General features: G+C 39.2%; 48 protein-coding genes (2 of these 48 cut by a window edge). 28 read left to right on the plus strand and 20 right to left on the minus strand.

The window, feature by feature from the left end:
• Together glmM and glmS are read left to right on the plus strand one after the other, a co-directional pair.
• Window positions 1-456: the final stretch of a phosphoglucosamine mutase gene (glmM, locus tag AOM43_RS07655; protein ID WP_006342435.1), read on the plus strand. It extends 924 nt beyond the left edge of the window; the window shows 456 of its 1,380 coding nt (coding positions 925-1,380); its start codon lies off the left edge, out of view; its stop codon occupies window positions 454-456.
• Window positions 457-465: 9 nt separating this feature from the next.
• Window positions 466-2,295, plus strand: coding sequence for a glutamine--fructose-6-phosphate transaminase (isomerizing) (glmS, locus tag AOM43_RS07660; protein WP_006342434.1), 1,830 nt, complete (start codon window positions 466-468; stop codon window positions 2,293-2,295).
• Window positions 2,296-2,430: 135 nt separating this feature from the next.
• On the opposite strand, the gene AOM43_RS07665 is transcribed toward glmS, so the two are convergent.
• Both AOM43_RS07665 and AOM43_RS07670 read right to left on the minus strand, forming a co-directional pair.
• Window positions 2,431-3,366, minus strand: coding sequence for a hypothetical protein (locus AOM43_RS07665; protein WP_059359736.1), 936 nt, complete (start codon window positions 3,364-3,366; stop codon window positions 2,431-2,433).
• On the minus strand, window positions 3,360-3,662 hold the full coding sequence (locus AOM43_RS07670; RefSeq protein ID WP_013925642.1) for a hypothetical protein: 303 nt from the start codon (window positions 3,660-3,662) through the stop codon (window positions 3,360-3,362). The genes AOM43_RS07665 and AOM43_RS07670 overlap by 7 nt, the downstream gene beginning before the upstream one ends.
• A 729-nt stretch (window positions 3,663-4,391) precedes the next feature.
• On the opposite strand from AOM43_RS07670, the gene AOM43_RS07675 reads away from it, so the two are divergent.
• Complete coding sequence (locus tag AOM43_RS07675) at window positions 4,392-6,329, plus strand: MBL fold metallo-hydrolase (protein WP_059359738.1); 1,938 nt, start codon at window positions 4,392-4,394, stop codon at window positions 6,327-6,329.
• A 74-nt stretch (window positions 6,330-6,403) separates the two neighbouring features.
• Here AOM43_RS07675 and AOM43_RS13735 read toward each other — a convergent pair whose 3' ends face one another.
• The 5 genes from AOM43_RS13735 to AOM43_RS07700 form a co-directional block, all read right to left on the minus strand.
• Complete coding sequence (locus tag AOM43_RS13735; RefSeq protein WP_226987447.1) at window positions 6,404-6,829, minus strand: hypothetical protein; 426 nt, start codon at window positions 6,827-6,829, stop codon at window positions 6,404-6,406.
• 162 nt (window positions 6,830-6,991) lie between these two features.
• Entirely contained in the window at window positions 6,992-8,443 is a 1,452-nt protein-coding gene (gene dnaB, locus AOM43_RS07685; protein ID WP_006342426.1) for a replicative DNA helicase, read from the minus strand.
• A 12-nt stretch (window positions 8,444-8,455) separates the two neighbouring features.
• Window positions 8,456-8,869 (minus strand): Rid family detoxifying hydrolase, encoded by a 414-nt coding sequence (locus AOM43_RS07690; RefSeq protein ID WP_006342425.1) that lies wholly within the window; start codon window positions 8,867-8,869, stop codon window positions 8,456-8,458.
• Between the two features lie 2 nt (window positions 8,870-8,871).
• Complete coding sequence (locus AOM43_RS07695; protein WP_226987448.1) at window positions 8,872-11,445, minus strand: toxin-antitoxin system YwqK family antitoxin; 2,574 nt, start codon at window positions 11,443-11,445, stop codon at window positions 8,872-8,874.
• A 26-nt stretch (window positions 11,446-11,471) separates the two neighbouring features.
• A complete protein-coding gene (locus AOM43_RS07700) occupies window positions 11,472-12,680 on the minus strand; it encodes an MFS transporter (RefSeq protein WP_006342422.1) in 1,209 nt (402 codons plus the stop codon).
• A gap of 276 nt (window positions 12,681-12,956) precedes the next feature.
• Between AOM43_RS07700 and AOM43_RS07705 the strand changes: the two genes are divergently transcribed.
• Window positions 12,957-14,948, plus strand: a complete 1,992-nt coding sequence (locus AOM43_RS07705) for a hypothetical protein (protein WP_059359740.1) — start codon at window positions 12,957-12,959, stop codon at window positions 14,946-14,948.
• Window positions 14,949-14,990: 42 nt separating this feature from the next.
• Here the strand turns inward: AOM43_RS07705 and AOM43_RS07710 are convergent, their stop codons facing one another.
• Entirely contained in the window at window positions 14,991-15,410 is a 420-nt protein-coding gene (locus AOM43_RS07710) for a hypothetical protein (protein WP_006342420.1), read from the minus strand.
• 217 nt (window positions 15,411-15,627) lie between these two features.
• Here AOM43_RS07710 and AOM43_RS07715 point away from each other — a divergent pair, with 217 nt between their 5' ends.
• From AOM43_RS07715 to AOM43_RS07755, 9 genes are read left to right on the plus strand one after another with little or no spacing between them, the layout of a single operon-like run.
• Window positions 15,628-17,010 (plus strand): hypothetical protein, encoded by a 1,383-nt coding sequence (locus AOM43_RS07715; RefSeq protein ID WP_059359742.1) that lies wholly within the window; start codon window positions 15,628-15,630, stop codon window positions 17,008-17,010.
• 37 nt (window positions 17,011-17,047) lie between these two features.
• Window positions 17,048-19,606: a secretin GspD/PilQ domain-containing protein gene (locus AOM43_RS07720; RefSeq protein ID WP_006342418.1), complete on the plus strand. Its 2,559-nt coding sequence runs from the start codon at window positions 17,048-17,050 to the stop codon at window positions 19,604-19,606.
• Window positions 19,596-21,230 carry a type II secretion system ATPase GspE gene (gene gspE, locus AOM43_RS07725; RefSeq protein ID WP_006342417.1) on the plus strand — a complete coding sequence of 545 codons (1,635 nt, stop codon included), beginning with the start codon at window positions 19,596-19,598 and terminating at the stop codon, window positions 21,228-21,230. Before AOM43_RS07720 ends, gspE begins: the two co-directional genes overlap by 11 nt.
• A gap of 11 nt (window positions 21,231-21,241) precedes the next feature.
• Complete coding sequence (locus tag AOM43_RS07730; protein ID WP_013925636.1) at window positions 21,242-22,426, plus strand: type II secretion system F family protein; 1,185 nt, start codon at window positions 21,242-21,244, stop codon at window positions 22,424-22,426.
• A 15-nt stretch (window positions 22,427-22,441) separates the two neighbouring features.
• Window positions 22,442-22,816, plus strand: coding sequence for a type II secretion system protein (locus AOM43_RS07735; RefSeq protein WP_006342415.1), 375 nt, complete (start codon window positions 22,442-22,444; stop codon window positions 22,814-22,816).
• An 11-nt stretch (window positions 22,817-22,827) separates the two neighbouring features.
• Complete coding sequence (locus tag AOM43_RS07740; RefSeq protein WP_013925635.1) at window positions 22,828-23,523, plus strand: prepilin-type N-terminal cleavage/methylation domain-containing protein; 696 nt, start codon at window positions 22,828-22,830, stop codon at window positions 23,521-23,523.
• Between the two features lie 3 nt (window positions 23,524-23,526).
• On the plus strand, window positions 23,527-24,024 hold the full coding sequence (locus AOM43_RS07745; protein WP_059359744.1) for a type II secretion system protein: 498 nt from the start codon (window positions 23,527-23,529) through the stop codon (window positions 24,022-24,024).
• 5 nt (window positions 24,025-24,029) lie between these two features.
• On the plus strand, window positions 24,030-24,764 hold the full coding sequence (locus AOM43_RS07750) for a hypothetical protein (RefSeq protein WP_059359746.1): 735 nt from the start codon (window positions 24,030-24,032) through the stop codon (window positions 24,762-24,764).
• 8 nt (window positions 24,765-24,772) lie between these two features.
• Window positions 24,773-25,639 carry a hypothetical protein gene (locus AOM43_RS07755; RefSeq protein WP_144016290.1) on the plus strand — a complete coding sequence of 289 codons (867 nt, stop codon included), beginning with the start codon at window positions 24,773-24,775 and terminating at the stop codon, window positions 25,637-25,639.
• A 3-nt stretch (window positions 25,640-25,642) separates the two neighbouring features.
• Here AOM43_RS07755 and AOM43_RS07760 read toward each other — a convergent pair whose 3' ends face one another.
• Entirely contained in the window at window positions 25,643-26,563 is a 921-nt protein-coding gene (locus AOM43_RS07760; protein ID WP_059359749.1) for an inverse autotransporter beta domain-containing protein, read from the minus strand.
• A gap of 911 nt (window positions 26,564-27,474) precedes the next feature.
• Between AOM43_RS07760 and AOM43_RS07765 the strand changes: the two genes are divergently transcribed.
• Both AOM43_RS07765 and AOM43_RS07770 read left to right on the plus strand, forming a co-directional pair.
• Window positions 27,475-28,341 (plus strand): FkbM family methyltransferase, encoded by an 867-nt coding sequence (locus AOM43_RS07765; protein ID WP_059359751.1) that lies wholly within the window; start codon window positions 27,475-27,477, stop codon window positions 28,339-28,341.
• Window positions 28,338-29,573 carry a tetratricopeptide repeat-containing glycosyltransferase gene (locus tag AOM43_RS07770; RefSeq protein ID WP_059359753.1) on the plus strand — a complete coding sequence of 412 codons (1,236 nt, stop codon included), beginning with the start codon at window positions 28,338-28,340 and terminating at the stop codon, window positions 29,571-29,573. Before AOM43_RS07765 ends, AOM43_RS07770 begins: the two co-directional genes overlap by 4 nt.
• Here the strand turns inward: AOM43_RS07770 and AOM43_RS07775 are convergent.
• Entirely contained in the window at window positions 29,515-30,621 is a 1,107-nt protein-coding gene (locus AOM43_RS07775; protein ID WP_059359755.1) for a glycosyltransferase family 4 protein, read from the minus strand. The genes AOM43_RS07770 and AOM43_RS07775 overlap by 59 nt on opposite strands.
• Window positions 30,622-31,359: 738 nt before the next feature.
• Here AOM43_RS07775 and AOM43_RS07785 point away from each other — a divergent pair.
• The gene (locus AOM43_RS07785) at window positions 31,360-33,453 is read left to right on the plus strand and encodes a BclA C-terminal domain-containing protein (RefSeq protein WP_059359759.1); all 2,094 of its coding nucleotides are present in this window, start codon (window positions 31,360-31,362) and stop codon (window positions 33,451-33,453) included.
• On the opposite strand, the gene AOM43_RS07790 is transcribed toward AOM43_RS07785, so the two are convergent.
• Window positions 33,450-34,817, minus strand: a complete 1,368-nt coding sequence (locus tag AOM43_RS07790) for a UTP--glucose-1-phosphate uridylyltransferase (protein ID WP_059359761.1) — start codon at window positions 34,815-34,817, stop codon at window positions 33,450-33,452. The two genes, AOM43_RS07785 and AOM43_RS07790, sit on opposite strands and share 4 nt — an antisense overlap.
• A gap of 377 nt (window positions 34,818-35,194) precedes the next feature.
• On the opposite strand from AOM43_RS07790, the gene AOM43_RS07795 reads away from it, so the two are divergent.
• The 4 genes from AOM43_RS07795 (at window position 35,195) to yajC (ending at window position 38,742) form a co-directional block, all read left to right on the plus strand.
• Entirely contained in the window at window positions 35,195-35,440 is a 246-nt protein-coding gene (locus tag AOM43_RS07795) for a hypothetical protein (protein WP_059359763.1), read from the plus strand.
• 131 nt (window positions 35,441-35,571) lie between these two features.
• Window positions 35,572-37,026: a 23S rRNA (uracil(1939)-C(5))-methyltransferase RlmD gene (gene rlmD / locus AOM43_RS07800; RefSeq protein WP_059359765.1), complete on the plus strand. Its 1,455-nt coding sequence runs from the start codon at window positions 35,572-35,574 to the stop codon at window positions 37,024-37,026.
• Window positions 37,027-37,215: 189 nt separating this feature from the next.
• A complete protein-coding gene (gene tgt, locus AOM43_RS07805) occupies window positions 37,216-38,325 on the plus strand; it encodes a tRNA guanosine(34) transglycosylase Tgt (protein ID WP_059359767.1) in 1,110 nt (369 codons plus the stop codon).
• 69 nt (window positions 38,326-38,394) lie between these two features.
• Window positions 38,395-38,742 (plus strand): preprotein translocase subunit YajC, encoded by a 348-nt coding sequence (yajC, locus tag AOM43_RS07810; protein ID WP_369508926.1) that lies wholly within the window; start codon window positions 38,395-38,397, stop codon window positions 38,740-38,742.
• On the opposite strand, the gene ruvA is transcribed toward yajC, so the two are convergent.
• Genes ruvA through AOM43_RS07825 form a run of 3 tightly spaced genes read right to left on the minus strand, consistent with a single transcriptional unit; the run spans window position 38,739 to window position 41,493 of the window.
• Complete coding sequence (ruvA, locus tag AOM43_RS07815; RefSeq protein WP_059359773.1) at window positions 38,739-39,341, minus strand: Holliday junction branch migration protein RuvA; 603 nt, start codon at window positions 39,339-39,341, stop codon at window positions 38,739-38,741. The genes yajC and ruvA overlap by 4 nt on opposite strands.
• Before the next feature lie 18 nt (window positions 39,342-39,359).
• The gene (ruvC, locus tag AOM43_RS07820; protein WP_059359775.1) at window positions 39,360-39,866 is read right to left on the minus strand and encodes a crossover junction endodeoxyribonuclease RuvC; all 507 of its coding nucleotides are present in this window, start codon (window positions 39,864-39,866) and stop codon (window positions 39,360-39,362) included.
• Window positions 39,859-41,493 carry a coiled-coil domain-containing protein gene (locus tag AOM43_RS07825; RefSeq protein ID WP_226987449.1) on the minus strand — a complete coding sequence of 545 codons (1,635 nt, stop codon included), beginning with the start codon at window positions 41,491-41,493 and terminating at the stop codon, window positions 39,859-39,861. The genes ruvC and AOM43_RS07825 overlap by 8 nt, the downstream gene beginning before the upstream one ends.
• A 146-nt stretch (window positions 41,494-41,639) precedes the next feature.
• Here AOM43_RS07825 and waaF point away from each other — a divergent pair, with 146 nt between their 5' ends.
• Window positions 41,640-42,701 carry a lipopolysaccharide heptosyltransferase II gene (gene waaF, locus AOM43_RS07830; RefSeq protein ID WP_006342562.1) on the plus strand — a complete coding sequence of 354 codons (1,062 nt, stop codon included), beginning with the start codon at window positions 41,640-41,642 and terminating at the stop codon, window positions 42,699-42,701.
• A 6-nt stretch (window positions 42,702-42,707) separates the two neighbouring features.
• Window positions 42,708-43,754: an A/G-specific adenine glycosylase gene (gene mutY, locus AOM43_RS07835; RefSeq protein ID WP_006342561.1), complete on the plus strand. Its 1,047-nt coding sequence runs from the start codon at window positions 42,708-42,710 to the stop codon at window positions 43,752-43,754.
• A gap of 1 nt (window position 43,755) precedes the next feature.
• Here mutY and AOM43_RS07840 read toward each other — a convergent pair whose 3' ends face one another.
• The 3 genes from AOM43_RS07840 to hctA all read right to left on the minus strand — a co-directional run bounded on the left by AOM43_RS07840 (window position 43,756) and on the right by hctA (window position 45,481).
• Window positions 43,756-44,160 (minus strand): hypothetical protein, encoded by a 405-nt coding sequence (locus tag AOM43_RS07840; protein ID WP_013925622.1) that lies wholly within the window; start codon window positions 44,158-44,160, stop codon window positions 43,756-43,758.
• A gap of 41 nt (window positions 44,161-44,201) precedes the next feature.
• Window positions 44,202-45,005 carry an SET domain-containing protein-lysine N-methyltransferase gene (locus AOM43_RS07845; protein ID WP_006342559.1) on the minus strand — a complete coding sequence of 268 codons (804 nt, stop codon included), beginning with the start codon at window positions 45,003-45,005 and terminating at the stop codon, window positions 44,202-44,204.
• Between the two features lie 74 nt (window positions 45,006-45,079).
• Complete coding sequence (gene hctA, locus AOM43_RS07850) at window positions 45,080-45,481, minus strand: histone H1-like protein HctA (protein ID WP_006342558.1); 402 nt, start codon at window positions 45,479-45,481, stop codon at window positions 45,080-45,082.
• 479 nt (window positions 45,482-45,960) lie between these two features.
• Here hctA and AOM43_RS07855 point away from each other — a divergent pair, with 479 nt between their 5' ends.
• From AOM43_RS07855 to AOM43_RS07880, 6 genes are all read left to right on the plus strand, one after another.
• Window positions 45,961-48,780, plus strand: a complete 2,820-nt coding sequence (locus AOM43_RS07855) for a tetratricopeptide repeat protein (RefSeq protein WP_161792762.1) — start codon at window positions 45,961-45,963, stop codon at window positions 48,778-48,780.
• Window positions 48,767-49,423: a MotA/TolQ/ExbB proton channel family protein gene (locus AOM43_RS07860; RefSeq protein ID WP_006342554.1), complete on the plus strand. Its 657-nt coding sequence runs from the start codon at window positions 48,767-48,769 to the stop codon at window positions 49,421-49,423. Before AOM43_RS07855 ends, AOM43_RS07860 begins: the two co-directional genes overlap by 14 nt.
• Window positions 49,424-49,436: 13 nt before the next feature.
• Window positions 49,437-49,883, plus strand: coding sequence for an ExbD/TolR family protein (locus AOM43_RS07865; protein ID WP_006342553.1), 447 nt, complete (start codon window positions 49,437-49,439; stop codon window positions 49,881-49,883).
• Window positions 49,884-49,888: 5 nt separating this feature from the next.
• Window positions 49,889-50,662, plus strand: a complete 774-nt coding sequence (locus AOM43_RS07870) for a hypothetical protein (protein WP_013925620.1) — start codon at window positions 49,889-49,891, stop codon at window positions 50,660-50,662.
• A 284-nt stretch (window positions 50,663-50,946) separates the two neighbouring features.
• Entirely contained in the window at window positions 50,947-52,581 is a 1,635-nt protein-coding gene (locus AOM43_RS07875; RefSeq protein ID WP_059359779.1) for a hypothetical protein, read from the plus strand.
• Between the two features lie 82 nt (window positions 52,582-52,663).
• On the plus strand, window positions 52,664-53,491 hold the full coding sequence (locus AOM43_RS07880; protein WP_059359781.1) for a hypothetical protein: 828 nt from the start codon (window positions 52,664-52,666) through the stop codon (window positions 53,489-53,491).
• A 22-nt stretch (window positions 53,492-53,513) separates the two neighbouring features.
• Here the strand turns inward: AOM43_RS07880 and AOM43_RS07885 are convergent, their stop codons facing one another.
• The 3 genes from AOM43_RS07885 to AOM43_RS07895 form a co-directional block, all read right to left on the minus strand.
• On the minus strand, window positions 53,514-55,934 hold the full coding sequence (locus AOM43_RS07885; protein WP_059359783.1) for a hypothetical protein: 2,421 nt from the start codon (window positions 55,932-55,934) through the stop codon (window positions 53,514-53,516).
• 169 nt (window positions 55,935-56,103) lie between these two features.
• On the minus strand, window positions 56,104-57,051 hold the full coding sequence (trhO, locus tag AOM43_RS07890) for an oxygen-dependent tRNA uridine(34) hydroxylase TrhO (RefSeq protein WP_059359785.1): 948 nt from the start codon (window positions 57,049-57,051) through the stop codon (window positions 56,104-56,106).
• Window positions 57,052-57,111: 60 nt separating this feature from the next.
• Window positions 57,112-57,671, minus strand: partial view of a phosphatase domain-containing putative toxin gene (locus tag AOM43_RS07895; RefSeq protein WP_226987450.1) — the 3' portion only. 340 nt of this gene lie beyond the right edge of the window; the window shows 560 of its 900 coding nt (coding positions 341-900); the start codon falls outside the window, past its right edge — the gene reads right to left on this strand; it ends in the stop codon at window positions 57,112-57,114.

Genomic DNA, 57,671 nt, shown 5'->3' on the forward strand with positions numbered 1-57,671 from the left:
GAAGTGATTAAATCTCAAGTTGGAGATCGCTATGTCATTCAAGATATGCTTGAGCATGACGCTAATCTGGGGGGAGAGCAAAGTGGGCACTTAATCTTTCTCGATCACAATACGACAGGGGATGGATTGGTGTGTGCATTGCAAGTCATGCGCATCATGATTGAAACAGATTCAAAACTATCAGATTTAGCCGCCCTTGTAAAAAAATATCCTCAAGTCTGTGTCAACGTGAAGGTCAGCTCTAAGCCTACATTTGAAGCTTTGCCAGGAGTTAATCAAAAAGTTGCAGAAGTGGAAGAGATTTTGGGCGATTCCGGACGTGTGCTTCTCCGTTATTCGGGGACAGAAAACATTTGTCGTGTGATGGTAGAAGGACCCAAATTGCAACAAGTGCAGCAATTGGCAAATCAAATTGCTGACGAGGTCAGAAAACAAATTGGAACCCCCGAAAAATAGGAAGAAGGCATGTGTGGAATTATTGGGTATGTAGGCCTTAAAAATCCGATTGATATTGTGTTAGATGGATTAAAACGTTTGGAATATCGGGGATATGACTCGGCCGGCATTGCGGGAGTTTGCGAGGGTGAAATTGCCTTTTGTAAAGAAGTTGGCAAGATCGCAGTTTTAGAAAAAGAAGTCAAAGAAGCTCAAATGACTTTAGGGCATATGGCCATTGGACAGACCCGCTGGGCGACACATGGAAAGCCGAACAAAGCCAATGCACATCCCCATTTTAACGAGAGTCATTCCTTAGCGATTGTTCATAATGGAATTATTGAGAATCACGATGCTCTTCGCCGAGAATTGAAGGCAGAAGGAGTTAAATTTTCTTCTGATACAGATACAGAGGTGGTTGCTCATTTGATTGGGAAGTTCTATAAAGGAGACCTTCTTGAAGCCGTAAAGAAAACCATCCCTTTTCTTAAAGGAACTTTTGCAATTGCCCTCATTCATCGTGACTTTCCCGATCAGATCATTGCTATTGCACATGAATCACCTTTGGTTGTTGGTATTGGTACAGGAGAAGCTTTTGTGGCTTCAGATCCGCATGCTTTTGCAGCTCATACGCGAGAAGTCGCGTTTTTATTAAGTGGCGAAATTGCTGTGGTAAAAGCGGATAAGCTAGAGGTTTTTGATGTGACGAAAGGGGAAATTGAGAAAAAAACAGAAAAAATGCACGCTCTTCTAGAAAGTGCTTCAAAAGGATCTTATGAACATTACACGTTGAAAGAGATTTTTGAGCAACCTCAAACCATTCGCAATGCACTTTCAGGTCGTTTTATTCAAGATTATGGAACAGCCTTATTTGAAGGGATCAATTTTGAAGTGAATGAGTTGCTATCCGTTGAAAGAATTTTAATTCTAGCTTGTGGAACTTCTTGGCATGCAGGGTATTTGGCTGCTTATATGCTAGAAGATCGTGCGCGCATTCCTGTACAAGTCGAGATTTCTTCAGAGTTTCGCTATAAAAATCCCGTGGTCCCAGCGGGTACTTTGGCTATTGCCATTAGTCAATCCGGGGAAACGGCAGATACGTTAGCAGCCGTTCGCGAGTTAAAGACGAAAGGTGTGAAGGTCTTGGCTATTTGCAATGTGGAAGGGTCTCATTTAGCACGAGAAGCAGACGCAAGCATTTTCCTTAAGGCAGGGCAAGAAATCGGGGTGTGCTCAACAAAAGCATTTACCAGTCAAGTTGTTGTGCTGTCTCTTTTCACTTTGTTAATGGCTCGCATGCGCCATATGGACAAAAAAGAGGGGCAAATCTTCTTAGAGGCATTGCAAAAGCTTCCTGATCAAGTACAAGAAATATTAGACCAAAGTGCTAAGATTCAAGAGATTGCAAAAAAATATGCACATTATGAAAACTTCTTTTACTTGGGGAGAAGCTACATGTATCCTGCAAGTTTAGAAGGAGCCCTCAAGCTGAAAGAAATTTCTTATATCAATGCCAATGGCTATCCTGCGGGAGAAATGAAGCATGGGCCAATTGCTTTGATTAACGAAAATTGTCCCACTGTGGCCCTATGTGGCAACAAAGCGACTTTTGAGAAGCTTCTGAGCAATTTGATGGAAATTAAAGCTCGTAGCGGAAAAATCATTGCGATTGCAGAGACTTGTGAAAGGGGCCTTGAAGGGATTGCCGATGATATCATCTATATTCCTCAAACCATCGATGAGATTTCGGGGGTTTTAACAACCGTGGCATCTCAGCTTTTGGCTTATTATATCGCAAAAGAGCGTGGTGCAGAAATTGACCAACCACGTAACTTAGCAAAGTCAGTCACAGTCGAATAATTCTAGAAGACGCAGAGCAAAATCTAAGGCTTTGCGTCAAACTTTCGGAATAAAGGGTGAGGCCGGGCAACATATTCTTTTTATCTGGAAACCTTTCCGGTAAGTTTATGCCCAGTGCAGGTTCCCTTCCCGGAATCACTCTCGGAGATAATACCCAGCAAGTAAACTTAATGTCGCCTCTAAAAAATCTTTATCCTTGTAGTAATCCATTACCTTTTGTTTTGTCAAAAGGTATTCTGTTTTAAGCGCTAATGATTCTTCAGAATTAGGGTCCCCCGCAAAACTGGGGCAAGAATAAAGTGATAAATAATAATCGGTCAAATTGATATCTGACTCTATAGATTCTTCGACGAAAGAGTCATCCTCTTCTCCCCAAATCCAACCAATGGGCGTGCGATTTTTACAACCTTCAAGAAATTGCCAAGAATTATCTCTTCCATAGCCAAGCACTATTCCGATGAGACCTTGATGCCCTTCCAATACTTCATTCATGAGTGAGCGATTTTTTGCCTCTTTAATCAGTTGGAAGCCGTCCACAACCGAACGGCAAAGAACTCTTTGAAAATCTCCTTTATTTTTATTAACGACATCATTAAATCGATCTTTATTGACAATTATGATTGAAATCAATTCTGGATGACATTTAGGGCTTTCCGCCCAAAGGAGTGCTAAGGGAAATAAATGCTGGTATTTCTCCCAAGTTTTCCAACCGGAGCGTATGGTACGGTTATGTTCTGAAAATGACTCGTAAAACCTTGCCCAATCAGATAGTGGCAAGGGATTCTGGTAGTTCTCCCAAGAAACTGGTTTGGAGCCTAAAATAGTATAGGCAAAGCTATTTTCAGCAAAAAGTTTTTGCATAAGCCTAGCAAGCCTTTCTCTGTCTTTTACTGGAAGGGAAAGCGTATGTGTTGATCCTCGTTGATCTAGATACTTCAATGAAACTGTTTTACTTTGACTGTACTGCCAAAGCAAAGTTGCAATGAGCAAGCCGTATAAAACAAAACTTACCGGCTTTACTAGATTTTTAAGAGTGCTTTTTAGAACTCTCTTTTGTTTTCCTTTTACCATTTATTGGTCGGATATTCCGTATTTTTGCATTTATGACCAACCGGCCACCAATGATAACAGTAAGGACATTTCCACTTTTTTTCTATTCCTCCTACGACTTCATAATTGGTTATATCGTTCTCAAAAATATAAAATCCTTGTTGATCGGTTCGTATAACGTTTGTTTCGATCAAATTATTTTCTAAATGAATATAAATGGCATTGTCAGCGATTTCCACATCGTGTGAATCAAAATATAATTTTTCTGGATATCTTGGAGCCGGGGAGTCGCTAACATGTGCTGCCGAAAGACACATAGAAGAAAAAAAGCAGATTAGAAAAAATAATCATTTGAGAAAATATTTCACGGAATTTCTCCTTAAAATTAGTGATTAGGTCGTCTTTAAATTTGAAAGCATATAAAAATCTTTTCCTAAATTTCTTGAGACCAACGCTACCAAAAAGCTCTAAAAACTAACAGAAAAGATTTAACTTTTTGTACTTTATCACCCGAAAAATTTTATGATTTTGTTCGCATAAATTTTAATGATTAGATCTCTTTCTGAATTTTTAGAATTCGACACACTGTGGTTTTAGTGACTTCCGTTTATGCCGCAGGTTCCAAGTGGAACTACATCTTGCTGATATTTTTGGTGAATAGGCATATGCCCTTGTACTTACTTGCTAGCATGGCTTCGAATATGCATTCTCGTTGTCTTTTTAGCGAGATTTCTCTCGAAATGAAACATGGACAAATTGCTTTGATTAACGAAAATTGTTCCACTATAGCCCTGTGTCGTAGCAAAGTGATTTTTGAGAGAAGCTTTTGAGCAATTTGATGGAAGGAGTCGATTGGTTAAGTCCCTTTAATAATACCTGCTTTCTTTGTGGCCTGTTCCTATTTTTATTATTAATTTCAAATATTTTCTTCTTCTCTAACTTCACCTTCATAGAATTATCAGGCTTTGAATTTAGAGTAAAGTTGGAGATTTGTTTATAAAAATAATTTCCAATGTTATAATGTAAAAAAAGCTAGGGGGATTTAAATGGCGATTGATTCAAAAATAATGACGAATAATTTACTGACGATTTCCAATAATATTTCTAAAAGTCCTAATTATTTCAGAATAAATAAAAAGTCTGGATCTATTCAAGAAAATGGATTTATTAGGCGTCACCTTCTTTCCCTTTTTTATGCGAAGTCACATTTAAATAAATTAGAAAAAATAATTGATAAAAATATTCAATTAATTTCAGCGCTCGACCGAGAAGAATTTATCGGAAAACATACAGAGCCAACAGATCTTTTTTTAGCTGTTCAAAAATACAATCAAACTCTTGCAGCCATTACAAAACATAAATTGCTGGTTAAATCTGTATTAGCAAATAAAATCAAACTGAATTTTGTAAAAAATGATAAAGTTTCTGAATTAAATCCAACAACAGTTATTGGAGTTACAGATCAAGACATCTCAGCTGATCTTCAAAATGATAAACCGGTGATTGTTAAAGAAAGACGTTTTGTGAAAAAATACAATATTCGTCGATATCCTAATGATAATCTTGATCATGCAAAAGAAGCCGGAAAAATTTTTACAAGTACGCAAAGAGAAAGAGTTTTGAGCGTCATGGGTCGAGTAATTGAGGGCACCGCTAAAATATTCGGGCATGAAGTGACAGCCTTTCAAAAATACCATTATCGCACAAACAATGAAACAGATGAACAGATTTATGCTCCCCGTACAAGTCCATTAAATCTAACGACAGAGCCCACATCTTTCTGGCTTGGACATGCAACTTTATTTTTAAGCATTCCTCTTAAATCTGATAAAGGAACAGTCGCTTCTTTTAATGTAATCACGGACCCCGTTGAGGGAGATCTTCACCGCCTCCTTTATCCAAGACAAACGAAATTTGCTCGTCCCATGGAAGAAACCCCAGCTCCTGATGTCTACTTGCTTTCCCACAATCATATGGATCACTATAACAAAGAGACCGTGAAAAAAATATTTGCGCAACAACCGATTATGGTTGTTCCTGTGGGTGATGGCGATCGATATGCAAAACTGGCAAAAAAAATTGGATTCGACCATGCGAACATTATAGAGCTCGATTGGTGGGAAAAAAAAGATCTAGAATTTGAAAAGAATGGCGAACGTTATCACATGCAGATAGCGGCGACTCCTGCACGTCATTGGAGTGGGATTGGACCTTGCGATGGGCATGAGTCAACTTTTCTAGGCTATGTTATTCAAGGGAATGAAGGCGGTGACATTTATTTTGCGGGTGATACGGCACGTTTAAATGATGATCACATTCAAAAGCTGAGAGAGAACTTTAGCATTCGTTGGAATTTTCAGCCAGGTGGTCCTGATGAAGTTAGAAAGAACATGGAAAGTACACATCAGGCTTCTGTAGATGGACTTTGGATGCATTTTAAGATGATGATTTCTAGAGTTTATCAAGAAGGAATGGATAAAGAAGAATTTTTGAGACAAGCAGGAGAGTTGAAAACAATTTACATGCATACTATGGCATATAAATTGGGAAATCTACATTTAAGCGATACTAAAGATAGCCTGCAAAGAGTTCTAGCAGCTTTGTCAGTTTATGAAGACACAAATACACATTTAGCACAAATTGAAGAGAAAGTGAAAACTCGGATTGCTAAACAGAGAGAAAAATTAACAACAAAGTCATTATCTGAGAAAAAAATGGCAAAAGTAGAGGCAAGACTAGCTAAAACAAGTGTAAAAGTTCGCAATCAATTAATAGAAAAAGAACTAGGCCTTAAAAGCTATGAAAAGCAGGTTTATGATGAGCTTTGTGCATTTGCAAAAGATTTTGTATTTGAAGATGGTAAAAGATTGTTGCCAGATGAAATCTCTAAACTTCTTCAAGAAACAGTGATTGTTTCTAAGATTGGCGCACGTTTGGGTTTAGAAACACGAAAAGAGGATCAATTAGAGAATACCTTTTTTTAGTTTTTGATTTGAACAAAAAGACTTCCTAAAAGGCTATGGTATGTGAAAACCATAGTCTTTTAGGACGAAGAAATTTATCTCGATTTTCTTTGACTATTTTTCTCTTTTTGTGAGGATAGATTCTCGTAGTCACTTGTGAAAATTTTTGCTTGTTCAACATCTTCAGGGAAAGGAGAGGATGTCCTCAGTGCTCTATCAAGGATCTCATGTAGACTGGAGAAAGCTATAGCCTTATTAGCTTTATCGTTAGAAAAGGAAAGATGCCACATTGTAGTTTCAACATTATAATAAAAAAGAATGTGCCCAAATTGTTGAAAAGCATCTACAAATTTCATAGAACTCTTATATTTCTTTTGTGTAGTCAAGCCTTTAACCCCAATAAAAAAAGCCCTCATATGAAATCCTGGATGTGTCGTCAATTCAGAGGTAGAGAAAAGAGTGTTAGGTAAGCTTTCGTGATAAAAGTTTCTGTTATTGATATCAGCAAATGCATCTTGCAAGCTCCGATCATTATGTGCATTTTTAAAAATGCTTTCAAAACGGCAGTAAAGCATCGGATTTTTTTGATCAAAAAGGATGTTTTTTTATATCCGTCCTATGCAAAGCGATCATGTTGCTTTGCAAGGAAGGAGGGATAAATGTGGGCTGCATGAGCCATCTATTTATTTTGCTGGAGAAAACGGATTGAATTCAGCTTCAGCTTCTTTATCTGCAAAATCGTTTTCGAAACGCACAGGTGTGTAGTTGGCAAATTGGGCGATCTCTTTGCGGAAGGTTAAGTTAACACTTCCTACGCTACCATGACGGTTTTTGGCAACGATCACTTCGGCCATTCCTGGCTTATCTAGTGGGTCGTAGTACTCGCGTCTGAGCAAGAACATGATGATATCGGAATCTTGCTCAATACTTCCGCTTTCACGCAGGTCACTCATCATTGGACGGTGGCCTGTGCGCTCTTCCACTTTTCTGGAGAGCTGAGACAAGCAAAGGACAGGAATATTGAGTTCTCGTGCTAGGTTTTTTAACATACGGGAAATTTCAGAAATTTCGTTTTGTCGGTTTTCGCCACCTCGATTAGTGCCTGATCCTGAGATAAGCTGGAGGTAGTCGATGATAAGAAATCCAATGCCATATGTTTCCTTCATACGACGAGCCCTGGCTCTTAAATCAGTTATTTTAAGGCCTGGCTGATCATCAATTACCATCATGTGGTTTTGCATGTTATTAACGGCCGCTACAACACGTTGGTATTCAATTCCATTAAGCGCACCGGTTTTGATTTTATCCGATTCCACTTCCGATTGAGAGCAGACAATACGATGCACAAGTTGCTCTGCGCTCATCTCAAGCGAGAAGATTCCAACAGGGATATTGCCTTTGAAGCACACATTTTCCGCGATATTAATGGCAAAGGCCGTTTTACCCATTGCAGGCCTCGCTGCTAATATCATCAAGTTTGAATTATTCAAACCATTTAACATGGTGTCGAGGTCTGTATAGTGAGAAGGTGTGCCTGTAACTCCTGTGTCTTCTGGACCACGTTGATGATAAAGCTCTTGCCTTTGTTGAAGCTCCTTAAGAAAGGGCACTTGTGATTCGGATTTAACACCAGATAAAATTTGCCCGATCAAAACTCCACTAGCAGCAGCAGCTGATTGGCTAATCTGAAAGAAAAGTTGTTGTGCTTCATCTAATGCTTCTGAGACATCAGCTGGTTCTTCAAGGGCACGTTTTTCAACATGTTGGGCAGCATGGATCATACTGCGCAGCATCGCTTTGTTGCGCACCAGCTCGCAATATTCTTCGATATGTGCCGATGTTCCCGCAAACTGGGCGAGGGTAGTGACATAGGCAACGCCACCCACTGTTTTAAGTTTGTCCTGTCTTTTGAGCTCTTCACAAACTAAGTGCACATCCGCAGGTTTGTCACTCTTATAGGCATCTTTAAGAGTTTGAAAAATGAGTTTATGTTCAGTGTAGTAAAAGTCTGCATCATCCAAAGCATCAGCTGCGACGTTAAGAGCGTTAATACTTGTTAACATGCAACCCAATACCATCATTTCGGATTCTTTTGAGTTTGGTGCAATTTTGACTTTTATAGAGGCATCAGACATCTCATTCTCTCTTTATTGATCTTTAAAGGGGATTAGGGCTATGCACGAGATTTCCAAAGGAGAATCGAGTGGTAGCTTGGCGGCTTGGATCGTTTGCCGCGCAGGAAAAACAGGTCCAGGAAAGTGCATTTGATAAGCATTATTAAAAGTTGTAAAATCAGCCAAATCTTTTAAAAAAACGTCTGTGCGGATCACGTGGGTTAAGTCGGAACCGGCAGCTTCGAGAATGTTTCGAATATGTTGAATGACCAAATGTGTCATTTCAACAAGATCTCCTTCCAAAAGCTTCCCTGTGTGGAGGTCAAGAGGAAGTTGCCCTGAAACAAATAATAGTTGTCCTTGCTGCATGTCAACCGCCGCAGCTTGTGAATACGGGCCTAGAGCCGCAGGGGCATCAGAAGTCTGAATTTTACTAAGCTGAGACATGTTTATTCCTTCGCACTGAGGACGTGTGTGTCTTTTTTCTTATTGATTAATTTGCCATGATCAAAAGTTTGCAAAACTTTAGGCAATCCTAAATCGTCATATTTGTTGAATTTTCCATGTTTTTCTCCATGGACATACTCCCCTTCAAAAATAAGAGTTCCATCTTCGTTCCATTCTCTGCAGGTTCCATGTAACTCCCCATTTTTGTAAGGATAAATCGCAGATTTCTGTCCACTTGGGAAGAAGGATTTTTCATCGCCTTCTTTTTTGTCTTGAATGAAGAGGGCTTGTTTTTTGATGGCACCGTTTCCATAGTACTCATAGGCCATGCCATCTTGATTGTCATCCTTGAATTCTGCAGAAATATAAATGCGACCATCTGTGGCATAGACTCCAGCGATCCCATTTTTTAATCCATTTTTATAAAAAGTACTGGATACTTTTGTCCCGACTTCGTTGAATTCGGCCACTTCGCCTTCCAGGATGCCGTTTTCAAAAGTGGCTTCCATGGCTTTCACTCTTCCTAATTGAGGATGGGTCGGATAGAAAACCTGATGTAAACCGTGTAAGCGATTGTTTTTGTAATGGTAAATAAATTCGCGGCCATCCAATTTAAGGGCGTAATATCTACCTTCGAGATCTCCATTTTGGTAATAAGCTTCTTCCAAAATACGGCCTTCTGGAGAGCAGATGATCTTTTTCCCATGCAAGATCCCATTTTCATAAGCCATTTGACTCATCTTAGTGCCTTGCGCATAATATTGGGCTTGTAATCCATGCAGCTTACCATGTTGATAATGACGCTCAGAAGAGATTTGTTGGTTCGTTTTGTCCGCCTCTTTCGGATGATATTCGTAATGGGTACCCGTAGGTTGATTGATAGCATAATGTTTTTCAAATTGAACAGAGCCATCCTTATACCAGCCGAGGTAATCACCTTCTAAACAACCTTGTGACCAAGAAATTTTTGTGGCTAGTTGCCCGTTGGGATAATAGCTTTCTTCAGTCCCGTCTTTTTTGCCATTCTGATAAACCACTTTATGTTTAGGTTGATCTGCATCAAACCATTCCGAAACTTCTCCATGTGGAACATCTTGGTGGTAGGAGGCCTGATAGATCAAAGCTCCTGAGGCATTCCATTCTTGGTGGAGTCCTTCTTTGCGTCCTTCTGCATCGTACGACATGAGGATCTGCGGGGTCGCAGAAGGGAACCATGCTTTATACGTATGGACAGGACGATTGTGTAGGTAGGTCGCTTCTATTTCTTTGGTTCCATTTTCATACCACATTTGAAAGAGACCATGCTTTTCCCCATTGTCGTAGATTGCAGAAATGAGTGGTTGCTTATTCCCATAGAACTCTTCATAAGATCCGTGATGAAACCCATTTCGGTAATGGGCCCTTACTTTGATCTCTCCAGAAGCATAATATTCTTCTTGAGGGCCATCGAATTCTCCATTTGTATAAAGATAAGCACGTTTAAGTTGCCCATTGGGATACCATTCGCGGTATTCTCCATGCAATTGATGCGCGACCATTGTATAAGTTTTGATTTTATTGCCTTGCGCGTCCCATTCCGTAATCGGTTCGGCCAGAACACCTGGCGTTTTGTAGGTCGCAAGATAAGCGAGCTTCCCATTTTCATGTATTTTTCGATGAGTTTTTGTTGGAAGGCCTCTTTGATAAGTGGCTTCTTCTATAAGATCTCCATTGTCAGCATAAACCTGCTCAACACCTTCTTTTTTACCCAAATAATAATGGACTTGAGAACGCGTTTGTCCGTTTGGGTAGTAGAGGATAAATTCTCCATGAGGAACTCCATTTTGCACGTGCTGGACTTCCCGGATACTGTTGTCAGCATAGAACGTTTTTTTTGCTGGTTCATTGCCTTGGTCGCAAAGCATCCCTTTGGAGTAGTAACATTTAGATTTGATTGTTCCATCTTCATACCAATCTGTCGACTCTTTATCGAGAAGGCCTTCGACATAGTTGCTTAAAGCCGCGGTTGTGCCATTAAAATGAAAAAATTTTTGCTCGCCAGATAATGTCCCATTTTTGTAGGTTCCCGACTCTTTTACTTTCCCTTCGTGATCATAGACATGATAAGGACCGTTTAATAATCCTTTGCTATAAAAACAGTCATAAACGAGTTGTCCTTCTCCTTGGTAAGTTTTGGCCATGCCTTCTCTTTTTCCCTCATGAAAGCTCTCAATTCTTTCGATGAAACTCTCTGGCGAATAGGTGATGCGCAAGCCTTGTGGCACAACAGTTGTGGCAAATTCTCGGATAGATGGATGTCCTTGTGGCAGGATACCTAGATCTGTTTCAACACAAATGTTTCCCTCTGCAGTATAGCGAACTTCTTTAACAGGGATATCGAGATTTTGTTTGGGATCAAAGTCGTAAAAAAGAATGGCAAGAGGGGAGCCAGTTTCATATGTTTCTGTGACAATATGCTTCCAATGAGGTTGCCGTTTTTTGAGTTCGAGGACATACGAATCTTCAGCGAATGCAAAAAAAGACAAGCATAGGCCGAAAAAAAAGCAGAAAGAAGATGGCTTCCAAGTAAACATCATGGGGGATCCTTAATTATAATGACAATTTAAGAAGCGCATTCAACAGTTTGCTCCGGGGCGATTTCTTGGCGTGAAGAAAGGGCTAACGCATTTAGAAATGCTGGCACGCACAAAAGACCAACGACTGCTAACGCTTTCGCTGCGGCATCTTCTTCAAAGTATTCAGCCAGAAGTCCGCCGCCACCAGGGCCAATGCTTTCCGATAGGCAAAACGCGAGTCCCATCATGATTGCACTGATAAGACCAGGATGAGAAGGCATTAAGCGATGGCCCTGTGAAACTGAGATCGGATTAATGATTCCGAATGCTGCTCCCATAAAAAACAATAAGATTAAAATAAACACGGGTGGAAGTAAAGGGGTAAAATAGAATGTATAAAAAATCGAGGAACCAAAAATAATTGCAGTTAAGATCACGGCTTTTGCTGAATATTTATCAGCTAAATACCCACTTGGGATCATCATTAAAGCACCGCCAAATACGAAAAAGAAATGTCCGCCTCCCATGCAAATCCATTCAACATGTCCTCTTGAAGTCAGTATATCAGGAAGAAGGAAGATAATTCCCCAAAAAATGGAACTGACGCAAACTTGGCAAAAATAGAGCGACACCAGCTCTCGTGAAGAAAGAAACTTTTGAATCCCTTTCCAACTTACAGAATGCTTGTTTTTGGCTAGCAAGGCAGTTGATGTTGCGAATGGGAAAAAGGCGATCAAGAGAATGAGTGCAGCCATGGGTAAAAAAAGATAGGCGGTATTTCCGTCAAAAGCGTGATAACAGTGAGAAAAAGCCAATTGGCTGCAAGCTAATCCGATGGCTCCGCCTGAGGCAAAAATGGCAATAAATAAGCTTTTTCGATGTTCAGTTAGCATCCCTATATGACTAGCTGCTGCAGGGTGAAAAGCACCAGATCCAAGACAAGTAAATAAATAGAGAAGAAAAAGAAAGAAAGGTCCTTCAACGTGAGGAAAGAATAGGCTGCTGGCTGCACAAAGCAACCCGAAACAAATGAGAATTTTACGATGCCCTTTATCACTTAGCATCCCAAAAAAAATTTGCATTCCTTCACCGATAAAAGCGCAGGCTGCGGCGATGAATCCAGCCACCGCTAAATCAATATGGGCAATTGTTTTGTAAATTGGCCAAATCCCAATCATTGTATCGACGAGGAGGTGGGATAACCAAAGGAATCCGACTGTTCCATAAAGATGCATTTTTTTTGTCGCAAACGTCATAAATGTTGATGAGTAAGTAGGTTTAAGATTTATAGAGGCTTTATTATGCCACAAAAACAAGTTTTTGAAAAGAATATTTTAATCATTCAGAAGGCAATTTGATGCAGAAATTAGTTTTTTGCATTCTTTTTTTTTAAAACTTTAATGGCATGTTCTGTCAAATCTTTTATATCCGATTCATGAGAAAGCAAATTGAATTCTAATAAGGTTTTAAAGTATTTTGTTGGTGTGATAAAATGATTTTAGTGGGTGATTAATTATTAATATGGGGTCAAAATGGTTCAACCTGATCGTTTTCCTATTAATCCATTTCATTCTCATCAAATAGAGATGAATTTAAATCTTTCTTCTCCAAAAGAAATTCAGAAATTTACTGCTAAACAAGGGGAACTTGGAATAAAACAATTGGCGAATCGAATTTTTCACTTTGCAAAGTATAGAAATTGGATTTCCAATAAGGCTATTTTAAATTCCGTCAAAAATTATACTGAATTTGCAAAAAAATTTCCTGAAAATCAAGAAATGACCAACAAAGTGCACGCGTTAGCCCAATTATTTAAGGGGACTAAGTTAGAATCTCAAGTGAACGAGTTAATCAAAGAAAATCTAACATTGCCCGATGCGGAACATATACTGGAAAGTTTGACAGAAACCGTCACCCAACTTAGTACCTATCTTAAAGATGGGGAGCTTAGTGGATTAGCTCCTGAATTAAACGAAGTCAAAAAAGATATTTTAACGACTTTGCAGGTAGATAAAAAATTTTATAAAAAACTCGCACGACTTCGCAAACAGTTTCCTATTCACTCGCCAGAAGCCACTACCTTAAAATTGCTGATTCAAACAGCTCAGTTGCAGACCAAATTAGAAAGATTGGGACTCGATCCACATTTGGCAAGTGAAGACCCTCAAGCTGTTCAATTTTTGTTTGCGAGTCGTATGATTTACAATATTGTCGGTTTTCAAAATACATCCACCAATGGAAAAGAATCGCATGCTATTCGGCAAGACGAAAACCAAAGAGTCATGATAAAAAAGCAAGGGGCCTGGGTCCTTGTATCAGAAATTATGCAGGATTTAGAGATTGATGCTTATTCTCATCTAGCTGGTGTCGTTGAAAAAAGAAAAGAGGGGTTAGATGAAAATCAGGGGCGACAAAGATGGAATTATTTTTCTCCTGATGGTTTAGTCCCTGTTGATCGGTATACCCATCCTGAATTATACCCTGTTGAACAGCTGTCGAAAGAAGAGATGGGAGAATTGCTTGCTCATGCGCAGCTGTTTGCACCTGAAGGTGAGCCGTTTCCTGCAGATCCCAATAAAACATGTGTTGTTCAAATCTATACGAATCCGCGTGATTTAACCAAGCATGATGATAACTTTTTTTTGGCAAAGCTATCGGCATCTATTCCTATGCATGCGGGTATTCGAGTCATTAATGCGGATGGGGCTGTCTACTCAACAGGTTTAAGCGGCTTACCAGAAGAGCAACCTTTTAAAGAAGGTCGGAATATCCTTGCGACCGTCAACTCTGCGCCAGCCATTTTAGATTTTGAAGAATTTAGACCTCATGAAGGACGCATTGTGACGAGTATTCCAGTGACACCTGAGGTATTTGAAGAGATCATGTCTACGCTCAATGATTACCGGATGCGTACTGTTAGATTTAATTTAACCCGACAAAATTGTACCTACCTAGCCAATGAAATTCTGAAGAAAACAGGTGTTACAAATCTTTCCAATGAAATGTCATTGGGAAAAGCCTTGGCAGGAACGATTCCTTCTCCAAAAAATGTGAAGTTGATCGGAAAACCGTTGCGGGCCATTGACCAAAAAATGGAAAATACGATGAAAAAAGTGAAAAAGAATGTTCCAAAGCCAATGATGACAGTTGCACGGGTTCCTCGAAAAGTGATTTGGTTTTTACCAAATGCAGCGAGTAAATTGCTGATCTTAGGACTCGGAGGGGCGAAGGGGACTTCAAAAAAAACTGGCGAAGGGAATGCATCATTGGATAACAGTGAAGAAATGGCCAATTTCCCTCATCTTTTTCCTTCTGCAACCGAAGTTTTTAAAGATAATTCCATTCATCTTTATCACTCTTTACCGCTTGTTCAGTGGCAATTACAGCAACAATCGACAGTGGTTCATTCCTATCAAGGTAAGCCAGCCATGGGGGTCGTACCTTCTCGGGATGATGAGGAGCTTATGGCGGGAGAGAAAAGAAAAGCCGTTTTCATGAAACGTTATGTAGAAAATTTTCGGTAAGATATACAGGCTCCATTGCGATTGCAAGGAGCCTGTGACCATCTAAGTGTTTTTGCCAGAGGAGGCTAAGGCTTCTTTTAAAGCGATCACAATCGTTCCGCCTAAAAAAATCCCGGGAGATGCAACAAAAAAAGCTAAAAGCGTTCCAGCTAAGATCAAACTGCTGGCTGTACCATACTCTTCGATTTCTTCTTTAATGGATTTAATAAAGGTTAGAATTTCTTCCGAATAATAGGCACCCGCCACAAGACCAACCAGAACGCCTCCATAAAATGAGTTAAAAAAACTCCAGATGATCCCTATCAATAAGAGCACGTAGGCTGCGGTATCACGGGTGTTCTTTTTGGCGAAGCCATAAAAAGTATCTAGTTTGTCTTTTTCAGGAGGAGGCGTTTCTTTGGATTCCTTGGGGTCTTTTTCAGGTTCTTGAGAAGCTGGATCTGGGGGGAGCTCAGAAGACATATTTCCTCTCTTGTTAAATTCAAATTTGATGTATAATCAAAAGGGTGAATGTAGACAATCTTTATTTGAGATAATCTTAAATTCTGTTGCATTAATGTTATTGATCTTTCAATATTAGGAGGAATTATTTCTTGCTGAGAGATATCTGAGGGAACTAAAAAAAAGATTTGAGCATATCAATGCTTGCAGTCATTACGTAAAAGGTTAAGTTAGAGGCATGATTAAGCAGTGGATTTCATGGATTAACTTGGCTTTGATTGGATTTGGAATATTTCTGCTCCTTCTTTCACTTTGGTTTTTATTTTCGCGCCCTTCTCAAATTTCCTTTGTAGAAGTGCAAGAGCCAAAAACAACATTGCCAAAAAGAGCGTTTACTTCATCTGAACAAGCATATGCAGATGTCGAAAACCATTTGTTGCATTTGAGTTTCACCCCCATGACAATTCAATTGCCAGATTTGCGACGTTTTCTCATCTATTATGGCAAAAATGGTCGACCAGATGCGCAAAATGGAACTCTTTTGCATTTCGGTTGGAATGGAGGTAAAGAAACCTCTGCCATTGAAGCAAATCAAAAATTGTTTTTAGTTTATGATGGTAAAACTTCTCCTGGAAAATACTCATTTAGCCCAAGTAATGAGTCAACACCCCTTTGGATTGAAGCTCAACCTAGCGGAGACGAGGCATTAGTTAGAGTGGGCATGCTAGATGATAAAGGAAATCTTGTCCGGGAGCCTGCAAATAATCTCCAATTTAATCTAAAGGCGCGAGAATTTGCTCGGACTATCGGAAATTGGGAAATCGGAAATCAAAGGGTCGATGGAACCTTGCTTGCTCGTCAAAAAGCGCGTTGGTTTGGAAAAGACAAGTTTTTTGAAAGGCATGGAGGAGAAGAGTACAAAGATTTTGTGGGAAAAGAGCGGATTGACTTTAGTGAATCTCCAGATGGATATTCGATCTATGCCAACGCGGGAGATATTTTTATTTGGGATGGGAACAGGTGGAAAAGCGTAAAACCAGGAAAAGACTCGCTCGGGCACCCTTTATTGGTCGTTAAGCAAATCGATGAACGTTTAATGAAGTTTGATTTATGGGATGCGGAGGGGAAGGGCACGATTACGCTGAACCTTTTAAAATCTGCCGAGCCACGCAGTTTACAAAATATCGAAAAGCATTTTAAATTTTTAGGGGCGCGCACAAGATCTCAATTTGTCTTCGAGATTGATGGAGAGCGTGTTTTATTGAGTCCCTATGATTGGCTTTTGCAGTCCGACGGTACATGGAAAAAATTAACGACGGCTCAGGAAATTGATGATTATGTTGATCGGAAAACTATCGGTCCGCTATTTGTATTCGATGGTCTTAAAAAAGTGGGTGATCAACAAGTATTATCCGGGGTTGTATTTAATACCACTCGAAGTGATTTTCAAACCATAGAACTGCCTATACAACAAACTGGTGGGAGTACTGTAAAAGAAGATTCACGGGGAAAAAAGGATGAAAGTTCATCTAAAAATATAAGGCCTAAAAATAAGGTTGATGCAAGGCAGTCAAACATAAAAACAGAAGAAAATGAGACTCAAGATCACTCCGCTGAATAAGCCGGAGTTTCTCTATACATAAGATAAATGGTGGAATGTGAAATTAAATACTTATAACCGACTTTTTATTCTATTTGCTCTCCTTTTTAGCACGGTAATCCTGGAAGGACAAACCATTGCTGAAAAAAAAGAAGGAATCATAAGTGAAGGCGATCTCTCCCCTCGTATGCAAAAATTTTTAGAAGAAGTCAATAAAGAGCTCAATGAGTGGCATAAGCTTTTAGAGAATTACTACTCGGAGGCTTACAGGCTTTATGAAAGAGGGGCTCCAGAGCAAAGCTTTAAAGCTTTATTGGTACAAATCAACTCCATCAAGGATAACATTCGCGATTTGGAAAATAGCTGGCGGGAATTAGCTTCAACTTCCGAAGACTCGGATGGTTATGCACTTTGGCATCATCCAGAAACGACGGTCGGTCAGCTAATTATGGACTATGGGTCTGCTGATTATGTCTATTTAATGACGCCTGATATTGCGTCTCTGAAATTGAGTGTCAATTCTAATATTCCTGTACCTCGTTCTTCTTGGGGAGAAATGTTAGAATTGATTCTGAATTACAATGGCCTTGGCTCTAAAGTTTTGAATCCCTATTTACGTCAGTTGTATGTGACAAAAGATGATCGCTCAAATTTGCAGCTAATTACACGTGACCGCTTCGATTTAGAATTTGTACCAAGTTATGCGCGTGTTTGCTTTGTCTTGTCGCCGCAACCCTCAGAAGTTAGACGAATTTGGTACTTTTTGGATAAGTTTACCAATCCAAACAATACTACTTTACAAATGGTGGGAAGAGACATTTTGATCATTGGTCAAGTTTCTGAGGTTCAGGAGCTCTTAAAGATCTATGATTTCGTTTTAGCGAATCGTGGAGATAAGGAATACAAAGTCTTACCTTTGTCGCGTGTGGAAGCTGAAGAAATGGCCAAAATTATTGGAACGATTTTTGATCAACTGGTTGAAACAACAAAGACGACTCCAAAACCTTCTCCATCTGGAAAAGGCCCTCCTATTAAACAGAACCCCGAGCCTGTCGATCCGAGCGGTGGCTCTAATGGATTGAAAGTCATTCCACTTTCTCACATTGCGCAAGCTGTTTTTCTTGTCGGAACGAGAGAAGAGATTCAAAAAGCGGAATCGATTATTAAAGAGGTTGAAAGCCAAGTTGGTGAATCGAGAAGAAAAACAATTTTTTGGTATACAACGAAGCATTCGGATCCGAATGATTTAGCAGATATTTTGCAAAGAGTTTATGAACTCATGGTGCAAACTGGCACAGGATATGAGGAACGACCACCTACGGAAGTAATTGAATTGCCTCCACAGCCTCCCGTGGTCACGGCCGCACCTTTTGCGACGAACCAGCCATTTTATAATATTCCGACGCCATTAGCTCCAAGACCATTGGTTCCAAGGTTGTATGATTATGGATATTTTCTCGATGATACTTATCTTGTAGAGCCAAATCCTACGCGTAGACGATGGGAAAGAGAGCGGGAAAATAAAGGGAACGATACGCGTAACAATTTCATTGTGGATGTCAAAACAGGCGCCATTGTGATGGTTGTGGAAGTCGATATTTTACCAAAATTAAAAGAATTGCTTAAGAAATTGGACGTGCCTAAAAAGATGGTTCAAATTGAAGTGCTCTTATTTGAAAAGAGATTGAATCGAGATAACCAATTTGGATTAAATCTTCTCCGCACAGGTAATGCAGCGACAAATACGCATACCACATCCGTGCAGTGGAACAATATTTTCCCTGTAGGTGCCAGTGTTGTTCATCCAGAAAATGCAGGGGTTTTCGAATACCTGGTCAGTCGTACTAAAACGGCTAGTGGGATTCCTGCCTATGATTTCGCCTATCGTTTTTTACTTTCGCAAGATGATATTCAGATTAATGCAAGTCCTTCTGTAGTCGCAATTAACCAAACACCTGCAACGATTGAAATCGCTGAGGAAATTTCGGTGAGTACGGGTATTTTTGAAATTCCAACGGAAGGAAATGTCACATTAAAAGATTCTTTTGCGCGTGCACGATACGGGATTAAAATTGAAATTATTCCGACCATTCACGTACGGGAAGATATGAACGATCCAGAAGATCCTGTAGATTACGTGACATTGGAAACGGATATTCTCTTTGAAACAATTAACCCTTCAGTTGATAGTCGTCCCGATGTTACACGCAGGCATATCACAAACCAAGTGCGTATTCCGGATCAGCAGACTGTGATTATTGGGGGATTAAGACGTAAAAATCTTTCAGACTCCAAAGAATCGATTCCTTATTTAGGAGAAATTCCAGGAATTGGGAAATTGTTCAGCATCACTCAATTAACTGATTCTGCGACGGAGATGTTTATCTTTATTACGCCTAAAATCATTACGGAGGCGGCCGAAGATTTTGATCGGATCCGTTGTGAAGAGATGCAGCGGCGACCTGGAGATATTCCAGGGTTTTTATGCCGTCTTCAGAGGGCTGAAGAAGCGGAAAAAAATAGAATCTTTCAAGGCTACCTAACCATGTTGTTTGGAAGACCTCCTGAAAGATGCATTCAAGATTGTATTCCACGTGGTGAGTATGATGGAAGGTAGTAGAGAAAATCTGGACCCTCAGAAAAAATTGGGGGGAAAAGCAATTCCAGAAACTTTGAAAGATCCTAATTTGGTATTGGCAGAACAATTCAAGCTGCCTATTTTTATGGAGCTTTCAAGTCTTAGACTACCTCGAGAATATTACAAAAAAGTTCCTTATTCATTCGCGAAAAGACATTGTGTCCTGCCTATTCAAGAAGAAAAAGATGCCATTTTAGTGGCAGTTGCTGATCCCTTGAATTTAGAGCCTCTGGAAGAACTGCGTTTGATGTTAAATGTAGACGTTAAGCCGGTTTACAGTCCTAAAGATGTGATTCTTGCTGCCATTAATGAATGTTATAATCAGGAGTTTGGAGCTGCTTCGCAGCTGATCGCAAATCTTGCTGATCAATCGGAAGATGGCCGAGGCGATGGTGAAGTTGAAGTTTACGATTTGCTTGATGATTCTCAGATGCAAGCTCCTATTGTCAAGCTCTTGAATTTGATTCTTACCGAAGCGATTCAACAAGGTGCTTCTGATATCCATTTTGAACCCTTAGAAGATGGCTTACGTGTCCGTTATCGGATCGACGGTATTCTACAGAACCGACATTCCCCAGCAGTTGAGTTTCAAGCGCAGCTTTTAACACGTATCAAGGTGATGGCTAAGCTGGATATTGCAGAACATCGTCTTCCTCAGGATGGACGTATTAAATTGCGGATGGGCAGAAGAGAGATTGATTTTCGGGTGAGTACCGTCCCAATAGCTGCCGGAGAGCGTATTGTCTTGCGTATCCTAGATAAAGGAAATGTAATTTTAGGGTTAGACAAATTGGGCATGCTTCCTGCTGTCCTTGAGGAATTTAAACGTTTAATAGCTTTACCTGAAGGCATCGTATTAGTCACTGGGCCCACAGGGAGTGGAAAAACAACATCGCTATATAGTGCCATTTTTGAAATGTATAGCGAAGAAACAAATATTATGACGATTGAAGACCCTGTTGAATATAATTTAAAAGGGATTGCTCAGATTGGTGTACGTCATAAAATTAAATTAGATTTTGCCACGGGCTTAAGGCATATTCTTCGCCAGGATCCTGATATTATCATGATTGGGGAGATTCGCGATTTGGAAACTGCTGAAATTGCGATTCAAGCTTCTTTAACAGGTCATTTAGTATTAAGTACTTTGCACACCAACGATGCCCCTTCCTCTATCACACGTCTAGTCGACATGGGAATTGAACCTTACCTTCTTTCTTCCACTATTGTGGGGGTTTGTGCTCAGCGCTTAGTCCGCCGCATATGTCCTTCCTGTAAAACGGCTTACAAGCCAACAGATCGAGAGCTTGCCAGCCTCGGTTTACAACGAGATGAATTAACAGATGGCAATTTATTTGTCGGCGAAGGTTGTTCCGCTTGTTATGGAACAGGATATCGTGGACGGCATGGGCTCTATGAACTGATGTCTATCAATAATGCCATCAAAAAGCAAATTGTCAAAAGTGCAGATGCTGTTGAAATGCGAGATGTAGCGCTCAATACAGGGATGATTGGATTGTTAAATCATGGTGCCGAATTAGCTAAAAAAGGGGTGACGACAAGCGCTGAAGTTCTGAGAGCTGCACGCGGGTTGGAGGATTAGGAGGTTCAGCTATGCCGATGTATCAGTACCAAGCCTATGATTTCGCAGGAAAAAAAAAGAATGGGTATATTGAAGCTCATAATGAACTAGAAGCTAAAAGCAAGCTACGCGAGCAATCTTTGATGATTGCAAAGCTCTCTCTAAAAGAGGGCGGTGGATCGAGCAAGAAACTAAAAGGAGATGATCTCCTTGCTTTCACATTTCAACTTTCACAGCTGCTTGGAGCAGGTGTTCCACTATATGAAGCTTTGATTGCGATCGAAGAGCAATACAGAAATGAATCTTTTCATTCGATTATTTTAAGTTTATGCGATCAAATTAAAGCCGGAACACCTCTGTCTGAGGCCATGCAAAATTATCCCGATAGTTTTAATCGCTTATATTGCTCGATGGTACGGGCTGGAGAGTCGGTAGGTGCACTTGATCTTGTTCTCGAAAAGCTGAGCCTTCTTTTGAATAAACAGCAAAAATTGCGCAAGGAAATCACAACCGCAATGATTTATCCTGCTGTGCTAGCTTGTTTTGCACTTTTGGTTATCTGTTTGCTTTTGGGTTTTGTTGTGCCTTCAATAGAGGGTATTTTCGCGGATAAGCAATTAAATGGTTTTACCCAGGCTGTTTTAGCGGTCAGCCATTTTTTTCGTGATTACTGGTGGCTCTATCTTCCAGTGGTTGCTTTGACTATTTTTTTAATTGTGATCAAGTTAAGAACACCGTCAGGAAAATTATGGTTGGAAAGGCAGCTATTGACCATTCCTGGAATAAGAAATTTGGTGATCCAGGCTGCCGTATCTCGTTTTTGTCGCACCATGGCAACGCTTCAAAATGGGGGAGTTACCATGATCGACTCTCTTCGCATTGCACGTGAAACAATGCGAAACGCGACGCTTGAAGAAGAAATCAAGCGTGCTGAATCAAAAATAATTGAAGGAAGCTCTTTAAGCGCACAATTAATGCAATCTAAATATTTTCCGCATATGGTATCTCGCATGCTCGCTGTGGGTGAAGATTCAGGGAGTAGTGTCATAATGATGAATAAAATTGCTGATATGTATGAAGATGAGCTCGAGAAAACGTTATCACGTGTGATGGCGCTTGCTCAGCCAGTTATTTTGATTGTTATGGGAACTGTCATAGGGGCTGTCATGATGGCTGTGTTATTACCTTTGACGGATGTAAGTTCATTTTCGATGTAACCTAAGGTGGTAAGTATGAATTGTATTGTAAAAAGTAAAAGACATGTCACATTAATCGAAATGATGATTGTGATGTTCCTGATTGCGTTAATCACAGGGGTGGTTGCTTATAACTATCGTGGTGCCCTTGATGAAGGCAAAGTCTTTAAAACAAAAGCAGGGATTGAAAGATTAGAAACGATTTTGAATCTCCAGGTTTCTGAAAATCCTGCATTGCTCAATGATATTGGAAATAACTGGCAGGGCATTGTGGCTAAGTCTCCGCTTGTTCAAAATCCAGCGGCCTTAATACGTGATGGTTGGGGGGAAGAGTATAAAGTGACTGTCGACAATGGAGTCATTCACGTGCGTTCTGAAAAGCTAGAGCAGTACCAGAAATCCTCTAAGTAAATCAAGAAAGCATGCATTTTGCCAAAATCATTAAACGATTGTCATTTTTTACTTTAGTAGAAATGCTAATCGTATTGGCCATCCTGAGTATTGTGACGGTAGCCATCGGAATTAACATTAACAACGCCTTGGAAGAGCAACGTTTTCGAACTGAAGTGGAGACGGTGGTAAATGAATTACGCTTTGCCCAAGATTTAATGTTGGTTTTGCAGGCTGACGTCACGGTCAAATTTTCACAGGGGGATGATGGCATAAATTTTACATTAGAAACAGAAAGCCAGGCGACGAAAAATTGGATGAATGAAATCCTGCGTGTTCAACCCAAACTTAAAACGATCCGAGGTGTAAGCTTTAGGGATGAACTTGATCTTCCTGTTACGGAAGGCGCTATCTCCATCCATTTTCTTTCTAAGGGATCAGTCATGAGCCGTGGAATTTTGCGTCTTTCGAATTCCTCAGATGCTGTGAATGTACCTTCCTGGGCATTGGTGCGTGTGATTAATTTACATGGATACCCACATCCTATTGTGAGTTCTGCGCCTTCAGCTAGCGATCCCATTTTTTTGCCGAATACAGAAACCAGTACGAAACTAACAATTACCAATAGAACGAAGCAAGAAATTGCGCAGTTTAAGCAGGATAAAGAAAAAGAAGCGGAAGCAGAGAAGAAAAAAAAGGGGCAAGCTCCAAAATCAAAGGGGTCTTAACCTGTGTTTTGTAGCTCAAAAAAACGTCATTTTTTACTTCTAGAAGTTTTGATTGCTTTTGCTCTTATTGTTTTGTGTGTATTTCCTTTGATTTCACCTCATTCAGTCATGTTGAGAAGTCAGTCTCAATTTATTCGGAAAATCGAATTGGATCATCTTGTTAATTTGCTCTATGGCCACATCACTGAGCAACTTTACTTCAATAAAATTCCCTGGCAAGATCTTGAGAATGGGACAGTTTTTCCTGTGACCAATGAGTTACTGAGCGCTGCAGGTTTTACGGCTTTACTCCCTTTTGAGGGAACCTATACATTTAATGAGAAAAAACGCAAACCTAAAAAAGATGATGAAAAAGTCGATGAGTATGTCCTCTATATCTTTGAGCTAAAGTTTGCGTTTCATCCTAGTGGAGAAAGCCCATCTAAGAATGATCAAATTTACACTTATCAGTTCTTTTTAGCTCGAAATCTGACCGGAATTTCGGCTTTGCCCAAGGAGTAGCCAGGATGTCTTATCACAGTAAAATTCATCGAAAATCCTTTGCGACTCTTTTGGAAGTCTTAATCGCCATGGTTTTGACTTCCATGATTTTGACCACGTTGAGTTTTTTCTATCAGCAAATCGATGCAATGAATCGGGAATCTGAAAGGTTGCAGAGGGATAGCTTTTTAAGAAGATTTTTACAGTACCGTTTAACCCAAATTTTACCGAAAAGTTTTTCCTCGATTGGAAGCAATCGATCAGCTTATTACTTTTTTAATACGAGCTTTGCAGAAGGGCTCTTTAAACCAGGAACACAAAGTTTGGTCTTTGGTTTTGATAACTGTGTGGATTTGGATAGTATGTTTGCATCTGCTGTGTTGGGAAGATTATATGTTGATCGAGAAGGAAGGCTTTGTTTGGGAATTTGGCCGACACCCAATCGTTGGGAAGACGATGAAATCCCTCCAATGAAACAAGAAGTTCTTTTTGAAAATGTGGCGATGTTGAAATTTCAATTTTTCATTCCTCCTGATAAGGGAACCTTAAAAGATGTTAAGGAGCAACCGACTTCTCCTGAAGATGTCAGGGCTAATATTACTCCAAGCCCTCCTGGGGCATGGGTGGATACTTGGTTGCAAGAATATGATCAACTCCCTGCCATTGTTCGTCTATTCATTACCCAAGAAGGGCAAAAAGACCCTTTAGTTTACAGTTTTCCTTTGCCAAATAGCAAAAACCCGATCATTTACGATCATTAGGGGATTCCGTGAATATTTTACTCTTCGTGACAAGCATGTTAATGCTAATGACTTTGATGACCTATGCACGCTTGGAGAGCTATCGAGGCTTTGCCATTACGCAGTCCCAATTTGAATTTTACATGAAAAATTTAGAAAGAGAGGGATATGCAGAGAGTGCCAAAAAGTGGTATGAGGGTCATGTTGCGACAACGAAAGAGCAAAACGACAATGAAAGGCAAACAAAAAGCAAAGCAAGTCCTAAACTTCCGATCGCCTTATTTTTAAAGAAAGATGAACGCGAGAAAAAGCAAGAGCTCTTTGAACAATTTAATCTCATGGCTAAAAATATCCTACCAGCCATATACGGACACACCAGATTTTTTAAAGAGGCATTAGAGGCGGATGAACACTTTGTGGAACAATTGTTAAAGGCAATAAGCCAAGCAGCAGAAGATTTGCCAAGTAAGCAAAAAATTAAAAATGCATGTGATTTGTCGACACTTTCTTTTAAAGATCCCTATTTGCATGATATTTTTTACTTAATGCTCAAAGGGGGTGTAGAGATACCTAAAGAAGAAAAAGGTACAGTGGAAGTGAATGTGAGCTATCCCAAGTTGTCAAAATATATCACTCTAGATAATAAATCCCAAATCCGGGTTTTTTTAGCTTCTCGACCTCTTTTAGCATCTATTTTTGGAGAGGCTATTGTGAATGACATTTTGCAAAAGCGTAACGAGCTTTATACAGAAGTCAAGCCAAAGGAAGGTGGGATGAAAACGGAGGATGCGACGCAAATTTTCAAAGATGCATTCGAGAACAGGCGTCTTAGCGGGATCGTCTCAGAAGTGTTAGATTTTACAGTTTCCAAGACCGATCCCGCAGGATATGAATAGTGCTTAGAAGTTTTGTCTCCATCTGCAGTATTTTTTGTCGAGTACAATGATTTCTTGCCGCTGCACTGGCCACAAGAAGGGTGGTGTATCACAAGGAGAGCTGCAACGGGGTCCTCCAAAAGGAATTTCCACATAAGCAACGCCCTGAACCGTGCCTTTATAATAGTGGTCATAAGATCCACGTACTTCAAGACCCAAGTAGTCGAATAAGACAGCTCCTATGCGAAGTCTTCCGCCTGTGATGTCTCGATGGTGTCGGATATGATAAAAATATCCACCAGGTGCAATGTAAACATCAAAGCAAAGGCAAGGATCCCATCTTCTTAAACTTGTTTCAAGTTCCAGATCTCCTCCAGACAAAGAATTTTGAATTTGCGTGCAAGCTGCAAACAAATTGTCATGAAATCGAAAAACTTTAGGGTGCTTGCGTAAAGATCTGTCGCATATCGGAAAATAGCCATTGATACGAAATACCCAGCAAGGATGAATCAGTTCTAATCCAGGTCCTAACTGATGATAGTCATGTCGAGTTCTTCGATAATCATAAAAGAAGTTGATTCCAAAGAAAAGATTTGTGCATGGAATGGCAATGCGTGTTCCCACCCCCACATTTGCAGCCCAGCGTTCATGCCTTAAATTGTGAATACGTGCATCAAAAAATAATTGCCCATTCGAATCTAACAAGGGGATAGTAAAAATTCCGAAAGAAGCATAGCCATTTTGTTCTCCAATACCTTTTCCAACAACACCTTGAAGATAAGCTAGGGTGGGTAGGAATACCCATTCATTTGCTTGAACATCGTTCAAAGAAGGTAAAGAGACTTCATTTTCAACGACTTCTTCAGGGCTGGCGAAAAGATTTGCCAACAAGCAAAGAAAGAAACAAAAAAATTGAGAGGCATTTTTGAATGAATTTTTCTTCATTTATTTGCTATAAGACTTTTTTATTGGTTTTAAGTAAGCTTTGTCCCTGATGAATCGAATAATGGCAATGTAGAATTTTTGAAAACTGGTTGTTCTTCCACATTCTGTCACAAAGGTTCAATTATCATCTCCTCTATTATTTATTGTATTTTCACACCTTTTGCAATCTTATTTTACAAATCTGAAGCATGAAGCAAAGCTTAATTTTGTATAAGGGTTACGATTTGTAGAACGAGTGAACTATTTACTCAACTTTGCGGCGCGTCGTCATACACGCAACATCGGAGATGGCTTTTGCTTGAGGTAAACCAGCTCTCTTGGACAATACCTAGAAAAAAGTGAACTTAATATCATAGACTTTTGCATGAATCCTTAATACTCTCAGATTATTTAGAATGCATTATGGAGGGATTTGTGCTTATTAGAGAATAAGGTGGTTGAGCATTGATACATAAAGAAATTTTGCACAGGGTAGTTTTTCTAAAAAAATAGTGTCTCTTTAAGAATCGATGTGGAATTCAGCTGCCATATTCAAAAAAAATAATATGCTTAATGTAGTAATAACTGGTATGATTCGTCTTTATCAGAGTGGTATGTTGACTCTTAGCAAATACTCGTCAGTAATTGCTTATATGAACGTTTAAAAAAATCAGCTTACCAAACTCTCTGAGTTATCGTCTTGCTATCAGCTCATCTTATTGTAAGGACTAATGAAATTTTGCTTTTTGAGATATCCAAAAATAGGGCGGGTGGTTTTTTTGGAAGCCTCGAAATAGTCATCAATAATCAACAAATGATTACATTACGAATCCAGAGAGATTTCCAAAAATTTAAATTTTTAGAAAATTGAATGGATTTGACTGAATGGAATTAACAGAAATAAACTTCATAAGTAATTGATTAAAGGAAAAATGAAAATTTTACACTCGATTCTATTTACTTTACTTGCCCTCGGCTCTTCAGGATGTAAAAACCTTGAAGAAAATAAGGATGAAAAACACAAGTTCACAATCTTTCAAAATAATCTTGATTCTGTTGTGGGCCCAGAGGATGAAGTTGCCCTATTAAAGGCATTTCCTAAAGCTCTTTATAAGATATACACAATTGATAACTTAGGATCTTTTTATATAGATAGCCGAGTTGATCTTATCAAGAATCAATTGGCAGCAGGACGTGCTTGGGAAGATAATTTCATTCCACTACTGGAACAGTATATTACACCAGGAACTACGGTAGTTGACATTGGTGCTCACATTGGTACCCATACTCTTTCAATGTCTAAATCAGTTGGTAGTAAAGGACGCGTCGTCGCTTTTGAACCTCAGATAAAGTTATATTCAGAATTGGTCATGAATATGGTTTTAAATAAATGTCAGAACGTGACAATTTATCGATGTGCCCTAGGTGATACTTTTAAATCAATTGAGATGAATCCTTCTGTAGCGGGCAATGAGGGGGGAACATCCATCGGAAGTGGTGGTGATAGCGCTGAAATGATTACTTTAGATAGTCTGCATTTAGATAATGTTTCGTTTATCAAGATGGATGTTGAGAATTTTGAGTATGAAGTTCTTCTTGGTGCAAAGGAAACCATTTTAAGAAATAGACCTTATATCATACTCGAAATCATGGGGAATGTTTATAATCCTATTGCGAATAGAGGTGAGCTTGTTCAACAAACAATTGCGGCGATCGAACAGCTTGGTTATTCTTTAAAATATATAGACGGCAGCTGGAGTGATTGGCTTGCAACACCCTTGGAAAGAGTGAATCAATGAAACAGTCATTTAGAAAAATTATTTTTATTGTTTTGTTTATACTTCCCTCCTTTGTGCTGGCAGATTCGGATCGTCCAAAAGTATGTTTAAATATGATTGTAAAGAACGAAAAGGATGTGATCGTTCGCTGCTTAACTTCGGTCTTACCTATCATTGATTATTGGGTTATTGTCGATACAGGCTCTACAGACGGCACTCAAGAAATTATTAAGAATTTCATGGCAAAAAATGCGGTTCCTGGAGAATTGCACGAAAGTCCTTGGGTGAACTTTAGTCATAATCGCAATGAAGCTTTAAAGTTTGCTGATGAGAAAGCAGATTATGTGCTTTTTATCGATGCAGATGAGTATCTTGAGTATGAAGCTGATTTTAAGCTCCCTCCGTTAGATAAAGATTATTATTATATTATGATCTCGCATTCTGGAAGTAAATATTGTCGAATCCAACTAATCAACAATCATTTAGATTGGGAATGGAAGGGTGTTTTGCATGAAGCTATTAGCTGTCCTGTTTCAAAGAGTCACGCTACGTTAGAAAAAATTCTTAATATCTATACTTCAGAAGGTGCTAGATCAAAGGACCCTCAAAAATATCACAAAGACGCTCAAATTTTAGAGGACGCATTAAAAAAAGAGCCGCATAATAGTCGATACATTTTCTATTTAGCTCAAAGTTATCGTGATGCTGGATGCTATTCTAAAGCTTTAGAAAATTATGAAAAGCGAGCTGCCCTGGGTGGTTGGAATGAAGAGGTATTTTGGAGTTTATATCAAATCGGCGTCATGGAAGAGTTACTTGAAATGCCCTTTGAGAAGGTTTTGGCGAGTTATCAACGAGCTTATCAATATAGAAACTCCAGGATAGAGCCGCTTTATCAAATAGCTCACTATTTAGGTCTCAAGGGGGATTTTAAATTAGGTTATGAGATGGCAAAAATAGCTTTGGCGGTTCCCACAACTACCGATATCCTGTTTGTCCAAGATTGGATGCGAGAATATGGAATATTGCTAGAACTTTCCATTTCTGCTTACTGGATCGGAAAGTATGAAGAAAGCCAGCAGATTAGTCTTGAACTTTTAAAAAATAAAAATTTACCTCCTAATGTGCGTGCGTGTGTAGAAAATAACTTAGGGTTTGCTAATGCAAAGTTGCTTGAGAAAATTTGCAATCAAGTTATTCTTTCTGATCGTGCAGTCGCGAATCAAGCTGCCGAGCAAGCTTCTCCCAGGTAAATTTTTCTAAGACAAACTCACCCATCTTTTTTCGTTCGTCTAGAGGGATTTTTTCGGCGTCAAGCATTGCGTTGAGAAGAAGGGGCAAATATTCCTCTTTTTTTGTGCATTTGTAGCCATGTTTTACAGTTTCATCTAATGCAGAGCCATCGATGATGACGGGTATTGCTCCTGAAAGTTGTGCGCGAAGTGCTGTGATGCAAAATGTTTCTAATCCGATACAAGGGTATGTCCAGAGAGAAGCTTTTTCATAAGCTCTATTGAGCTCTTCATGTCCTACTTGGCCATGTTCTGTTACTCCAAGACAAGCATAGTTCATGACTTGGGCTTTCATTCGAGCTTTTTTCTCAAGTGATAATAATCCCCAATCCTGCCAGCCATAATAGATGTCGAGCGTGGCATCGGGAAATTTTTGTCTAACGAATGGCCAGATATCCAACAGTACCTCTAACCCTCGAGCATAATTAGAGCCATAGATGCAGGCGTGGGGATTTGCTTTCTGCTTATTTTCTTTAAATTGTTTGGGTTCGATCCCATTTCCGAAGATCTTAGTAAATTTTGCAAACCCAGGATTGACTGAAATCCATTGTTTTCGTTGCCATTCGGATAACCACAAAACATCGTCAAAATTGTTTATTTCCTCATTCGACACTGTGTGTGAAATTGTATCATGGGGCCATAAATAAACTTTTCGAGCGCGCAGTTTTAATTTTTGAGCTGCATTTGGCATTCGCCATGAAATAGCAACATCTATAGTGGGGTAGTCATTAAAATCTATATTTACATAACGAGGATTAGCTTCCGGAAGACTGTGCTGTGAATTTTGAGGGGGAGTTGCGAATACGAGTACTTTATAACCCAATTCCGCAAGTTTCTGAGATAGATAAATAATAGCCTCTTCTGACCCACAAATTCCAGTTTTAACGTCGTCAGGATCCCAAGGTTTCATGTCTGAAACTAGATAAGTATAGATCCCGATGGATTTTTCAGCATGAGCTGTCTGAAACAATGCTAAAATTAGGGTAAGAGAGAGGAGGATAATGCGCATTATTGGAGCCTCAGTTACAAATTTAAGGTGTAATTACAGAATTTATCAAAAAAAATAACGTTGTTGAGTCGAGATAGAAAAAATGATTTGGCAAACCCATAAAGCTAGTGATTTCGCTTTCCATAGAACCCTGTCTGAGTAAGTTTACGGGAAAAATAAGAGTAAAAGTTAAACTTGATTTTTTCACAAATTAAAACCTCTTCTAGATAAATGAGAGCATTCATTTTACAACTTTCTGAATTATTAGTAAGATTATTTTTAGAAGTGGTGAGAATACTCAAGCTACAGTTCTTGGTAACAACGTCTTCAGGTGAATATTTCACGAAGCGTTTGGTTGGAAGGTTTAGATTCTTAAGTGTATTATAGACTTTATTTTCCATAGTTTTCAAAGATGTGCAATTGCACTTTGGCATTCTGCACGTTGGTCTCAAATGCTTTTATTCTCATTTTCCGAGTTCTTTTTCAATGGTTAACAGCGCGATCCAAGTGAAGCATTTTTTTCAGCATCTTTAATAGGGGCGTTGTTGACATGTTCTCTTTGTGCTCTTAATGGATAATTCACTCTTTCTTCAACTTGAATAAACACATTTGATGTTATTTACCTGGATTAACTAATCGCATAGAGTGCATTTTAAGGTATGCTTTGCATAGAGGTAGCAACAGAAATTAATTTAAAAAAAAGAGGAGTGATGTTAGTTTCGAAATGACAATAATAAATTTTAACAAGAAAAAAACATCATGAATAACTTTATATCAAATCTAAAACAGGTTTTTTGGTTCTGTTTAATTTTTCTTTCACATGCATCGATGTACGCACATCAACCAAATGTGAAACTTTTTACAAAAGAAAATGAAGCCGAAAGTTTTATTGAACATCAGGTTAATGTGGTCGATGGTGATTATTTTGAATCGCATATCGATTTACACGTCCCCGGTCCTGATCTTCTTCTTTTAAAAAGGCAGTTAAATACTAAAAGTTTTCAGCATTCTGGAGGATGGAGATTATTTTCTGAGTATTTTCTGATTGTAGGGAAAGATAAACAAAATCCAGACGAGCTTATGTATGCACTAGATGGAAAATTTGATCCCAGCGTTAAAGATTTTCGTCTAGCACAAAACAAATGTTTGATTTCTTCGAATGAGGGAGGAAGCAAAATATATGAAAAAATCGATACCATTCCGACGCTATGCTTAGGAGAAGAAATTTTACCTGATTTATCTAAAAAATTTATCAATCCTGATTACTATAGGATAACGAAGCAAATTCTTCCAAGCGGGAATCAGGTGAAATATGCTTATAACAATGAGGGACATTTAGAATCGATAGAGTTATTTTCGAGAACTTCTAAGAGTGTTTTTAGAGTCGATTTTGATTATGAATTTGATTTCAATGGTACAGCTGTTTTTGTTTCTACAAGTGATGGCCGAGTCATAGAATATCAGCTGGAACCATTTCAACTAGAGGACGATTCGATTGTTCATGCCTTAACACAAGTAAGAGGTTCCAATATTAATGCTCAAACCTATCAGTATCAAGTAAAAGATAAAAGCTGCTTACTTGTGAGAAAAAATATTGAAGGAGAAGATTCGATCCTTATTGAATACGATGAAGAAGGAAAAGTGGTTTGCTTAGCTAAAGTTGGGGAGAATGGAGAGGCTGAAGGAGATTATGTTTTTCTCTACGCAGACAAATTTACAGATGTTTTAGATGAGGATAGTTTGAGAAGCCGTTATGAATATGACGATTTGCAACAGCTTACGAAAGTCACCCAATTCGACAAAAAAGAAAATGTTGTTCAAGAAAGAATCTATCAAGTTGAAACTGTGGGTAATGATGAAGATCCGAGGGAAAGAAAACGGATAAAGGTTGTAGATGTCTTTGCTGTTTGTAAACCCCCTACTCCAGGTCCACCAGGCCCAAGAGGATCAACAGGTCCGCCGGGGTCAACAGGAGCTACAGGCGATCCAGGTGCTACTGGAGCAACGGGTCCAGCAGGTACCACGGGAGCAACAGGTCCAACAGGGCTGACGGGAGCTACTGGAGCAACAGGTGCTGCCGGTGTTACGGGGGCTACGGGCCCAACAGGATTAACGGGAGGCACGGGTCCAACGGGTGATCCAGGAGCTACAGGACCTACAGGTCCAATAGGAGCAACAGGCACTACGGGAGCAACAGGTCCAACAGGGCTGACGGGTGCTACTGGAGCAACAGGAGCTACTGGTGTTACGGGAGCTACGGGCCCAACAGGATTAACGGGAGGCACGGGTCCAACGGGTGATCCAGGAGCTACAGGACCTACAGGTCCAATAGGAGTAACAGGCACTACGGGAGCTACAGGTCCAACAGGGCTGACGGGTGCTACTGGAGCAACAGGTGCTGCCGGTGTTACGGGGGCTACGGGTCCAACAGGTGCAACAGGAGCCACTGGGACAGGTATCTTGGATCATTTGAGTAATTTTAGTAGCAATGGAGGTATTGTTGTCATTGCTCTTGGGAGTCCGGTTGCATTTAATGGAACTGCTGTTACAAATGGAACGTCTGTTGTCCAAACAAACGCGACGACGTTTACTTTTAATGTGACAGGCCATTATTTAGTTGAATTTACGGCAAGTTCAACTCTCGCGAGTTTGTTGGCAAGTGCTCAATTACAATTAAATGGTGTTCCAATTGGACCCGTTGCAAGCCTTGTTGTGGCAGGTTCGCAATTGGTTATTTCGACTATCATTCCTGTGACAGCAACAGGATCAACTTTACAAGTGGTGATATCAGGATTAGCACTGACCTTAGCTGCAGGTAATTCCGCGACAATAAATATTGTTAAGTTGAGCTAAGATTCGACGTAGCCCGATTGGTTCGGGCTGCGTTTATTCCACTTATTGATTAGTTCTGCTGTTGGATAATAAAAGTCTTGGGAGAGTTCGAAAGCTTCTAGGGGTGCAGCTAAACCTGTTATCTGTTCTAGCGTTTTTCGATCTTGAGCAAGAAGTGCTGCCTGCACCGTTTCTGGACTTGCTTCACCCTTTTCATTTTTTAAAGGCGCAAAGCAATCCTCTCGTTTATACAAAAGGCCTTTTACACGTGTTGCTTCCGGAAGAAGATCAAAAATAAATGTTTCAAATTTCCAGGCGTTTGGTGTGCTTGAATTGACGCTTTGTCCATCTGGATTCAAGTATTTTGCCGATTTCCAGTTAGCATGAAGCGGTAACGTTTTTCCAGATTCGGCATATTGTTTAATGAAATCCATTGAAAAACAAAATAGGCTAATATTTGCGCAAGGATGCTTAAACTGTCCACTTGGCAGTCGTCCATCCCTTTCACTTGCTGGAATCTCAGTGTATTCAATCACTTCTGTTTTGCCATCTCTCTTAACAATAATACCGACTTTTTCCTCAGCATGTAGGCGAGGGATACATTTAATCGTGATATCTAGATTTTGATCTGCATGAAAGCCAATCAGTTCGGCATCAAAAGGATCTGCTAATGGATTATCAATCAACACGTAATTGACCCACCGAACTCCCTTATTGTGCCATTTTTGCCAGGTCCCACTTTTATAGAAGTGAATTAGAGACATGCCGTTTCCATCAGGTCCTAAAGCAATATGATCGGGTTCTTCCAAGAAGAGAGATCCCTCTTGATTCAGAAAAGGGAGCATACCTTGAGAAAAAAAGGAAAGTTGGTGAGAAGAAAGGCCAAAATTGTTGTGGTTGGTAAAAAAAGTTGTCGTTTGTTGATGATTCAACGGAGAAGTCATAATTGCTATTGGGAGGGTGACCCCTAACTGCTTTCCCGCGGCTAACGTTTTTTCAGCAAATAACTGAAACAAGCTTTTATGTTTGATAGCGGAAATAGGGAACATCCCTTTTGGACCGTCCATTTTAAGACGAGTACCTTGTCCTCCAGCTACAATGATACATCCCACTTTGCCTTCAGAAATGAGATCTTGTCCTCGATTTTTGAGAATCGGATTGCCTGCTTCCTCGTAATCATTAAATGCAGTTAGAGAAGAATGGTTCTCTTGAAAAGGAGACTGAATCACTTTTTTTTGCTTAAGAAAAATGGGGATTTCGATTTCTTCGATTTGTTTTGCGAGTTTTCTTTGGGATGCTTCTGAAAGATTATCCCAATTTTTCAATAAATGAAGTTGATTAATCGAAGCGAGTTTTTCAGATAAAGAAGGTTTTTCCATATTCATATAATAAATAACCAAGCAAATGAGTGCAAAAAATAAAGTTATAGTCCGTATACGCATTATGCTACGCAGCCCCATTGTGATTAAAAAGGAATTTATTATGTAGCAAATTTGATAGTTGGTTGAATTAGCAGAATAGGATGAGTCAAGTTTTTCTGCAAAGATAAAAAAATACAGATGTATTTTCATAATGCATATTTGTAAAGTTTTTTCAGTACTACTATTTAAACTTTTGTCAAAAGTGCTTTATTTTCAGGTTGTTTGTTCTGGTTAATGTTAATTAATTTATAGAAATAGTTTTATGTGTGAGTAAAATTTGAGATTAATATGTAAATGTATTATAGCTCTAAATAAAGTGATTTATTAATTTGGGAGGTCCTATGAAAAAATATCTATTTGGATTTTTTTTACTTATAACAGTAGCATCTCTACAAAGTGATGAATCGAATGATAACGATAATGAGATAAATTTTCAATGTAATGGTGAGGTGCAGGTTGTTCCCCGTCGTTATCCTTGCCGTGTTTATGCACTCAGACGTTACGATTCTGATGGAGAAATTCGCTATACAGATACTTCTTGGGCAGGCAAGCGAGAAGATGATTTTTATGATAGTTTGACTCGTTAAGGATCCTTTTCTAAAACGGATCATTTGACCTTCCTGGCCGAAACTAATGTAACAGAATGTTGCTTTATTTCTTTTTTTTTATTAATCTTATTCGATAAATCATCGATTATGATTAAAAATTAGAGAAGAAAATGAGAGCATTTAAGCAGGCCCAGCCTGTGGAACTGGATATTGTTGATTTTTCAAAAAAAGGAAATGGAAAAGGTGTTTTAAAACGAGAAGATAAAACCGACCTTTCCATCGAAGTACCTTTTTCTATTCCAGGGGACCGCGTTAAGGCTTCAGTGCTCTTCAAAAAGAGAATGAAGAAGCAACAAGGTAAGCTTGAAGAAGTAATCAAGGCAGCGCCAGTTCGTATTTCTGCAAAATGTGCTCACTTTGCAACTTGCGGTGGATGTCGTTGGCAGCAAATGGGATATGCAGAACAATTGCGACTCAAAGAAGAAAAAATTCGCGCTTTATTTAGTGCTATTTTAACTCCTGATGTCCAGTTTTTTCCTATCATTCCTTGCGATGATCCTTGGCAGTACCGCAACAAGATGGAATTCTCTTTTTCGACAGATTTATCTCAAAATAAATATTTGGGATTAATCATGGATTCAAGCCGAGGAAAGGTTTTTAATTTAACCGAATGCCATTTAACCAATTCTTGGTTTGTAGATGCTTTAAAAGTAACTAGAAACTGGTGGGAGTCTTCTAAGCTCGATGCTTATCACCATTATCGCAATACAGGATCTCTTAGGACTTTGACTCTTCGCGAAGGGCAAAGAACGGGAGATCGGATGGTTATTTTAACTGTATCTGGAAATCCAGATTATGCTTTACACAAGAGTGATTTAGATGCTTTTGTGGCTGGCTTGCGCGCGAGCATTGAATTAGATCGCCCTGAATGTCGTTTGAGTATCTTTTTAAGGATTCATCAAATAGCAAAAGGAATGGCTTCTCAATTTTATGAGATGGTCCTGTATGGGCCAGATCAAATCCGAGAAAAGCTCTATATTCAAAGTCAATCCGAAGAGCAGCCGGTTCCTCTAGAATTTAATATAAGTCCTTCCGCATTTTTTCAACCGAATACGCGCCAAGCCGAACGGCTATATTCGCTTGCACTCCAATTATCCTCTATTTCTACACCCATTACTGTATACGATTTATATTGTGGGACTGGAACATTAAGTATATGTTTATCAAAGTTTGCAAAGACTGTTGTCGGAGTTGAGATTTGTCCAGAAGCTGTCTTAGATGCACGATCGAATGCAGCTAAAAATGGATGTTCTAATGTGCATTTTTTATGTGGCGCAGTGCATGAGCAATTAACCAAAATTATAGAAGAAAATCTTTTTCCTCTACCCGATTTAGTTGTCGTCGATCCTCCTCGAGCAGGTTTGGATCCACATGCTTTGCAGCACTTGATTAAATTGAGTCCAAAAAAAATTTTGTATGTGTCATGCAATCCCCTCACGCAAGTCGATAATATTTCGAATTTAATTTCTCAAGGATATCGTCTTGAGGCTATGCAACCAGTGGATCAATTCCCCCATACAATCCATATCGAAAATATTGCTGTATTAACAAAAGATGAAAATTAGAAGTCTGTTCATAAAAAGAAAAAGAAGTGTAAAATAATCCCTGATTCTATGAAAAAGTCAAATTTCACTCCCGAAGCAGAATTTGGAAGTGTTAAAAATCCGCAATGAAATTTCTTTTTTAGTAGATAAAGCATAAGATATATTTCTTTTTATGAAGGGAGCTTAAGTAGAGAATTAGGAAAAACCATTATGTCATCACTCAAATTTACTGTTCATAAATCTGCAGCTAATTGCCAGGCACGTACGGGGCTATTAAAGACTGCTCATGGCGATATTGAAACACCAGTCTTCATGCCTGTTGGAACTCGAGCCGCTGTCAAAACATTGACCAATCAGCAGTTAATCGATATTGGAGCACAAATCATTTTAGGAAATACCTATCATTTGATGCTTCGACCTAATATGGATATTATGGCAAAAGCGGGTGGTTTGCACCGGTTTATGAATTGGCAACGGCCGATTTTAACCGATTCAGGAGGATTTCAGGTCTTTTCATTGGCTAGCTTAAATCAGGTGGCAAATGAAGGAGTTTATTTCCAATCTCACATAGATGGTTCACAGCTTTTTTTGGGACCCACTGAAAGTATGCAAATTCAAAAGGTGTTAGGTGCTGATATTGTGATGACATTTGATCAATGCTCACCATATCCATGTGAAAGAAGCAAAATGGAGCAAGCTTTAGATCGCACACATCTGTGGGCAAAAGTTTGCCGAGATTTTGAGTTGCAATCCTATCAAAATCTTTTTGGAATTGTTCAGGGTGGGGTTTATCCTGATTTACGCCGCCAATCAGCTGAAATACTAAGCAGCTTGAATTGCGAAGGGTATGCAATTGGGGGATTGGCAGTGGGAGAGCCGAGTGACATTATGAATGAAATAATTGAACATACTGTCCCATGCTTGCCCAATGACAAGCCGCGCTATCTGATGGGAGTGGGAACACCTCGTAACATCATTGAAGCTGTGATGAGGGGAATTGATATGTTTGATTGCGTGATGCCTACGCGCAATGCTCGCAATGGGACTGCCTTTACATGGTCGGGGAAGGTGACAATAAAAGCTGGACGCTATGCGGATGATTTCTCTCCTTTAGATCCGGAGCTCGATTGCTACACTTCTCAATTTTCCAAAGCCTATATTCGACATTTACTGAATGTCGATGAGATTACGGGATTAACTTTAGTCTCCATGCAAAATTTAGCCTTTTATCTTGATTTCATGGCTAAATTGCGGCAAGCTATCCAAAATGATACACTGAATGAATACTATCAAAAAATCTGCGCAATTTATCCTAACTAGCGCGCTAACCCGAAGGGAATTCTCATGAAAAAGCTCCTTTATTTTTTGATCATGGCTCAGATGATGGTAATGGAAACTGGCTTATTAGCTGTCGGAGAAGAAGATCTTCCCCCATCTAGAGATCAAAGTTTTTGGCAAACACTCGTGATGATTGGTGTTTTGCTTATGTGCTTTTATGTCATTCTATGGCGTCCTGAGCAAAAACGCAGAAAAGCGATGGAAGAGCAACGCAGTGCCTTGAAAAAAGGTGATCGTGTTGTCGCGATGGGGATTGTTGGGACAATCGATAAAATTCTGGAGCAGACGGTCATTCTTAGAATGGTGGACGGCTCAAAAATTGAAGTTATCAAAGCAGGTATTACAGAAGTTCTTTCTGGAATACCTGGCGAAGACATTAAAGATGTAAAAAGCGATTAAATATGTTTAAGTGTGGATGTAATCAACGTTGCTAGATCAATATCTGTTGAGTGTTCTTTTAACGTTTTTTGAATCGCTTGTTTGGCTATGGCCTGATTATAACCTAAATGTGTCAGTGCATTCAGCGCGTCTGTAATGGTTTGACTCTTTTCAGAGAAAGGAATCGCAGTCACTAATTCGGCGGCTGGATGTACACCAATTTTTAATTTATCTTTCAATTCTACAATTAAACGCTCGGCTGTTTTTTTGCCTACGCCAGGCACCTTGGAAAGGGTGGTGATATCTTGGCCTTGAATGGCGGCGCTTAATAGTGTGGATGGAAGATGGCCAATCAAGGCGATTGCCGTCTTGGGTCCTATTCCGGATACTGCAAGTAAAATTTCAAAAAGCTCTCTTTCTTCAGCTGAAAAAAAACCGTATAGAGTTTGGGATTGTTCCCGAATCACAAATGAAACATACAGCTGCACATTTTGTCCAATTTGCGCCAGCTTTCCAAAGGTGCTTGTTGGGATAAATATCTTATATCCGATCCCACTAGTTTCAATAACCGCACAGGTGGGGGAAGAAGAAATTAGCATCCCTTTTATATAATCGTACATTATAGGTCCTTTTGAAAATTAAAGCTCGGAAAAGGCTTGTTTGTTTTTGTGTGAATACATGTAGCATAAAGTTAGGGCAAGCGCATCCGCAGCATCGGGAGGTGGCAATTGATTCAGCTGAAATTGACTTTGAATCATGGCTTGAACTTGATGCTTGCTTGCGTGGCCATATCCAACAGCCGCCAATTTAACCTGAGTGGGTGAATATTCGTAAACAGGAATCCGACGCTTTTTGGCAGCAATAATGATGGCCCCTCGCGCCATTCCTAATTTAATTCCACTTTGTGGATTGGCTTTACTTGCAAATTGTGTTTCGACGACAAGCGCATCCACTGTGTGTTGTTCCAGCAAATGTGCGATGCTATCATAAATAATAAGATAGCGATCACTGAGCTTGAGAGAGGAGGGGGGTCTAATACAGCCATAGTCGATAGCAGAAAAATTAAAACCATCAAAAGAGGCGATTCCGTACCCCGTAATGTTTGTTCCAGGGTCGATTCCGATAATTTTCAATGTCTTAGTCAAAAAAAGTATCTCGATGTTTAGAAAATGTGTGATCTTTTAAATCAAAAAGTGAAGGTTGTACCGTTTCTTGGGATTCATGGCTAAATGAGAGCGGAATATTTTTTTCTGTCACTGATGGAGGGAGTAGAGGGGATCCAATCAGAGCCTCCATATTTTTCAGAATGGTTTGCATTTGATTGTGCTTCATTTCAATGGCTTTGAGTTCGTCATTCCGTGTTTCTGCTTTTTGCCATTTTTCGTGCATTTGATGGTACTGTTGTTCCCACTTTTTTGCCTGTTCCTCCAAATGACTTTCGACTTCTTTATGGGAATCGACTTTTTGTTGAAGCTCAACAATTTTTTCTTCGTAATGAAGATGGATTTTTTCCATCTCATGCAAATTTAATTTTTGTTCTTCGTAGCGTTCCTGATACAAAGAAATTTCTTTTACTTTTTTAGCTAGATGCAGCTCTGCAGTTTGTAAGCCTGCTTCAAGCTCTTGCATATGCGCTTGTGCGAGAGTTAGAAGTTCTTTATCTCTCTGTTTTTCATTTGCTTGGGTTTCAACTAGTTGTTGAACGTTTTCAAATTGAATATTTTTCTCTTTGAGAAGTTCCTGAGATAGCTCTAACTGAGATTTGACTGCAAGATGAGCTAGGGTAGCTTGGTCAACATGAGATTGTAACTCGACCAATTCTTCTTGCAGTTGGATAAGCTTTGCATCAATTTCTTTGCGCTGCGCTTTCAGTTGCAGGGAACATTGCATTTCTTTTTGATAATTGGCTTCTAATTCGGTTTTCACACGATGGATTTCAGCAACCTCTTCGCGCAGAGTACGAGCAAGGTCTTTATGTTTATCGAGGTCTTGCTGGATTTGGTGTGCTCTTTGGACAGCATGGTTCTTTTCTGTTAAAGCTTCTTGCAAGAGGTTTTCTTTTTCTTTAAGCTCTCTTAAATTTTGCTGAAAAGATTGATTTAGCTCGTTTTCTAACCGATTTTTTTGAACATTTTCACTGTGAAGAGTTTGTATCTGTTGAGCTTGTTTTTCGGCTTCGAGAACGCGATTCTTTAATGTCGAAAATTGATCGCGTAATGCAGATACTTCTTCTAGGGCCTCTGCTTTAGTTTGCTGTTCTTCTGAGAGAAGAATCTTAAACTGTTCTTTCTCATGGGAGAATTCTTGGATATATTCCTGAGATTTTTGGTAATCTTCTTTGAGTTGTTGTGCTTCTAAATTGGCTTCTTCTAATCTTTCTCTAAGAAAATGGATTACTCTGTCTAATTGTTCGGCATGCTTGTGGCTTACTGCTAAGCGTTCTTCAACCCCATTTTTGTCTTTTTGTGCATGTGCTTTTTGAAGCTGTTTAAGTTGACTATTTTCTTCTTCAAGCAAGGCGAAGCTTTCATCGTAATGCTCTAGTTGCTGAAGTGCGAGTTCAAGCTTTTGTTGGATTTCCAATTGCTCATTTTCATATTTTACAACAAGCTGCTGGAGAGAGAGTAAATTCTTTAATTTGGATGCATTACTTTCTTCATCTTGATCTAAGCTAGGACGTGCCTGTTCAAGATCATAAACGCGCTGTTTTTGTAGAGAAAGGTCTTCCAAGAGACTTTGTATTTCTTCTTCTGTATATGTTTTTTTACTCAACTCTAGACTCCATGTAACGTCTGCAACTTTTTGGAAAGATAAGGATTTACGCATAGAAGATCAATCGAAAAGGAACAGAAAGGGGAGTTGTTCGATTTGGCTAATTTTGTTAAGCTTATCTTTTTTTTCATTATTCAGGAAACTTTATGTCTATTATCGATTCCCAATGGCCTTCTGAAACTCCACACAATATCATTATCCGGATGCCAAATTGGTTGGGTGATCTTGTTATGGCAACCCCTATTTTGGCTGATTTGCGACATAAATGGCCAGAAAGTAAGATCACAGTCATGTGTCAAGCTAACGTGGCGCCTCTTCTAAAAAATGACCCCCATATTGATGAAGTTTTTAGCTATCATCGTCCAAGTGGATGGATCCATCGTAGCCAACATCTTGCGATTATAGAAAAGCTACGTCAGGGAGAATATGATTTAGGCCTTTTACTGACAAATTCTTTTTCTTCCGCCTGGTGGTTTTGGCGTGGAAAGGTGCAAAATCGGATTGGATTTGAGGGAAATTTACGTCGTTTTCTATTGCAGAAGGCTGTGCCTTTTCCAATTAATCGAGAATCTCAACATTTAGTCATTACTTATAAAATGCTTTTGCTGCCGTTGGGGATTCCAGTTTCTAATACCGTTCCCAAGCTTTATGTGACAAACCAAGAGAAAAACAATGCCTTAGAAATTTTATCGCGCAATGGTTTGGATTCTTCTCAGCAGATTTTGATTGGGATTAATCCGGGGGCTGCTTATGGTTCTGCTAAATGTTGGCTGCCAGAACGATTTATTGCAGTCACTAAACGCTTGCTAGAAGATCCTAAGGTTACAATTTTATACTTTGGCGATCAAGCGGGAGCTTCGCTTGTCCATCAAATTTGTCAACATTTTCCAGAGCGTGTGCTGAATATGGCAGGAAAGACATCTATTCGAGAGTTGATGGCACTCATGCAGGAATGCGCGGTTATTTTGACAAATGACAGCGGACCGATGCACATGGCTGCAGCATTAGGCATTCCCCTAGTGGCTCTATTTGGATCCACAAGTCCCATTAAAACAGGGCCCATGCCTCAAGGAAAAGTGATTCAGCATCCTGTGGAATGCTCTCCTTGCTATAAACGGGTTTGCCCGATAGATTTTCGATGCATGAAAAAGATTGAAGTGGAAGAGGTCTATCAAGCGGTTCGACAGCAAATCCCTCATAGAGAATAAGTTTTAATGGAATTTAAACAATTTGATAATCCTTCCCTGCATCGATGGTTTTTGGAGCATAAAAGGGATCTTCCTTGGCGAAATACATCAGATCCCTATGCGATTTGGGTTTCTGAAGTCATGCTACAACAGACTCAGGTTGCTGTTGTAATTCCATACTTTGAACGGTGGATGACCCAGTTCCCTACGATTGCAACCTTGGCGGAAGCTCCATTGGATCATGTCATTAAAGCTTGGGAAGGCTTGGGTTACTATTCTCGGGCTCGTCATTTACATGAAGCCGCTCAGTTTGTGCTACTTCACTGGGAGGGTCAACTACCCGATCGTGAAGAGGACTTAAAAAAAATCAAAGGTCTTGGTCCTTACACAATTGGGGCAATTCTCAGTTTTGCTTTTCACCAAAAAAGAGCGGCCGTAGATGGAAATGTGATGCGTGTGCTTACACGCTATTTTAACATGACTGATGATATCAGCAAGCCCAAAACTGTGCAGATGCTTCGCCAAATGGCTTTATCGATTCTCCCTGAGGATGCCCATTGGATCACCAATGAAGCTTTAATCGAACTTGGAGCGACAATCTGTAAAAAGAAGGCGGAATGTCAGGCTTGCCCTTTGAGCTCTTCTTGCTTAGCCTATCGTTCTGGAACAGTATCTGAGCGGCCCGTTAAGTCTGCTAAAGTCAAAGTAGAAAAACTTTTTCGAATGGTTCCGATTATTCAATATGAACAAAAGGTACTTGTGAAAAGAGGTAAAAAAGGGGAGATTATGTCAGATTTATATGAATTCCCTTACTTTGAAAAAAATCTTGAAAGTATTCATATTCAAGAGCTTAAGGAAATAATCTCGCATGAATTCAGGCTTAATGTCACACACATTTTTTCTATGGATGCCGTTACACATGGATTTACGCGCTTTCACGTGACACTATTTCCAGAATTTTTTCAAGCCTCAAGTTTAAGCCTTGTTGAAGGGTATCAGTGGCTAGAAATGACAGAATTAGAAAAATTGGCTTTTTCTTCCGGGCATAGAAAGATTATGAACAAAATAAAATAATTTATTTGTGTTTGCGTCGGAATAAATTAAGGATATGCTTATCTTTTTCATCTCTGCCAGGCTCACTACGATCGATAAGCTTAATGTAATTATCAAATTGCTTGGTAATGGATTTAGGGCTTTTTTTGTGAATTTCAATCTGCCTATTTTTTAATTTATTAACGATTTCAATCGCTCTATCTTTGTCTAATGTTAATAAATTATCATGATTCTGGTTACAATATTTTGCAATTGTACTGGCTATTTTATCAGAAGGTATTTCTCTTCGAAAAAAATTGGCAATTTTTCTAAATCGACCAGGTGGTTTTGTTTCTAATTTTTTTTCTGCAAAATCAAATAGAGTATTTAATTTATCATGAAATATATTCACGGAACTCTCTTTTTTATTATAATCTGAGATATTCATAAAACCCCCTCTTTAATCTAAAATTAATTCTATCACATAAATTAATTTGAGATCAATTTAGTTCTTTTAATCCAGTAGTCTTCTCCGTAATTAATTGTTAATTCTGAATTAGAGAGAATAGGAAACAACGTTATAAAAACTAAGTGAAGGAGATGGCGATCCATGACCCAAAGTGGCTTTAAATTGGGTGTATCGCTGTGATTGACGAATCGAAGCAGGTTTCCTCCTTCGGAAGCATCGATCACCGTATAGTTCCATGAGAAATAACGGGTGGGGTAATGCACGCAATAAGCATTCGGATTGGGTTGGCGGCGCAATAGTCGGCGAACCATGCCTGTGTATTCACCAAGGATTGTATTTTCTTGTAGGGGGGCAGTTGTGTAAACCCCGTGGCCTATTAGAGGATCGATCCATTTAATCATTAAAGAAGGATGTACTTTCAGATCAAGATTGATTTTAAATGGGTTATGGATTAATTGAGCATTTTTTTTAAGTAGGTGACTTAAAAGCAAAGGAACATGTTTTAGGGTATCGCATAAATCTTGGTAGTTTTTAAATCTTAAACTGGAAAAATGAGAGATACGGAAGTGTTTTTCAAATTCGATAGAAGTTAGTTTTATAGAGTGGGTGCCATTTTTTGGGAAAATTTTGATTCTTTCTTGTTGGCCATTAGACAGTAAGCGAGCCCCTTCAGTAAATCCGAGTAATTGGCAAAGTTCTAGGGCAGTGAAACCATGGGGATCACGCGCATGCCGTTCTTCGGGATGGGAGACAAGCTGTTGTTCCAAGGTGTGGATGTCTTGTTGAATAACGGCTTGGCAAACGGGTGGAATGTGTAAGGGCACTTCATAAACTGGGGTTAAAGAAAAAGGGAGGCAACAGCCTCCCTACCATTTTAATCATCGCTCATAGTCGATTTTTATCTAGCGCCGGCTCTTTTAGTAGGAAGCTTTGCTGTTGGTCTTTTGAAAGACATTGGGCGGGCTTTAGCTGTTGTTTTTTTAGCTTTTGATGCTGGTTTTGCATGTGCTTTTGTCGCTTTTGCTTTAGGAGCTTTTGCAGCAGCATGTTTAGGCGCAGCATGTTTAGCAGCCGCTTTTGGCTTTGCAGCTTTAGCAGCGGGTTTCTTTGCGCGGCCTTTTGTGCCTTTTTCAGACTGAATCGATTCTTTACGATACAATTTTGCAATTTTCTCAAGTTTTACTGTTCCAGTACGAACACGTTGAGAAGCAGCTTTGTTGCCACCATCAGCTTTTTCAAGATCTTCAGCGATTTGTACAAGCAGATGCTTCATATTTTTTGTTGTCTCTTTCAACGCCATGCGGATTCTCCTCCTTAAATTTAGAGTTCATGACAATTAACTGAATATTTACTTTTGGATATATTGTGCAACATTTTTTTTACAAAGGTAAAAATTTTGAAGCAAAAAAAACCTGAAAAGGGGTTACTCTTTTATTCTTATTCTTCCAAAAAAAGAATTTAAGAATATGTTTAAAGCCATTTCTTGTCATAGTCAAAAGGCTAAGAAACATCTTGGAAAAGAATAGTTGCTCATCCGACGCTACTTAAAAAATAGACGGTTCACCGAAAGGTGATGATCCAGAAATCTTACGAGGTTATTGCTTGAGGCAAAAACGATCCTTAAGAAGGCTACCTAGAACCCTTTTCTCCTTCAAATTAGCGAATTCGAAGATTAAAATCCAATTTTCTTATACATTTTTATCAATGATTGCTAAGAGAGGAATCTTTATTCAGAATTGGGCATCGTGTATTCTTGGAAGAAATTTTGGAATTCGCGTTATGTTTTTTATTCATGTATTGTGTTCATTTCTTATTGTGAAGCTATTTTTACCGGCTTTTATGGCAGGCGAAAATCATGTCGTTTTGCAAACGGATCAAGAATTACATGCCATCTTGGCTTTGCAATCGAAAGGGGATGAAGACAAAAAACAATTGGCTGATGAATATTTTGACGCGACACTTTTTAAGCAGGCCATTCCTTTTTATCGAGCGGCTTGGGATAGAGAAGGAGATCAATACGCGGAATCTCTCCCAAGTGGAGAAGAGAACGTCCTTCAAAAGCTTGTCTTTTGTTATTACATGGAAGGGAAGTTCTCTGAAATCATCAAGCTTTTGGAAAATCAATCCGTTCAGGACCCCTTTCTTACTTATATGCTTGGCAGTTCTTATCGGCATTCTGATGACTATGAAAATGCGAAGACTTGGCTGCAAAAGTTTTTGGATTTTCAGCCGAAGGGACAAGGGCCATCAGCAGAGGATGCACGATTTGATTTAGGACTTACTTATTTCTTGGAAGGGAATTATGCGGGTGCCGAGTCCCATTTTTTAACTTTACTTACGGCAAAAAATGCCGCTCTAAAAAATGCTTCTCGTTTAAATTTAGCTAGAATAGCTTTAGCTAAACAGGATTATCCGCGTGTAGAAGCTCTGCTCAGCTATTTTGATGCAGATCTTGAAGTGGAGCGTGCTTTGCAATTGGAAGCCTCCTACTTACGTGGAAAGCTTGCTTTCTCTCTTAAAGATTATTTTCAAGCTGCTCGCCATTTTGAAAGCGCTCTTCCAGCTAAAAAAAGGCATTTAATGAATTGGTATCAAGATACGTTATACCATTTAGGGTGGTGCTATTTAAAGATTGGAAACGAATCCGCCCAAAATCTCATTTTTTGCCAGCAATCTTTGGAAAAAGCAGAAATCCTCTTTCAGCAATTGTCCGAGGTTTGCAAAGAAGAGCAGGTTTATCTATCCATTGGGCTTTGCCATTTGATTAAAGCTTCCCTTTTAAAAGACGCTACGGCCTATCAGCGAGCGGAGGAGGTTTTATCTCGAAAAGAGTTATTCTCCCCTCTAGAGGGACAAATTCGGGCCTTGCGGTTGAGAGCGGAAATGGCTCCGACGTTTCGATTGCGAGAAAAATTTTATCGAGAATTAACTAGTGATGCTTATCAGGAAAATCCTTTTTTTGCTAAAGGGTGGTATTTAAGAGCGGAGAATTCTTTAGAGCAGGCTGCTGTGCTTGCAAAGGAAGGACATTCGGCTGAGGCAAATGGCTTGTTTCAACAAGCTGCTTCTGAATTTGCGCAAGCTTTTGAGTTATTAAAGGCTCTCGATAAAAGGCAGGCGGCCGACGCCATTCGCAATCATTTACAAGCTTGCTATTTCCAAAATCAAAAAGAGATCCGGCTGGGCGCTCTTGATACGTTAGACAAATTGATTCACCACCATCGTGATATCTTAGAGGCTTTTGATCATCCTGATGAAGTTTTTTACCTAAAAGCTCTGATTGCTATGCAAATTGCATTGTTAGATGGTGATACTGCATATAAAGATTTGGCTATACGTACTTTACTGTCTCAGTTTAGAGGTTTCCCTCATGGAACCTATGCAGACAAGGCACATTATTTGTTGGCATGGATTTACTACGAAGATCAAGACCTTCAAAGAGCCAAAGATGAATTTCTTTTATTAGCTCAAGCATGCGATCGGTCTTCCTTAGCAGGAAGTGCTCTTTTTTTTGCGGCTGCTTGCTCTGACCAATTAGGAGAAGATAGCCAGATAGGAAAAAAATATCGCCTGCAAGTTTTGGATAAATATCCAAATTCTTCTCATGCTGCAGAAGCCTATTTTACTTTGTATACCTATAGAGAATATTTGCAAGGCGATAAATTAGCGGTCAAACATCTCCAAGGATTCTGTGAAAAATATCCGACTTCACCACTCTTATTAAACGCCTATTTTCTCATTGGATTAGACCATAAAAGAGATCGTAAAACAGATGATGGAAAATGGATTAGAAAAAAAAATCTCAAAAGCGCAATTGATGCTTTTCAGGAAATCGAAACCCATTTTAACGAATTTCAAGAGCAAAAAAAATTTTCTATTGAAGAATTTAAGCACTATCTTTTGCTATACTACAAAGCTAAACTAGAAAAAGCTTTTGCTAACTTGCGCATAGCGGAATCCTCGCAAGGAGCAAAAAAAACCATTTATATTGAATATGCGGCAAATGTTTTTAAAGAGTTGATCCAGGAAATCGAAGAAAAACAACATTTAAGTATTTTGGCTCCAGGTGATCCATTTCCTTTGTTACAAGAAGAAGCTTACCTAGGCTTGGCGCAGGCTTACATAAAAGGGGAGCAAGACTTCTTAGCTAATCAGCAGTTGACGCGCATGTTAGAAAAGTATCGAGCAACCAAAATCACGCGAGGTTACTTTTTATCTCGCGTATGGTATGAAAAAGGGTGTTTAGCTCAAAAACATGCCCAAACTAAAGAAGCCCTTTCTTACTTTAAATTGGCAGAAGATGCCGGGAAAGGAAAAGTACTAAGCTCAGAACAAAAGCTTTCCTTATGGATTGAGCAAAGCATGTGCTATCGACAACTCAATCAACTGGATGATGCGATGCTGTTGCTATCCAAAGTCATTAACTCAGACGTCGCCTCTGGTTTACGCTTGAAAGCTATGTTTTTGCGATCTGAAATGTACGAATTACAGGGACGCCAAGAATTAGCTAAAAAACAGCTCGAAACGATAGTCAAAAAAGGTGGCGATTGGTCTTCAAAAGCAAAAGAGAAATTGGAAAAAGAATATGGATTGGACTAATGAACTTCTAGCCTCCTCCTTTTATGGAGGATCGGGTTGGAATCTTATTTTTATTGTGATTGCATGCTGCTCTTTAGTTGGAGTCACGATTTTTATCGAAAGGCTTATCCATCTCCATCGGTCGGAGATTGATACAAATCAATTTATCATCCATTTACGCAAGATTATTCAAGATGGAAATATTGTAGAAGCGATCCAGTATTGTGAAGATACGGGGGGGACTATTGCAAATATTACTAAGGCGGGATTGGCAAAACATAATCGTGATAAAGATCAAATTGAAAATGCGATGGAAATTTCTGGGCTAATTGAAATTGCACATCTAGAAAAAAATGCAAAAATCCTTTCGATCATTGCACATATTGCACCTCTTATCGGACTTTTGGGAACTGTTTTAGGATTTATTCAGGCTTTTTCCGAAATGAGAATGAGCGGGCTTGTCGATATTTCCGCCACTCGAATTGGTGAAGCTATGGAATATGCTCTCGTGACTACCGCTGCAGGTCTTGTTGTCGCGATTCCCTGTGTTTTAGCTTATAACTATATTGTCAGCCGTGTGGAAGGGTTCGTTCTAGAAATTCAGACGACCTCTGCTGAAATTGTGAGTTTACTCATGGATCAAAAAGAGAATCCTTATTATTAAGTGTTGATTTTCAATGATTTTTAAAACAAATCTTAAGCATTCTCATAATTTAATTGATCTGACGCCATTGGTGGATGTTGTCTTTTTGATGCTGATTTTTTTTATCATTACTTCAGACATCCTTCCATTGAAATCCTTAAATATCCAAAATCCTGTTTTAGAAAAAGATTCCATCCCTTTAACAACGCAACTCCTGGTTGTTTTGGATGCTCAAAACGTGCTTTATGTGGGATCGAAAAAAATGATCATTGATTTGTCATCTTTAAAAACGACGCTTCAGGAAGAACTAAGGCTCATGCAGGCTCAGCATCCTCAACATATTCCCACAATTGTTTTAAGTGTAGATAGGCGAGTTGATTATGGATCTTTTCTTAAAATGTTTTCCATTGCTCAGGAATGTTGTCCACAAATTCGCTTGGTCTATAAACCCAATGATTCCGATCCAACAGAATACTTGTAAGCTTCATGTTAAAATTAGAAAAAATTGGTGCAGACAAACATATTCATGTCTCGTTGCGTGAGAAGGATGCTTTTTGGAGTCCCGCTTTTAGGAAGGCGTTTTGCATTGCTTTTCTTTTTCATATGCTGGCTTTTGGTTTATTTCGTGTACAACCCTTTAAAATTAAAGGGAGTCAACTAAATTTCCCTCCTGCCGTTGTAAATGTAGATTTTGAAGTCGATAAAGATGAAAATTTGGCGATTGCGTCTATTGAATATGAAAAAAAAATGGATTGGTTACAGCCGATTGCTTCGACTCCTCTTTTTCCGGAGCTCTCCTACTCGCAGACAATTCAGAGCAATCCTTCAATGGATGAACAAGTTCCTTTGCAAAATGCGAAGACTCCAACGACCATACATCCTGTTTTTTGGGAAGAGTGGGGAGAGGTTTCGCCTTCATACAAAATGGACATACAACTTGTAAGTAAGACAGGGATGATTGAGTCAAATGCGAAAGATGTTATGGAAAAGTATGCACAACAATTGTGTCGCTTCTCCTCTTGTTATTTGAGTTACCAGATCTATATAGATCCCTTAACAGGTCACTTGGTATATTGGAATCTGTTGGATTCTCATCCACTTAATCAAAAAAATATTCTTGTTTTTGTTGAAAAGCTTTTGACTCAATTTCAATGTTTTATGGATAAGAATGAAAAGGGAATTTTGCAGGAAGCGATCCTAGAATTTTCGTTAATTTCCTGTTGTTCGGATGAAAGCATAACGGAGGATCTTTGTGATTGAACTGTCCCCCACAATGGCAATTATCATCTATCTTGCACTGACCCTGTCGACTTTGCTTGGCATATGGATTTTTTATCATTATAAATCGCGCGCAAAAAAGGTGGTGTTATCCGAAAAAAAATTATTTGTTTGTGAATACTGTCATTTCGCCTATCTCGACCGAATAGAAAAAAGAATAACACAGTGTCCTCAATGTCAATCGCTAAACGAACATCGGTAACTGGTTAGCTAGCGCGAAAATTTGAAAATTCGAAATGTAATTTTTAAATTTATTTGGAGCTATTATGCAACCGATATCGAAAGTTTGTCATGAATGCGAATTGCACTTCTCAGGGATTGTTGAATTTCATAAAAATAACGAGGGGCCCTTAAAATTAGATCAACCCCTGATTCTGAGGTCTCTTAAAGAAGCTCTCAGAGAAAAAAAAGGTCCTGCAGCAAAAAGTTTTGCGGCATCAGACTTTGCATCACCTAGAAAAATCAAAAACAGAAAAGTTCTTGAGGAATCCTTTAAGAGCCTCATTCACAATGCGGCTAAGAGAAATACAAAAAGTTTTATTTCGACAGATTTTGAAAAAGAACATCCAGATAAAAAAATTAAAGCGACAGAAAGAGAAAAAGAAGAGCCTTTTAAAAGTTCTAATGAAGCCTCTTTTAATCAAAAAAATCCAGATTATAAAAGGACTAACGCCGAGCATGCTCATCTTATCGAATATATCAGTGAAATGATCAAAAAAATTCACCTTCTCTCGTTGAGTTCTCTGATGTGTGGGGAAGCAAAATATGCCAAAGCAGCCCATCAGCTAAAGGAAAATCTGTCTCTGCTTCCGCTGGTCCGCAAGTTTGATTTAATCATTCTGGAAATTGATTATATTTGGAAATTATTTAAGGAAGGGCTTTTTATTCAGGATTGGAAAACAAACCAAGATTTTATTTATCAAGAATTGGTGAGCAATCCTTTTTTTATAAGGCTTTACGAAACAAAAGGTGTTTCCGAATTTTTTTATCCCTTGGTATCCATTCGATCTTTTTTTGCATCTTCTAGCGTGGATCGAGCGTTCGATCGCTACGAATTAGTCCAAAAAATGAAAAAGTTTTATGAGCAACTTCCTATCCCTGAAAGGATGGATCCTCATCTAGAGAGCGAGGGCTCACTGGGTCAGCAGCAGACAACTTTGGCAAAAAAGAGCAAAGAAGGCTATTCCACAACAAAAACTCCACAAACACAATCGAGCAAATCAAAGAGAAAAAGATCTTTATCAACTCCTCGAAAGAAAAGCGAGGCTTTAGATATAGAGAATATAAAAAAGGAAGCTTTGTCTTCGCCAGAGCCGAGTCCAACGGGAAGTCTATTTTCTTCTTCCGAATCTTTTAGTTTCAGTATTGCTTCACATAGAAGCTCGAGTTTTTGTGATAGCTCAAGCTCACATACAGATGAAGGAACCTCAAGCGATTCTGAATTTTCTTGTTCAGAAAGATTTTCTTTTGATGAAAGTTCTTGCACCGAAGATGAAGCTTCAGAGGGGCTCGTAGATGAATTTTTACGAAGAACCACCAGAAAAAAAACGGCTTTTTCGAAGAGTCGGATTATTAGCCAAACAAGGCTTTCTCGCAGAGAGCATAAAAATCTGGAATTCACTGCAAAAGCTGGTTTTTATTTAGAATGCCTCGAAAATAAAGAACTTTGTTCAAGAGTCGTGGAAATTATCCAAACCGCTTTCAAGTTTCCTCTTTCAGCAGTTTATTTAAAAGAAGGCCTTGGAAAAATGGAGGAAAAGGGTCCTGGAAAAATAAAAATCATCAAAGCGATTCCTCACCATCTTTTGGATAAAGATAAAAGAAAGCAGAGACGGCAAATTCTAAGAATGCTGGAAAGAATCCAAAGAAGAGAAGGGATTTTTTCCTCACAAGAAAAATAGGAAAGAATCGATCGATTGTCTATACTTTTAAGCAAACAAAAGATGAAAATTAAAAATAATCTCCTTTCTTTAAAGTAAGGCTATGCAAAAACTTAAAATGTGGAATGAAAAAGCTTCTTTTACTGAAGCTGAAAAAGAATGGGATCAGGGCGCCTTAAAAGCGGCGCAAGAAAGTCCGGTTCAGGGTTTAAAAAAGTTGCCTTCTATGCCAGGAATTACTCCAGATACTGCAAAAGGTTTAAAATGGAAAAGTCTCTGTTGGATGATTAAGCATGACAGCGACAGAAAAATTTTACGCGGTTTTTTGCGCCATCCTCTAAGGCATGCATGGAATTACTTGAAATCGCTTTTACAAGATAAACCTTATAAACGGGAAAACGATTTTTTTCTCTATGGAATTCCATCTTTGGATGATTTCAATCAGCTGTTGAAAAAAAAGGATACATTATTAGTTGTCGGATTTTCTTACTGCCATAAACCTTTCGAATGTCCTTCGGGTCGTTTTACAGCCGATTGCCAACATGATGCTTCTAATCCCGTCTGTAGGCAATGTTTTATTGGGAAAGTGATGAATGCTCTCCCTGATCAACATACGATGGGCTTTGCAATCCCTACCATACATTACATTGGGGGAAAGATCTTTGAATTAATGGCACAGTATCCAGAGAAACAGCTCATCTTTATGATTACAGCATGTGAGATGACTCTTCAAATGTTTGGAGACTGGGGAAACATGGTGGGGATCCAAGGCATTGGAGTGCGATTGGATGGAAGAATTTGCAATACCATGAAAGCCTTTAAATTATCGGAAGAAGGTATCAAACCAGGTTTGACCGTCGTTTTAGATGACACCAAAGCCCGGATGATGCAATGGGTAGCTGAAAGAAGAAATGCCGAACTTGACCCATAAGGTCAAGCCGGCTAAGTAAAGGCTATTTAGACTTTTTCGGAGATAATTTTTTTATTGCATCTTGGATTGCCGCGTTATCAAGATAAGTCTCTTGAGTCCAAGCCGTGAATATTTCCAATCTTCTAGGTGTCAATGATTTTTTAAATTTATCTTTTTTCAATATTTTGATTACAAGGTCTCCAGAATCTTTCAAATGTTGAAGATAATACGCTCTTCTTTTTTCATCTTTAAAATCTAAACAAGCTAAGATAAATGTTTTGCAAAATTCTGTATTTTCATCATTTGTAAATGATTTTATGAACATTTCTTGAAAAGCCTTTTTTGTATAATAATGCTTCAGTATTCTTCGCATATACACAACTTGCTCATCAAGTTTTAACGACAAAGCACCTTGGCTTACATTGTAAAAGGCCATCATCGTGGAATTTTTTGCAAGCAGTGCTTTTAAGAAACTTTTTAGATTGTCGCTTGATGAAAGAGTTTCAAAAATAAATTGGATGGATGCAAGTGGGAGTTCCTTTCCAAATCCTAAGGCGTCATAATGTCCCAAGTCTTCTGTTTTAAATGCTTTTATTTTTTCTTTAAAATTATTTTTGCTTGATTTAGTTAATTTTTGAGACAAAAAGGCAAAATCTTTGCTTAGTGCTACGGATTTTTGCATAAATTCAACTTTTTCCAGATTAGCTGAAATGGGAGATGGCGCGGCATTTTGAATGAGAGTTCCCTCAATAGGAGGAAGAGGGGGTACGGGTGGTGCTTCAAGCGGCATTTGAGATTTGCGTTTTGGTGGTCTAAGAATCGTTGCTTTTCCATTTACAGGTTCATTTTCTTCAAGCTTAGAAACTGAAGTTCCCGAAGCGTCTGACTCATCCTCTACGTGAATTGTATTATTTTCAGCTTGTGCAGAGCTCATGCTTGTAGAAGTCGGATTGGGAATTTGCTGAGGTTCGACTTTAACATCTGGTATAACGTTCACTGTTGGTTGGGTGACTTTGGTTTCAGATGCTTCAACATCTTCTGCTGCATCTATATTGATAGGAGAGGGTACTTGTATTGGCTGCGGCTCTTTTCCATCGGTTGGAATGCGCATGACTTTTGTCGGACTTCCTACTGGATTACTCGTAGGATAAACGACTTTGGTCTCAGGAGATTCTGTTTTTACAGTAGACTGAGTATTTGTTGCAACTTTAGTTTCAGAAGCCATTTTTTTTGCGAGGCTTCCATTTACAGGGGCGCTAGTGGATTGAATGGCTTCAGTCTCAAGAGCCTTGTCCGGTGTAGAGGGGGATGTTTGAGTAGGCTGAGGTTTTATTCTAGCAACTGGGGATTGCGCTGTTTTTACTGGTTGAGTACTTTTTGTTGGTGAACCAGAAAAAGAAGAGATTAATTCCTTTACGGATGGTTTTTTGTTTGTTGCTGATAGGGTTTGTTGTGCCTTTGGCTGAACGACCTCGGTCGGTACAGAAGGAACGAATTCTGTGCGAGTGTCCTTTGGAGAGGTTGGAGGCTCAGCTTCTAAAGAGGGCGTATGCATTACTTCAGATTCAGCTTCTCTGGTTTCTTCCCCTCTATTTTGGACGGCAGGAGTAGCTTCTTTTGTGAGAGATGCTGCATTTGATGGCTCGACGACAGCCTCTGGTTGCGCATGTTGAGCTTCTATCTCTTGAGGATTTGTTGCCTCAACGGATGCGGAGGAGGCAACTGATGGTGTGCTTGAGGGTTCTGTAGAGAATACTGGCTGCTGAATTGAAGCTTGTTCTTCTGCAGTAGGACTTGGAGCTTGTTTAACAGATTCTTTGGTCTCAGTTGATTGAGCTTCGACTTCTTCATCTTCCTTTTGGTCTGTTTCTTCCGGTCTTTCAGTTTCAGTAGCTGAATGCACATCGGGTACAGAAGGGGATTCAGGGTCTTGAGTTGTTGGCTCTGTTGTTGTTTTAGTATCAGATTTTGGTGGAATCTCTGTTTGATTTTGTGCAGATTCGCTTGCTGGCTGATCTTCTGCTTGCTTTTTTGTTTCCGTATTTGGGGTTTCGGAAGGCTTTTTTGGTTGCCCAGGAGATGGATTGCCGAGAGTTTTCCCTATATCCTTGATTTTTGTAAGGATGCCGTAGGACGTTGTTAAACCATAACCAGAGAAAAAATTCTGAATGGCTGAGAAAAAACGTCTAAACCAAGATCCTTTTTTTAGCTGAAATTGATTGGCAACATTTGCAAGCCTCTGGCGCTCTTCCTGGGAGTTTTCGGTATTACGAATATGCTTGTGTAAGTGATAGAGTTGACGAACTGTGGATACTTTTTTATCTGATTTTAATGTTGTGTCTTTAGCAATAACTTGAAAGGTTTTACCGCGATAAACGAGTATTTTATCGGAAGTCTGAACATTTTCATTAGAGGGAGCGAGCTGCAAAAAATGTGAAATACCAATGAGGGGTTTGCTGGGCATATTAAATCCTATGTTATTTAGAATTGTTATGATTTTTACTTAAAGCTAAGCATTTTAACGAAATGACTTATTTAAATTCATAGATTTGTTGAGGAGTGTTGATGAGGAAGTGAAGGATTTCTCTCCTTTGTCTACGTTTCAGGAGGCAAAGGAGAGAAAAAGAAAAAGATTAGGCTTCTTTTTTCTTTTCTGTGAAGTAATTATGCCATTTACGAAATGGTTTGTGAGGATTTTGATCGTGATAAGGGCGAACTCTTGGAGCGTCTTTGCATGCCTCCTTACAGCAACCTGCTAATTCCAATAGGCAATCAGAACAGCAAATAAACAAATGGTTGCAATCCATATTTGCGCAGTTGTAATAAGATTCTGCTGAAACACCGCAATGGTGGCATTTTGCGATCACTTCGGACTCTTCCTCACTGATGGGAACTGTCATCCTGTCGTCAAATACAAAGAGCTTTCCTTTCCAATGTGAAGAACCTTCCTGAAGACCATAATTAATGACTCCCCCATGAAGTTGGTAGACTTTTTCAAATCCTTTTTCTTTTAAAATGGAGGAGTAAAGCTCACATCGTATCCCACCTGTACAATACATCATGACCGGCGTTTTTTTTGGATCGACTTGTTCTTTTAGGTTGTCAGAATATCCATCAAAATCGCGAAAAGTTTCGCAAGGAGGGAGTTCTGCATTTTCAAAATGACCAACTTTCCACTCATAATCGTTGCGCACATCAATCAAAATTTTGTGTTCTTGGTCTTCTAGCATTTCACGCCATTTTTTGGGGGAAACGTGTTCTCCTCGCAAGTTTAGATTAACGGCTTTGTCGTATGCGACTAGGTTTTTTCTATATTTAACACTTTTTCGAGGAAAAACATGCTCATGATGTGTATGCAGTTTAAATTCAACTGTTGCAAAATCGGGTTTGGCATGCAACCAGTTCATGTAGGCTTCAGCATCTTGGTCGGAGGCGCTCATCTGCCCGTTGATACCTTGTTCGGAGATGTAAATACGAGATGAAACGTCTCTGTCTTTAAAAAATTTTTGGTGAGATATCACTTCTTCTCGTGGATTTTCTAATGGAGTGAAATGATAGTAAGCTAAAACATAATACGGCATGGCAAATCGTTGGGTTTAATTAAAAATGAAGATGAGTATAGATTAAAGTTGTCTTTTTTTCTAGTCATTCAAAGCGTGCCATTTTTTTTCAAACCAAAGAGACCAGGGTGTTTCCAAATGATGGCCGTCCTTACAATATTCATAAAACAAACGAATAAACTCGGCTCTTTGCTCGGCATGTTCATGCTTCCAAAAATGATCGGACGGTAAAGAAAGAATATTGATTCCCCCCAATGCTTCATGTCTTTTGACGATATTTTCAAGAGAAACTTTTGTGGCATTTTTGACGATATCATACATCACTAGGAAGGTCGTGGTTCTTCCCTGTCCAGCTGAACAATGGAAATGTAACCATGTATCGGGCGAAAGTGTTTTAACAAATTCAAGAAACTGGTCGATGATTTCATCTGTAGGGCGGCAATGATCCGTTACAGGAAGTCGCAAGTAATCGACATTAAGCGAGTGGGCAAGCTCTTCTTCTGTAAAAATGTCACGTGGAAAAAGAAGCACAGGGTATGTTTTTTGTTTATAGGCGACTAAAAAAGGTTGTTTTCCACTTTTAGAAAGTTTTTGTAGTTGATCATCCTCGATTTGATCAAGCGTTTTACCGCGGTTGCTCC

Origin of the sequence: Parachlamydia acanthamoebae (assembly GCF_000875975.1) — a bacterium.
In the GTDB taxonomy this organism is placed as follows: domain Bacteria; phylum Chlamydiota; class Chlamydiia; order Chlamydiales; family Parachlamydiaceae; genus Parachlamydia; species Parachlamydia acanthamoebae.

Excerpts from the sequence above, each read along its gene's own strand:
- glmS (WP_006342434.1), top strand. The coding sequence starts at position 466 with ATGTGTGGAATTATTGGGTATGTAGGCCTTAAAAATCCGATTGATATT.
- AOM43_RS07665 (WP_059359736.1), bottom strand. The coding sequence starts at position 3,366 with ATGGTAAAAGGAAAACAAAAGAGAGTTCTAAAAAGCACTCTTAAAAAT.
- AOM43_RS07670 (WP_013925642.1), bottom strand. The coding sequence starts at position 3,662 with ATGTGTCTTTCGGCAGCACATGTTAGCGACTCCCCGGCTCCAAGATAT.
- AOM43_RS07675 (WP_059359738.1), top strand. The coding sequence starts at position 4,392 with ATGGCGATTGATTCAAAAATAATGACGAATAATTTACTGACGATTTCC.
- dnaB (WP_006342426.1), bottom strand. The coding sequence starts at position 8,443 with ATGTCTGATGCCTCTATAAAAGTCAAAATTGCACCAAACTCAAAAGAA.
- AOM43_RS07690 (WP_006342425.1), bottom strand. The coding sequence starts at position 8,869 with ATGTCTCAGCTTAGTAAAATTCAGACTTCTGATGCCCCTGCGGCTCTA.
- AOM43_RS07695 (WP_226987448.1), bottom strand. The coding sequence starts at position 11,445 with ATGATGTTTACTTGGAAGCCATCTTCTTTCTGCTTTTTTTTCGGCCTA.
- AOM43_RS07700 (WP_006342422.1), bottom strand. The coding sequence starts at position 12,680 with ATGACGTTTGCGACAAAAAAAATGCATCTTTATGGAACAGTCGGATTC.
- AOM43_RS07705 (WP_059359740.1), top strand. The coding sequence starts at position 12,957 with ATGGTTCAACCTGATCGTTTTCCTATTAATCCATTTCATTCTCATCAA.
- AOM43_RS07710 (WP_006342420.1), bottom strand. The coding sequence starts at position 15,410 with ATGTCTTCTGAGCTCCCCCCAGATCCAGCTTCTCAAGAACCTGAAAAA.
- AOM43_RS07715 (WP_059359742.1), top strand. The coding sequence starts at position 15,628 with ATGATTAAGCAGTGGATTTCATGGATTAACTTGGCTTTGATTGGATTT.
- gspE (WP_006342417.1), top strand. The coding sequence starts at position 19,596 with ATGGAAGGTAGTAGAGAAAATCTGGACCCTCAGAAAAAATTGGGGGGA.
- AOM43_RS07730 (WP_013925636.1), top strand. The coding sequence starts at position 21,242 with ATGCCGATGTATCAGTACCAAGCCTATGATTTCGCAGGAAAAAAAAAG.
- AOM43_RS07735 (WP_006342415.1), top strand. The coding sequence starts at position 22,442 with ATGAATTGTATTGTAAAAAGTAAAAGACATGTCACATTAATCGAAATG.
- AOM43_RS07740 (WP_013925635.1), top strand. The coding sequence starts at position 22,828 with ATGCATTTTGCCAAAATCATTAAACGATTGTCATTTTTTACTTTAGTA.
- AOM43_RS07750 (WP_059359746.1), top strand. The coding sequence starts at position 24,030 with ATGTCTTATCACAGTAAAATTCATCGAAAATCCTTTGCGACTCTTTTG.
- AOM43_RS07760 (WP_059359749.1), bottom strand. The coding sequence starts at position 26,563 with ATGAAGAAAAATTCATTCAAAAATGCCTCTCAATTTTTTTGTTTCTTT.
- AOM43_RS07765 (WP_059359751.1), top strand. The coding sequence starts at position 27,475 with ATGAAAATTTTACACTCGATTCTATTTACTTTACTTGCCCTCGGCTCT.
- AOM43_RS07770 (WP_059359753.1), top strand. The coding sequence starts at position 28,338 with ATGAAACAGTCATTTAGAAAAATTATTTTTATTGTTTTGTTTATACTT.
- AOM43_RS07775 (WP_059359755.1), bottom strand. The coding sequence starts at position 30,621 with ATGCGCATTATCCTCCTCTCTCTTACCCTAATTTTAGCATTGTTTCAG.
- AOM43_RS07785 (WP_059359759.1), top strand. The coding sequence starts at position 31,360 with ATGAATAACTTTATATCAAATCTAAAACAGGTTTTTTGGTTCTGTTTA.
- AOM43_RS07790 (WP_059359761.1), bottom strand. The coding sequence starts at position 34,817 with ATGAATATGGAAAAACCTTCTTTATCTGAAAAACTCGCTTCGATTAAT.
- AOM43_RS07795 (WP_059359763.1), top strand. The coding sequence starts at position 35,195 with ATGAAAAAATATCTATTTGGATTTTTTTTACTTATAACAGTAGCATCT.
- rlmD (WP_059359765.1), top strand. The coding sequence starts at position 35,572 with ATGAGAGCATTTAAGCAGGCCCAGCCTGTGGAACTGGATATTGTTGAT.
- tgt (WP_059359767.1), top strand. The coding sequence starts at position 37,216 with ATGTCATCACTCAAATTTACTGTTCATAAATCTGCAGCTAATTGCCAG.
- yajC (WP_369508926.1), top strand. The coding sequence starts at position 38,395 with ATGGAAACTGGCTTATTAGCTGTCGGAGAAGAAGATCTTCCCCCATCT.
- ruvA (WP_059359773.1), bottom strand. The coding sequence starts at position 39,341 with ATGTACGATTATATAAAAGGGATGCTAATTTCTTCTTCCCCCACCTGT.
- waaF (WP_006342562.1), top strand. The coding sequence starts at position 41,640 with ATGTCTATTATCGATTCCCAATGGCCTTCTGAAACTCCACACAATATC.
- mutY (WP_006342561.1), top strand. The coding sequence starts at position 42,708 with ATGGAATTTAAACAATTTGATAATCCTTCCCTGCATCGATGGTTTTTG.
- AOM43_RS07840 (WP_013925622.1), bottom strand. The coding sequence starts at position 44,160 with ATGAATATCTCAGATTATAATAAAAAAGAGAGTTCCGTGAATATATTT.
- hctA (WP_006342558.1), bottom strand. The coding sequence starts at position 45,481 with ATGGCGTTGAAAGAGACAACAAAAAATATGAAGCATCTGCTTGTACAA.
- AOM43_RS07855 (WP_161792762.1), top strand. The coding sequence starts at position 45,961 with ATGTTTTTTATTCATGTATTGTGTTCATTTCTTATTGTGAAGCTATTT.
- AOM43_RS07860 (WP_006342554.1), top strand. The coding sequence starts at position 48,767 with ATGGATTGGACTAATGAACTTCTAGCCTCCTCCTTTTATGGAGGATCG.
- AOM43_RS07865 (WP_006342553.1), top strand. The coding sequence starts at position 49,437 with ATGATTTTTAAAACAAATCTTAAGCATTCTCATAATTTAATTGATCTG.
- AOM43_RS07870 (WP_013925620.1), top strand. The coding sequence starts at position 49,889 with ATGTTAAAATTAGAAAAAATTGGTGCAGACAAACATATTCATGTCTCG.
- AOM43_RS07875 (WP_059359779.1), top strand. The coding sequence starts at position 50,947 with ATGCAACCGATATCGAAAGTTTGTCATGAATGCGAATTGCACTTCTCA.
- AOM43_RS07880 (WP_059359781.1), top strand. The coding sequence starts at position 52,664 with ATGCAAAAACTTAAAATGTGGAATGAAAAAGCTTCTTTTACTGAAGCT.
- AOM43_RS07885 (WP_059359783.1), bottom strand. The coding sequence starts at position 55,934 with ATGCCCAGCAAACCCCTCATTGGTATTTCACATTTTTTGCAGCTCGCT.
- trhO (WP_059359785.1), bottom strand. The coding sequence starts at position 57,051 with ATGCCGTATTATGTTTTAGCTTACTATCATTTCACTCCATTAGAAAAT.